47 protein-coding genes (1 of these 47 cut by a window edge) are annotated in these 57671 nt (G+C 72.5%); 19 read left to right on the forward strand and 28 right to left on the reverse strand.

Translation table 11 applies throughout. From position 1 onward, the window contains the following. Both C6361_RS04800 and C6361_RS04805 read right to left on the reverse strand, forming a co-directional pair. Positions 1-449, reverse strand: partial view of a DMT family transporter gene (locus C6361_RS04800; RefSeq protein WP_107255969.1) — the 5' portion only. It extends 394 nt beyond the left edge of the window; 449 of the gene's 843 nt are visible here — the first part of the coding sequence; it begins with the start codon at positions 447-449; the stop codon falls past the left edge of the window. Between the two features lie 66 nt (positions 450-515). Next, complete coding sequence (locus C6361_RS04805; protein ID WP_159079176.1) at positions 516-2003, reverse strand: glycosyltransferase; 1488 nt, start codon at positions 2001-2003, stop codon at positions 516-518. A 210-nt stretch (positions 2004-2213) separates the two neighbouring features. On the opposite strand from C6361_RS04805, the gene C6361_RS04810 reads away from it, so the two are divergent. Then, positions 2214-3473, forward strand: a complete 1260-nt coding sequence (locus C6361_RS04810) for a glycosyltransferase (RefSeq protein ID WP_107266891.1) — start codon at positions 2214-2216, stop codon at positions 3471-3473. 165 nt (positions 3474-3638) lie between these two features. On the opposite strand, the gene C6361_RS04815 is transcribed toward C6361_RS04810, so the two are convergent. From C6361_RS04815 to C6361_RS04840, 6 genes are read right to left on the reverse strand one after another with little or no spacing between them, the layout of a single operon-like run. Then, a complete protein-coding gene (locus tag C6361_RS04815) occupies positions 3639-4955 on the reverse strand; it encodes an ABC transporter substrate-binding protein (RefSeq protein ID WP_107266892.1) in 1317 nt (438 codons plus the stop codon). A 33-nt stretch (positions 4956-4988) separates the two neighbouring features. Continuing rightward, positions 4989-6116, reverse strand: coding sequence for a branched-chain amino acid ABC transporter permease (locus C6361_RS04820; RefSeq protein WP_107266893.1), 1128 nt, complete (start codon positions 6114-6116; stop codon positions 4989-4991). Beyond that, the gene (locus C6361_RS04825; RefSeq protein ID WP_107255974.1) at positions 6113-7003 is read right to left on the reverse strand and encodes a branched-chain amino acid ABC transporter permease; all 891 of its coding nucleotides are present in this window, start codon (positions 7001-7003) and stop codon (positions 6113-6115) included. Before C6361_RS04825 ends, C6361_RS04820 begins: the two co-directional genes overlap by 4 nt. Continuing rightward, complete coding sequence (locus tag C6361_RS04830; protein ID WP_107266894.1) at positions 7000-8976, reverse strand: long-chain fatty acid--CoA ligase; 1977 nt, start codon at positions 8974-8976, stop codon at positions 7000-7002. The genes C6361_RS04825 and C6361_RS04830 overlap by 4 nt, the downstream gene beginning before the upstream one ends. After that, a complete protein-coding gene (locus tag C6361_RS04835; RefSeq protein WP_234359324.1) occupies positions 8973-9830 on the reverse strand; it encodes an ABC transporter ATP-binding protein in 858 nt (285 codons plus the stop codon). Before C6361_RS04835 ends, C6361_RS04830 begins: the two co-directional genes overlap by 4 nt. After that, positions 9827-10618, reverse strand: coding sequence for an ABC transporter ATP-binding protein (locus C6361_RS04840; RefSeq protein ID WP_107266896.1), 792 nt, complete (start codon positions 10616-10618; stop codon positions 9827-9829). Before C6361_RS04840 ends, C6361_RS04835 begins: the two co-directional genes overlap by 4 nt. 361 nt (positions 10619-10979) lie before the next feature. Between C6361_RS04840 and C6361_RS04845 the strand changes: the two genes are divergently transcribed. The 4 genes from C6361_RS04845 to C6361_RS04855 all read left to right on the forward strand — a co-directional run bounded on the left by C6361_RS04845 (position 10980) and on the right by C6361_RS04855 (position 13205). Next, a complete protein-coding gene (locus C6361_RS04845; RefSeq protein WP_107270737.1) occupies positions 10980-12173 on the forward strand; it encodes a helix-turn-helix transcriptional regulator in 1194 nt (397 codons plus the stop codon). Positions 12174-12379: 206 nt separating this feature from the next. Further along, positions 12380-12559 (forward strand): hypothetical protein, encoded by a 180-nt coding sequence (locus C6361_RS36850; protein ID WP_159079177.1) that lies wholly within the window; start codon positions 12380-12382, stop codon positions 12557-12559. A 5-nt stretch (positions 12560-12564) separates the two neighbouring features. After that, on the forward strand, positions 12565-12807 hold the full coding sequence (locus C6361_RS04850) for a hypothetical protein (RefSeq protein ID WP_159079178.1): 243 nt from the start codon (positions 12565-12567) through the stop codon (positions 12805-12807). Further along, positions 12804-13205, forward strand: coding sequence for a hypothetical protein (locus tag C6361_RS04855; RefSeq protein WP_159079179.1), 402 nt, complete (start codon positions 12804-12806; stop codon positions 13203-13205). Before C6361_RS04850 ends, C6361_RS04855 begins: the two co-directional genes overlap by 4 nt. Positions 13206-13236: 31 nt before the next feature. Here the strand turns inward: C6361_RS04855 and C6361_RS04860 are convergent, their stop codons facing one another. From C6361_RS04860 to C6361_RS04890, 7 genes are all read right to left on the reverse strand, one after another. After that, positions 13237-13803, reverse strand: a complete 567-nt coding sequence (locus C6361_RS04860; protein WP_107266898.1) for a CHRD domain-containing protein — start codon at positions 13801-13803, stop codon at positions 13237-13239. Positions 13804-14004: 201 nt separating this feature from the next. Beyond that, the gene (locus tag C6361_RS04865) at positions 14005-14802 is read right to left on the reverse strand and encodes a MerR family transcriptional regulator (RefSeq protein ID WP_107266899.1); all 798 of its coding nucleotides are present in this window, start codon (positions 14800-14802) and stop codon (positions 14005-14007) included. Continuing rightward, positions 14795-15340, reverse strand: a complete 546-nt coding sequence (locus C6361_RS04870) for a glycosyltransferase (protein WP_107266900.1) — start codon at positions 15338-15340, stop codon at positions 14795-14797. Before C6361_RS04870 ends, C6361_RS04865 begins: the two co-directional genes overlap by 8 nt. Before the next feature lie 100 nt (positions 15341-15440). Beyond that, a complete protein-coding gene (gene sthA / locus C6361_RS04875) occupies positions 15441-16844 on the reverse strand; it encodes a Si-specific NAD(P)(+) transhydrogenase (protein ID WP_107255985.1) in 1404 nt (467 codons plus the stop codon). 72 nt (positions 16845-16916) lie between these two features. Next, positions 16917-17537: a phosphotransferase gene (locus tag C6361_RS04880; protein ID WP_107266901.1), complete on the reverse strand. Its 621-nt coding sequence runs from the start codon at positions 17535-17537 to the stop codon at positions 16917-16919. 49 nt (positions 17538-17586) lie between these two features. Next, entirely contained in the window at positions 17587-18090 is a 504-nt protein-coding gene (locus C6361_RS04885) for a metallophosphoesterase (RefSeq protein ID WP_107266902.1), read from the reverse strand. A 606-nt stretch (positions 18091-18696) separates the two neighbouring features. Further along, complete coding sequence (locus tag C6361_RS04890) at positions 18697-19140, reverse strand: Hsp20/alpha crystallin family protein (protein WP_107263564.1); 444 nt, start codon at positions 19138-19140, stop codon at positions 18697-18699. 100 nt (positions 19141-19240) lie between these two features. Here C6361_RS04890 and C6361_RS04895 point away from each other — a divergent pair, with 100 nt between their 5' ends. Next, positions 19241-20017, forward strand: a complete 777-nt coding sequence (locus C6361_RS04895) for an HSP18 transcriptional regulator (RefSeq protein WP_159079180.1) — start codon at positions 19241-19243, stop codon at positions 20015-20017. A gap of 7 nt (positions 20018-20024) precedes the next feature. Here the strand turns inward: C6361_RS04895 and C6361_RS04900 are convergent, their stop codons facing one another. After that, positions 20025-20681, reverse strand: coding sequence for a hypothetical protein (locus tag C6361_RS04900; protein WP_107266904.1), 657 nt, complete (start codon positions 20679-20681; stop codon positions 20025-20027). A gap of 294 nt (positions 20682-20975) precedes the next feature. Here C6361_RS04900 and C6361_RS04905 point away from each other — a divergent pair, with 294 nt between their 5' ends. Then, on the forward strand, positions 20976-22076 hold the full coding sequence (locus C6361_RS04905) for a lytic polysaccharide monooxygenase (protein ID WP_107266905.1): 1101 nt from the start codon (positions 20976-20978) through the stop codon (positions 22074-22076). A gap of 68 nt (positions 22077-22144) precedes the next feature. On the opposite strand, the gene C6361_RS04910 is transcribed toward C6361_RS04905, so the two are convergent. Beyond that, on the reverse strand, positions 22145-23047 hold the full coding sequence (locus C6361_RS04910) for a DUF2726 domain-containing protein (RefSeq protein WP_107266906.1): 903 nt from the start codon (positions 23045-23047) through the stop codon (positions 22145-22147). Positions 23048-23334: 287 nt separating this feature from the next. On the opposite strand from C6361_RS04910, the gene C6361_RS04915 reads away from it, so the two are divergent. After that, positions 23335-26841 (forward strand): hypothetical protein, encoded by a 3507-nt coding sequence (locus C6361_RS04915; protein ID WP_107266907.1) that lies wholly within the window; start codon positions 23335-23337, stop codon positions 26839-26841. A gap of 95 nt (positions 26842-26936) precedes the next feature. Here the strand turns inward: C6361_RS04915 and C6361_RS04920 are convergent, their stop codons facing one another. Next, positions 26937-28133 (reverse strand): monooxygenase, encoded by a 1197-nt coding sequence (locus C6361_RS04920; protein WP_234359325.1) that lies wholly within the window; start codon positions 28131-28133, stop codon positions 26937-26939. A gap of 194 nt (positions 28134-28327) precedes the next feature. Between C6361_RS04920 and C6361_RS04925 the strand changes: the two genes are divergently transcribed. After that, the gene (locus C6361_RS04925; RefSeq protein WP_107266908.1) at positions 28328-29239 is read left to right on the forward strand and encodes a YcnI family protein; all 912 of its coding nucleotides are present in this window, start codon (positions 28328-28330) and stop codon (positions 29237-29239) included. A gap of 46 nt (positions 29240-29285) precedes the next feature. Here C6361_RS04925 and C6361_RS04930 read toward each other — a convergent pair whose 3' ends face one another. Continuing rightward, a complete protein-coding gene (locus C6361_RS04930; protein ID WP_159079181.1) occupies positions 29286-29792 on the reverse strand; it encodes a hypothetical protein in 507 nt (168 codons plus the stop codon). A 278-nt stretch (positions 29793-30070) separates the two neighbouring features. Here C6361_RS04930 and C6361_RS38960 point away from each other — a divergent pair, with 278 nt between their 5' ends. After that, positions 30071-31648 (forward strand): restriction endonuclease, encoded by a 1578-nt coding sequence (locus C6361_RS38960; protein ID WP_159079182.1) that lies wholly within the window; start codon positions 30071-30073, stop codon positions 31646-31648. 19 nt (positions 31649-31667) lie between these two features. Here the strand turns inward: C6361_RS38960 and C6361_RS04940 are convergent, their stop codons facing one another. The 6 genes from C6361_RS04940 to C6361_RS04965 all read right to left on the reverse strand — a co-directional run bounded on the left by C6361_RS04940 (position 31668) and on the right by C6361_RS04965 (position 42601). Then, on the reverse strand, positions 31668-32090 hold the full coding sequence (locus C6361_RS04940; protein WP_107255996.1) for a helix-turn-helix domain-containing protein: 423 nt from the start codon (positions 32088-32090) through the stop codon (positions 31668-31670). 143 nt (positions 32091-32233) lie between these two features. After that, positions 32234-34030 (reverse strand): DUF6055 domain-containing protein, encoded by a 1797-nt coding sequence (locus tag C6361_RS04945; protein WP_107266910.1) that lies wholly within the window; start codon positions 34028-34030, stop codon positions 32234-32236. Positions 34031-34172: 142 nt separating this feature from the next. Continuing rightward, on the reverse strand, positions 34173-37526 hold the full coding sequence (locus C6361_RS04950; protein WP_107266911.1) for a discoidin domain-containing protein: 3354 nt from the start codon (positions 37524-37526) through the stop codon (positions 34173-34175). A gap of 86 nt (positions 37527-37612) precedes the next feature. After that, a complete protein-coding gene (locus C6361_RS04955; RefSeq protein ID WP_234359326.1) occupies positions 37613-39064 on the reverse strand; it encodes a glycoside hydrolase family 43 protein in 1452 nt (483 codons plus the stop codon). Positions 39065-39117: 53 nt separating this feature from the next. Continuing rightward, entirely contained in the window at positions 39118-41598 is a 2481-nt protein-coding gene (locus C6361_RS04960; protein ID WP_107266912.1) for a beta-L-arabinofuranosidase domain-containing protein, read from the reverse strand. A gap of 73 nt (positions 41599-41671) precedes the next feature. Then, positions 41672-42601: a hypothetical protein gene (locus C6361_RS04965; RefSeq protein WP_107266913.1), complete on the reverse strand. Its 930-nt coding sequence runs from the start codon at positions 42599-42601 to the stop codon at positions 41672-41674. A 325-nt stretch (positions 42602-42926) separates the two neighbouring features. Here C6361_RS04965 and C6361_RS04970 point away from each other — a divergent pair, with 325 nt between their 5' ends. Then, a complete protein-coding gene (locus C6361_RS04970; protein WP_107266914.1) occupies positions 42927-44051 on the forward strand; it encodes an acetate/propionate family kinase in 1125 nt (374 codons plus the stop codon). An 85-nt stretch (positions 44052-44136) separates the two neighbouring features. Here the strand turns inward: C6361_RS04970 and C6361_RS37495 are convergent, their stop codons facing one another. Then, a complete protein-coding gene (locus C6361_RS37495) occupies positions 44137-44304 on the reverse strand; it encodes a hypothetical protein (protein WP_165436734.1) in 168 nt (55 codons plus the stop codon). Between the two features lie 300 nt (positions 44305-44604). Here C6361_RS37495 and C6361_RS36855 point away from each other — a divergent pair, with 300 nt between their 5' ends. Continuing rightward, positions 44605-45807, forward strand: coding sequence for a low temperature requirement protein A (locus tag C6361_RS36855; RefSeq protein ID WP_159079183.1), 1203 nt, complete (start codon positions 44605-44607; stop codon positions 45805-45807). A 324-nt stretch (positions 45808-46131) separates the two neighbouring features. After that, positions 46132-47514, forward strand: coding sequence for an endo-1,4-beta-xylanase (locus C6361_RS04980; RefSeq protein ID WP_107266916.1), 1383 nt, complete (start codon positions 46132-46134; stop codon positions 47512-47514). A 163-nt stretch (positions 47515-47677) separates the two neighbouring features. Here the strand turns inward: C6361_RS04980 and C6361_RS04985 are convergent, their stop codons facing one another. Both C6361_RS04985 and C6361_RS04990 read right to left on the reverse strand, forming a co-directional pair. Next, positions 47678-48274: a nucleotidyltransferase domain-containing protein gene (locus C6361_RS04985; protein ID WP_107266917.1), complete on the reverse strand. Its 597-nt coding sequence runs from the start codon at positions 48272-48274 to the stop codon at positions 47678-47680. A gap of 81 nt (positions 48275-48355) precedes the next feature. Beyond that, on the reverse strand, positions 48356-49399 hold the full coding sequence (locus tag C6361_RS04990; RefSeq protein ID WP_107256006.1) for a LacI family DNA-binding transcriptional regulator: 1044 nt from the start codon (positions 49397-49399) through the stop codon (positions 48356-48358). A gap of 324 nt (positions 49400-49723) precedes the next feature. Here C6361_RS04990 and C6361_RS04995 point away from each other — a divergent pair, with 324 nt between their 5' ends. The 6 genes from C6361_RS04995 to C6361_RS05020 all read left to right on the forward strand — a co-directional run bounded on the left by C6361_RS04995 (position 49724) and on the right by C6361_RS05020 (position 57614). Then, positions 49724-50707, forward strand: coding sequence for an LLM class flavin-dependent oxidoreductase (locus tag C6361_RS04995; RefSeq protein WP_159079184.1), 984 nt, complete (start codon positions 49724-49726; stop codon positions 50705-50707). Positions 50708-50802: 95 nt separating this feature from the next. Beyond that, positions 50803-51171: a hypothetical protein gene (locus C6361_RS05000; protein ID WP_107266919.1), complete on the forward strand. Its 369-nt coding sequence runs from the start codon at positions 50803-50805 to the stop codon at positions 51169-51171. 142 nt (positions 51172-51313) lie between these two features. Beyond that, entirely contained in the window at positions 51314-52753 is a 1440-nt protein-coding gene (locus C6361_RS05005) for a M28 family peptidase (protein ID WP_234359327.1), read from the forward strand. Positions 52754-52892: 139 nt separating this feature from the next. Then, positions 52893-53834 carry a hypothetical protein gene (locus C6361_RS05010; RefSeq protein WP_234359328.1) on the forward strand — a complete coding sequence of 314 codons (942 nt, stop codon included), beginning with the start codon at positions 52893-52895 and terminating at the stop codon, positions 53832-53834. A 170-nt stretch (positions 53835-54004) separates the two neighbouring features. Beyond that, positions 54005-55699 carry an ABC transporter ATP-binding protein gene (locus C6361_RS05015; RefSeq protein ID WP_107266920.1) on the forward strand — a complete coding sequence of 565 codons (1695 nt, stop codon included), beginning with the start codon at positions 54005-54007 and terminating at the stop codon, positions 55697-55699. Positions 55700-55775: 76 nt separating this feature from the next. Further along, on the forward strand, positions 55776-57614 hold the full coding sequence (locus tag C6361_RS05020; RefSeq protein WP_107266921.1) for an ABC transporter ATP-binding protein: 1839 nt from the start codon (positions 55776-55778) through the stop codon (positions 57612-57614). The last annotated feature ends 57 nt before the right edge of the window (positions 57615-57671 follow it).

Consider the following 57671-nt stretch of genomic DNA (forward strand, 5'->3'; position numbering starts at 1 on the left):
AGGCAGAGGGCGACCAGTGCGCCGATCGCGACCCCGACCAGGATCCAGGACCACGCCTTCGGCTCCTGCACCCCGCCGCGCGGGTTGGCGGCGAGCAGGAACCCGGTCAGCCCGACGACCCCGAGCACCACCACCAGCATGTCCCGGCGGTGCGGTCGGCGCCGCTCTATCGCCGCCTCCAGCGGAATCGCCATGAAGAGTCCGCTGACCAGCAGTGGTTCGACCAGGGCGAGTGCGCCGAAGCGCAGCGCCAGCGCCTGGAGGACGGTACCGAACGCGTCCGGGACCCAGCCCAGCAGCCAGAGCCGCCGGTGCAGCAGCCGGATCAGCAGCCTCGGGTCGATGGTCCGGGTCGGCCGCTCCTGTTTGGCGGCGTGCTGTTCCAGCACCGAACTCACCGCGAAGCAGGCGGCCGAGGCGAGTCCGAGCAGGATGGCGATGCCGTTCACCGGGTCGTACCTCGGGCTCCGGCCCGCCCCGCCACCGGTGGGGCGGCACGATCTGTGGCCCGCACGTCAGCCTTGCCGGTCCGGGTGGTTCGCCGGGCGCGTACCGTCGGGCCGGGGCTGGTCCGCGCCGATCCGCAACCTCGCCACGCCGGCCCGCAGCCCGACCCAGCGGGTCAGCGTCCGGCGGGACGGCACCGCCGCCACCGCGGCCGGGACCTCGGCCGGCACCTCCGGACCGGCCGGCGCCGCGCCGTCGACCAGGGCGGGAGCGTCGAGCGACGGCGAACCGTCGACCAGGGCGGGAGTGCCGAGCGGCTCGTCGGCCCGTGCGGGTGCGATGGTCGGGGCGTCGAACGAGGACGCCCGTCCCGCCCCCTCGGTCGCCGGCTCGGGCAGCGCACCGCCCCGGGCGATGTCGGCGACCACCATCGCGGGATCGGTCTCGAAGAGGGCCAGCCCGGCGGCCCGCTGCCGCTCGCCGGCCGTACCGTCGGCGAGCCGGACCAGGGTCGGGCCCAGTTCGGCGACCCGGCGTACCCAGGTCGCCACCCCGGCCCGGGCCATGGTGGCCGCGTTCGCCCGGCCGTGTCCGGGGATCGGCCGGTAGGTCGCGACCGGCAGGCCGCAGGCCATCGCCTCCAGCGCGGTGAGTCCACCGGCGTTCTCCACCAGCACGTCGGCGGCGCGCAGCAGCTCCGGCATGTCGTCGACCCAGCCGAAGACGTATCCGGTGCGGCGCCGCTCCAGCCGGCGCAGCAGCGTCTCGTTCCGGCCGCAGACCACCACCGGGACCGCCACCCCGGTACGCGCGATCTCGGCCGCCGTCCGGGCCACCGCGCCGACGCCCCAGGAGCCGGCGACCAGCAGCGCGAGCCGGGCGTCGACGGGCAGCCCGAGTCGCTCCCGGGCGCGGCGCTTCTCGGCCGGCGAGCCCGGGCGGAAACCGGCCGAGACCAGTCGGCCGGCCACCCGGACCTCGCCGGCACCGAGCGCCCGGGCCTCGGCCCGGGTGGTGCGGTGCGCGGCGCAGTGCACGTCGATGCCGGGCGAGACCCAGATCGGGTTCACCGCGAAGTCGGTCAGATAGGTGACCACCGGTACGGCGAGCCGCCCGTCCCGGCGCAGCGGCCCGACGATCTGGCTGACCACCGGGTACGTCGACACCACCGCCCGGGTGTCCGGGGGCAGCATCCGGAGTACCCGGGGCCACACCGGCCGGAGCAGCGCCCGGGTGATCGGCGCGGCCCGGCTGAAGTTCCCGCCGATCGCGAAGAGCAGCCCGTAGATCCACGGCAGCCGGCTCAGCATGCCGTGGTAGGTGCCGCGCAGCAGCCGGCCCAGTCCCCACGGGAAGATGTCGGCCAGGTCCACGCAGTCGGCGAGCAGACCGCGTTCGCGCAGCCGGCCGGCGAGTTCCCGGCTCGCGCCGTCGTGTCCGGCCCCCGCGCTGGCGTAGATGATCATTACGCGCGGACGCCGCTCACCGACGCCGCTGGCGGGCGGCTCGGACGCCTCCTTGCGGTTCGCCTCGGACCGCCCGGATCTGAACGTCATCCGGCCATCTACCCGCAGGAGGTGCGAAGAATCCTCGGAAGGCCGGACCGGCTTCCGTCGGGCGGCAGCGGAACCTTTCCGGCACCGCATCTGCCCGAACCCCCCGACCCGGACCTGCGGCCGGACGTAGACTCCGGATACCCCGCGACGCTCCGGTCGAAGCGCGAATCGGCGCCACCGGTCGCAGCCCCGGCCCACCGGGAGGTCGCCATGCGGGTCCTGATCGTCACCGCCGGCTCCCTCGGCGACGTCGCGCCCTACACCGGGCTCGGTGCCCGGTTACGGGCCGCCGGTCACCGGGTGGCGCTCGCCGCCCCCGAGCCGTACGCCGACCTGGTCACCGGAGCCGGCCTGGACTTCCGGCCGATCGCCGGGGACCTGTCGGCGCTGCGGGCCGCCCACGCCGGAGGACACCGCTCCCGGAGCCTGCCGGTCGCCCCCGAGCTGGTCGAGTTCGTCCGGCTCGGCGGCCGGTTCGTCGCCGAGGTCGGCACCGGCATCGCGACCGCGGCCGGGGCGGACACCGAGGTACTGCTGCTGTCCAGCACGACCGCACCGCTGGGCTACTCGGTGGCGCAGTACCACAACATCCCGTGCCTCGGGGTCTTCCTCCAGCCGACCGCTCCCACCCGGGCGTTCCCGCCGGTCGTACTCGGGGTGCGCTCGCTGGGCGGCTGGGGCAACCGGCTCGCCGGCCGGCTCGGTCGGCTCCTCGTCGACCGGGTGTACGCCGACGCCTCCCGGCGGCTGCGCGCCGAACTCGGCCTGCCACCGGTCGGACTCGGCGCCCTGGCCCGGCTGGCCGACGGGGACGGCTGGGCGGTGCTGCACGGGTACAGCCCCGCCGTGCTGCCCCGGCCACCGGACTGGCCGGCCGGGCTGGACGTGGTCGGCTACTGGTGGCCGGCGGCCCGCCCCGGCTGGCAGCCGCCGACCGAACTGGTCGACTTCCTCGCCACCGGCCCACCCCCGGTCTACGTCGGCTTCGGCAGCCTGGCCGACACCGGGAACGGACTGCACGCCCTGGTCGCCGGTGCGCTGCGCCGGGCCGGCGTACGCGGCGTGTTGCAGGGGATGCGGGACGCCGGCACGGCCCGGGTCGAGGACCGGGACGGGGACCTGATCACCGTCGGGGACGTACCGCACGACTGGCTCTTTCCGCAGATGGCCGCGCTGGTCCACCACGCCGGCTGCGGCACCACGGGTGCGGGTCTGCGGGCCGGGGTGCCGGCGGTGCCGGTACCGGTCTTCGCCGACCAGCCGTTCTGGGCCGCCCGGCTGACCGCCCTCGGGGTCGGTCCGACGGTGCTGCCGTTCCGCCGGCTCGACGAGGCCGGGCTGGCCACCGCGATCCGGGCCGCGGTGGCCGAGCCGGGGCTGCGGCGCCGGGCGGAGGCCCTCGCCGACCTGATGGCGGCCGAGGACGGTGCCGGCGCGGTGGTGGCCGTGGTCGACCGGCTGGCCCGTTGACCGGCCGACCACGACCCGCTCGATCCCGGCCCGCCCGCACCCCGGACGGCCGGTCCCGCACCACCGCGCGGTCCCGCACCCCGGACGGCCGGTCCCGCAGTGCCGCGCTGTCCCGCACCCCGGACGGCCGGTCCCGCACCGCCGCGCGGTCCCGCAGCGCCGCGCTCAGAGCTTCTCGTAGCAGGGCCCGTCCAGGGCGTACGCCTGCGCGGTCGGGCCGGCGGTCAACGGCCGGACCTGGCTGACCCCGGTCGGTGCGGCCCGGTCCGGCCGGTACACCGCGGTGACCCGGACCGCGCCGTCGTTCGGGCCGGCGGCGTAGTTGCCGGCACCGGCCGGCAGCATGCCCTCGTAGTCGACCGACGTCAGCGACTTCACCGCCGCCAGCAGCCCGGCCCGGGTCAGGTCGCCGTCGGCCACCGCCTTGGTCAGCGCCGCCTTCATCGGGTACGACCAGACCCAGCCGGAGGTGTACCCGTCGTTCGGGGTGATCTGGCCCAGTGCCTGCCGCAACGCCTGGTGCCCGGGGGTGTCGGTGCCCCACGAGTCCCACGGAGCGGTCTGCTCGTAGCGGGCCAGCAGGGCGGGGGCGGCGGCACTGGCCAACAGCGCCGGGTTCCAGGTCGGGCTGGTGCCGATGAACCGGCCGGTGAAGCCCCGGGCCGCCGCCTGGCCGACGATCGCCGCCGCGTCGGCCGGCCCCATGGTCAGGATCACCAGGTCGGGCCGGCCGGAGAGGATCGCCTGGATGGCACCGGCCTGCTTGTCGGCGCCGGAGTCGGTCTTCACCGCGCTGAAGGTCATCCCGAGGCTCTGCGCGCCGAGCTTCGCGCCGGCCGCCGCGTCGTCGCCGTAGTCGCCGGCCAGGTGTACGGCCAGCACCGACTTGACCCCGTGCGCCTCGCGGGCGTAGTCGAGCGCGTTCATCGACTCCAGGCAGTAGTTCGCGCCGGACTCGACGATCACGTCCTCGAAGGCGTACGCCGAGGTCCAGGCGGCCGGCGCCGCGACCACGCTGCTGGCCTTCATGTCGGCCAGGATGGCGGCGGTGGTCGGCGAGCCGAGGGTCTGGGCCAGGGCCAGCACGTTCGGCTTCATCTCCTGGTACGCCTGGTTGTGCGTCTGCGGGTTGTATTTGTTGTCCCGGATCCAGCGGGTCACGTCGACCTCGTAGTCGCCGATCCCGCCGGCCGTGTTCACCCGCTTCCAGAACGCCTTCTGCGCGTCGGTGATCGGCACCGCCAGCGCCCGGAACGGCCCCTCGGTCAGGTCGGAGATGATGCCGAGGTAGATGCAGCCCTTGTTCCGGTCCACCGCCTCCGGGCACGGCTCGGCGGTGACCCCGACGTCGGTCTTCACCCCGGAGGCGTCGGTCTCGGTGTCCCCGCCGCGACAGGCGGCGAGTGCGGCGCAGAGCAGCAGGGCGACGGTCGCGGCGGCGATCCGACGCGGTCCGGAGCCGGACGGTCTGTTCCTTCCCATGGCTACCTCACAGGTCGGTAGGAGCGGAGCAGCTCAGTAGGAGAACGGCCAGGTTTTCCAGTAGTTGCGGACCCGTACCCAGATCCCGAACAGGCCCCGGGGCTCGAAGATGAGGAAGACGACGAGAAGTACGCCGTAGAGGATCGTCTCCACCTGGAAGACGTTCGGCACCTCGTTCGGCTGGGCGCTGAGGAACGGCACCCACGCCTGCAACTCCCGGGTGAACCGGGGCAGCAGGGTGATGAAGAACGCCCCGGCGATCGCGCCGGAGATGGTGCCCGCGCCGCCGATCAGCACCATCGCGATGTACTGCACCGACAGCAGCAGGCTGAACGAGCCCGGGTCGAAGAACCCGGTGATGGTGTAGAGCAGCGCCCCGGCGCAGCCGGCGTACGCCGACGAGACGGCGAAGGCGATCGTCTTGTACCGGGCCAGGTTCACCCCGATCACCCCGGCGGCGATGTCCCGGTCCCGGATCGCGGTGAACGCCCGCCCCACCTTCGAGCGGGCCAGGTTGGCGGCGGCCAGCGCGAAGCCGAGCAGGAGCAGCAGCATCAGCCAGTAGAGCTTCTGGTCCCGGGTGCCGAGCGGGCCGGTGGCGGCGATCGGCTGGCCGAAGAACTCCAGGGTGGCCGCCGGCCGGCCGACCCCGGCGCCGCCGGTCAGCGCCGACCACTCGCTGAAGACGTGCTGTCCGATGAAGACCAGGCCGAGGGTGACGATCGCCAGGTAGAGCCCGCGCAGCCGGGTGGCGAGCGGGGCGACGAGGATCCCGGCCAGCCCGGCGAGCAGGCCGGCGGCGGGGAGCCAGACCGCGATGTTGGTGACCCCGAAGCCGATCACCCGGCCGTCCGGGTCGCCGCTGATCGCCGCCGCCGTGTAGGCGCCGACGGCGAGGAAGAACGCGTGCCCCAGCGAGACCTGGCCGGCGTACCCGGTGACGAGTCCCAGCCCGATCGCCCCGATCGCGGCGACGCAGCAGAGCGCCAGCAGTTGCAGCCACTCGTCGGTGAGCAGGAACGGCAGGCAGAGGGCGACGGCCAGCAGTCCGGCCACCGCCACCCGCTTGCCCCGGGTGTCGAAGAGGGCCAGCTCGCTGGCGTACGAGGTGTGCAGCTCCGGCCGGCCGCGCGGCCGGGTACGCCGCCCCGCGATCGTCATACCCGCTCGACCTCCCTGGTGCCGAAGAGCCCGTACGGGCGGACGAGCAGGACCAGCAGCATCAGCACGTACGGGCTGATCACCGAGACGTTGCCGCCGAGCCAGGGCGCGTGCTGCTGGTAGCTGGCGGTGAGTTCCTGGATCGTCCCGACGGCCAGCCCGCCGACCACCGCGCCGGGCAGCGAGTCCAGCCCACCGAGGATGATCACCGGCAGGGCGGTCAGCGCGATCAGCCAGAGCGCGGCGTCGACGCTGGCTCCGGCGGCGGCGAAGGTGCCGGCCACCGCCGCCAGGCCACCGGCCAGCCCCCAGGAGAGGGCGAAGACGGCGCCGACCGAGACGCCCTGGGCCAGCGCCGCCTCCTGGTCGTAGGCGGCGGCCCGCATCGCCAGCCCCATCCGGGTGTAGCGGAAGAAGGCGAAGAGCCCGGCGATCAGCACGGCGGTGGCGAGCAGCGCGGCGAGGTGCCGCTGTTGCAGGTCGATCGCGGTGCCGGGGACCGCCACGGTGCGCAGTCCCCACGGGTCGCCGACGTGCCGGACGTCGAGTCCGATGAAGCCGTTGACCACCACCCGGACGGCGACGTCCACCCCGAGGGTGATGATGGCGACCACGAACGCGGGCCGGCCGACCATCGGGCGTACCGCCACCCGTTCCACCCCGAGCGCCAGCCCGGCGGTGAGCACGGCGGCGACCGGTACGGCCACCCAGAAGCCGACCGGCCCGGCCAGGTAGGTGACCAGGACCGCGCCGGCGAGCATGAAGGCGGGCTGGGCGAAGCTGATCACCCGGGTCGCCTTGTAGATGATGACGAAGCCGAGGGCGAGCAGGGCGTAGACGCTGCCGGTGCCCAGGCCGCGCAGCAGGCTCTCGGCGAGTTCGGTCATCCCGCCTCCCCCGGGTCGGTCTTCGCCGGCCCGCGCCGGTACAGCTCGTCGATCAGGTCGGCGAACCGTTCGGCGACGGCGGCCCGGCGTACCTTCTGGGTGGCGGTCAGCTCACCGTCGTCGTGGTCGAGTTCCCTGGGCAGCAGCGCGAACCGCCGGATCTGCTCGACCGGGGGCCGCCCGGCGTTGACCGTCGCGACCAGTCCCTCGACCAGGGCCCGGACCTCGGGTTTGCCGGCCAGGTCGCGATAGGTGGTGTACGCCAGCCCGCCGCGCTGCGCCCACTCCCCCACGGTCTCCAGCTCGATCCCGATCAGCGCGGTCAGGTACGGCCGGCGGTCGCCGACCAGGATCGCCTCCTTGACGTACGGCGACGCCTTCAGCGCGTTCTCGATCTCGGAGGGGCCGACGTTCTTGCCACCCGCCGTGATCATGATGTCCTTGGCCCGGTCGGTGATCCGCACGTGCGTGCCGTCGACCCACTCGCCGACGTCGCCGGTCCGCAGCCACCCGTCGGCGTCGAGCACCGCCGCCGTCGCCGCCGGATCCCGGTAGTAGCCGGCGAAGACGCCTCCGTGCCGGGTCAGGATCTCGCCGGTCTCCTCGTCGATCCGCAGCTCGACGCCGGGGTGCGGCTCGCCGACGGTGCCGAGCCGGACCCGGCCCGGCCGGTTGCCGGTGGCGACGGCGGTGTTCTCGGTCATCCCGTACACCTCGTGCATCGGGACGCCGATGCCCATGAAGAACCGCAGCACGTCCGGGGCGATCGGGGCGGCACCGGAGGCGGCGTACCGGACCCGGCGCATCCCGATCCGCACCCGCAGCGCCCGGTAGCAGAAGAGCCAGCCGATCGCGTACCCCAGTCGGGTGGCGGCGGTGTGCCGGCCACCGGTCCGGACCAGCGTGCCGGCGATCCGGTCGGCGACCCCGAGCCACAGCCGGGCGTTCCACCGTTTGACCGGCGAGGCGTTGGCCAGCCGGACGGTCACCCCGGCGAGGATCTTCTCCCAGATCCGGGGTACTCCGAACAGGATCGTCGGCTGCACCTCCCGCAGGTTCGCCCGCACGGTGTCGATCGACTCGGCGAACGCCACCTGCACCCCGGCACCGGCGTTGAACCAGGTGGTGAAGATCCGCTCCGCGACGTGGCAGAGCGGCAGGTACGACAGCAGCAGGTCGTGCGGTCCCGGCGGCGGATCGGTGAACCCGCCGTCGTCGACGAGTACCCGGATCGCGAAGTCCACGTTGGCCACGGTCAGCATCGCGCCCTTGGCCGGCCCGGTCGTACCGGAGGTGTAGATCAGCGTGGCGACGTCCCCGGCGGTCGCCGCCGCCATCCGGGCGGCCACCGCCCCGGGCTCGGCGGCCCGGTGCTCGGCGCCGATCGCCAGCAGTTCGTCCCAGCCGAGCAGCGCAGGATGCCGGTAGCGGTGCCGGATGCCGCGCGGTTCGAGATAGACGATCCGCTCCAGCTCCGGGCAGTCGGCGGCGACCTCCAGCGCCTTGTCGACCTGCTCCTGGTCCTCGGCGATCAGCACCCGGGCGCCGGAGTGCGAGAGCAGGTAACCGACCTCCGGCGCCGGATTGGTCGGATAGAGCCCGACCGTCATCGCCCGCAGCGCCACGGTCGCCACGTCGGTGAAGAGCCACTCCCGACGGTTCTCCGCGTGGATCGCCACCCGGTCGCCCGGCTGCACGCCGAGCGCCAGCAGCCCGTGCGCCACGGTCTGCACCGTGTCCCAGTAGTCGGCCCAGGTCACCTCCGCCCAGATGCCCCGGTCCTTCTCCCGCATCGCCACCGCGTCCGGGGTGGCGAGGGCGCGGTCGCGGACGCGTACCGCGATGGTGCTGGCCGGGACGGCGTCGCCGGACGGGCCGGCGGCGGTGGTGGTCGCGACGCCGGCCGGGTCGTCGCCGGTCGGATCGCCGGTCGGGTCGCCGGTCGGTGCGGTTGCGGCGCGGGGATCGGTCATCGCGGCTCCTCCCGTCCCGGATCGCCGGCACGCTGCGCCGGTTTCGACGCGTCGCCGCCGAGGTAGGCCCGCACGACGTCCGGATGGTGCGGGATCTCCGCCGGGCTGCCGGTCGCCACCACCTGACCGAAGTCGACCACCAGCACCCGGTCGGCCAGGTCCATCACCAGACCCATGTCGTGCTCGACCAGCACGATCGGGATGTCCAGCTCGTCGCGGATGTCGAGGACGTACCGGGCCATGTCCTCGGTCTCCTCCAGGTTCATCCCGGCGACCGGCTCGTCGAGCAGCAGCAGTTTCGGCTCCATCGCCAGGGCCCGACCCAGCTCGACCCGCTTCTGCACCCCGTACGGGAGCAGACCCACCGGCATCCGCCGCCACCGTTCCAGTTCGAGGAAGTCCACGATCTCCTCGACGGCGGCCCGGTTGGCGATCTCGGCCCGGCGGGCCGAGCCGAGCCAGGCGATCGCGGCGAGCGGGCCGTAGCCGATGTGGTGGTGCCGGCCGAGCAGCAGGTTCTCCAGCACGGTGAGGTTGCCGAAGAGTTCGACGTTCTGGAAGGTCCGGGCCATGCCGAGCGCCGCGATGTGGTGCGGCCGGCGGCCGACCAGGTCCACCCCGTCGAAGACGACCCGACCGGTCTGCGGCCGGTACACCCCGGAGAGGACGTTGAAGATGGAGGTCTTGCCCGAGCCGTTCGGCCCGATGATGGCGAAGAGTTCGTGCCGGCCGACCGTGAAGCTCACCCCGTCGATGGCGCGTACGCCCGCGAAGTGCAGCCGGACGTCCTCGAACCGCAGGATCGGGTCGGCCTCGACCGGATCGGCGGCCCGTTGCCGCACCACCGCCGTCACGACAACCACCGCTTGCGCCGCCGGTAGTGCTTGACCTCGCGGAACGAGCGTCGGCCCGCACCGGCCGCCGCACCGAGACCGAGATAGAACTCCCGGATGTCGTCGTCGGCCAGCAACTGTTCGGCTGGCTTGTCCAGCACCACCTGGCCGGTCTCTAGTACGTAGCCGTGGGTGGCCAGCGCCAACGCCATGGTCGCGTTCTGCTCGACCAGCAGGATTCCGGCCCCGGTCGAGTTGATCGCCACGATCAGCTCCCGGACCTGGTCGACCAGCCGGGGGGCGAGTCCGAGGCTGGGCTCGTCGAGCAGCAGGTAGCGCGGCTGCGCCATCAGTGCCCGGCCCATCGCGAGCATCTGCTGCTCGCCGCCGGAGAGATATCCGGCGGTCTGCCGGCGGCGGGCGGCGAGCACCGGGAAGAGCCCGAAGACGTGCTCCAGCCGGGCCGGGATCTGCCGGTGCGCGGTGTGCCCGCCGAGCCGCAGGTTCTCCTCGACGGTCAACTCGGCGAAGATCCGGCGACCCTCCATCACCTGGCAGACGCCCCGGCGGACCACGGCGGCCGGGCGGAGCCGGTGGATCGGTACCCCGTCGAGTGTGACGGTGCCCTTGGTGACCGCGCCGTCGTGCACGTCGAGCAGGCCGCTGATCGCCCGCAGCAGGGTGGTCTTGCCGGCGCCGTTCGCGCCGAGCAGCGCGACGATCCCGCCGGGCGGTACGGCGAGGCTCACCCCGCGCAGCACCAGCATCACGTCGTCGTAGACGACCTCGAGATTGCGCACCTGCAGCATCCGGGAACCCCCGGTTCTCGGTTGTGGCGCGGGTCACAAAGTTACCGGACATTAACCAGGGGGCAACGTTCCGTCAAGAGCATCGTGGTCGAGGGCGCCCATTCCACCGGATCGGTTGAGATGAGGCGTACCAGGCACGTCCCTTGTGGAGTCGTCGTGACGGCGAGAGGGTGGACCTTCGGTACCCGCTACCGCTCTCGGTCGCACGGCCCGTGGTCCTCAACATGTGCCTGCTCGAACGGGGTGCAGAGTCCCGCACTGACGTCGGCGAGCCGGGACGACGGCGGTGTACCGTCCCAAGAGGCGGCTCCGGGTTACGGCCAGGGCCGCCACCACCCCGGCCGTGCCCTGGGAGGACATCGTGCGCGATGGGATCGGTCTGCGCGTCGCCTCGTGGCGTGACACCGCTGGGATGACCCAGCAGGAGTTGGCCGACCGGGTTGGTGTGAGCCACGCCTACATCTCGATGATCGAAAACGGCCGACGTGCTGTCACGAAACGAGCGTTGATCATTGCCCTGGCCTCGGCGCTGGGCGTACGTGTCGAAGACCTCACCGCCCAGCCACGCCGACCGCGTGACCGCGCCGAACTCGCGGCGTACTCCGCAGCCCCCGGCATCCGCAGGGCACTCGATGACGACCCTGACGGCCCACCGCCCGATCCCGCCGATGTCGCCCGACGGCTGGAGGCGGCGAGCCGGGCCCGGATGGCCTGCGACTACACCACGATGGCGAGACTACTTCCGGACCTGGTCGAACAGACCAGGCTGCTCGCGACCGCACCGGCCACCGAGCGGGCCGGCCTGGCGATGTTCGTCCGGGTGGCATTCTTCGCCGCGACAGGGCTCAAGTCGATGGGGCACATCGACCTGTCGATGCGGCTGGCCGAGCGGGCCCAACTCGCGGCAGGCCAGCTCGGCGAGCCGGACGAGACAGCGGCAGCCGCGTTCGCCCTCGCACAGGTTGCGCTGACCGGTGGGTCGCAGCGCCGATCACTCTCCACCGCGACTGCCGCCGCCCAGGCGGTCGGCGATACCCAGACCGGCGACCTGGCGACGTGGTACGGAATGCTGCACCTACACGCGTCGATCTCGGCCGCCTCGCTCGGCCGGGCCGACGACGCAGCGGCGCACTACGCGGAGGCGCAGGCCACCCTGCCACGCGCGAACGGTCCGGACCGCTGGCGGATGGAGTTCAGCGCGGCGAACGTGGCGACGTGGCGGGTCGCGATCGCCCTGGAGAACGGGGAGCCGGAACGCGCGCCGGAGTACGCGCGCCGGGTCGACCGCGCGGCGCTGCGGAACATCCAGCGTCGGACCAGGCTGCACATCGACGCTGGCCGGGGCCTTTTCCTGGCAGGCCAACATGATCGAGCGGTACGCCAGTTCCTGGCCGCCGACGACATCAGCAGCCAGGAGCTGCGGTCCCGGCCAGCGGTACAGGAGATTGTCGGGCAGATGGTCCGCGACGCGCGTCGCCACGGCTCGACGGAGCTCCGGGAGCTGGCGGTTCGGCTGGGTATCGATCCACTCGACCCCGACACCGCAGCGACTTAACAGTCCGTTACACCTCGCGCACCTGTCTGCGGTCAGGCTCGCCTAGGGACGCACGGTCCGGGTGGTCGTCGCCACCGGTCGCAGCCGGGCGTCCCGGCCGGTCGGCCGTTCCTCCCCCAGGGGTGGCCGACCGGCGCCGGTTCAGGTGGAGAGTGGCGCTCCGTGATCGGAGATCCGGGGCGCCACGTACCGGAAGGGGCGGGTACGTGAAGAGCACTGTGGCCCAGCGGCGGGACGACCGCCAGATCGAACGCCAGCACCGGGGCGGCGGCCGGTGCACCGAGTGCGCCCCCCGAGGCGGCTGCCTGGCGCTGCTCGGCGCGGTACGCCGCCGGGTCGACCTCGACGGCACGGGTGTACGCACCGGCCTCGGACGCCTGTTGTGATCCGGATGGTACGGCGCTGGCTGACGGTGGAGTGGCCGGTCCCGGTCGAGTGCGCGTTCGCCCGCCTCGTGCTCGGTACGCACGCGCTGCGGGAGTGCGGCCGGTGCGGGCCGGACGGCTGCCCGCTCTGGTCCTGGGCGACCGAGGTCCACCGCCGGGAGCACGCGGTCCGGGTGCTGCTCGGCGGCACTCTGCCGGCCAGCGTGACGGCCGGGGACGTCCGCGCGGCCCTGGACCGGGTTCGGTGAGCATGCTGCCGGAGAGCACGCCGGGACCGGCGATCAGTTGGGCGCACCGGATCATCACCGACCACGCCGAGGGGCGCGGCTGCGCCGAGTGCCGGGCCCGCTGGTGCCCGACCGCCGAATGGGCGCTCTGGGTCGTCGTCACCGACCACCTCCCACCGCCCGGTGACGACGGGAAGCGGCTGGTGACCACGGTCGCCCGGCAGGTACTCACCAACCACTGGCCGTACGGCGTCGACGGCTGCCGACCCTGCGCCCTGCCGGACTGCACCCGCATCCAGGTCGCGACGTGCTGGTTGCAGGCCGTTCGGGACGACTACCTGCCGCCAGCGGTGCAGGCTCTCCGACCCACAGTGGTCCCGACCGACGAGGAGCTGCGCCGGATCACCGGGCTGGAGTGATGCTCGGGCGGATGGCGGACGGGTCGCCCGGTCAGTGCCGGTGACGCCAGAGCTGCGCCCGGATCTCGCCGCCGGGATAGCGCGAGCTGTGCACGTTGACGTACGCGGCACCGGCCCGTACCGCCGCGACCAGCTCGGCGAACTGTCCCGCCTCGATCCCCTGTGCGGTCGGGCCGATCACGTCGGCCGGTCGGATCGTCCCGCTGACCGTGGCCGGTGCCGGTGGGCAGGGCTGGGTGCCCGCCGGCCCGTTGCCGAGGTTGGTGCAGAGGAAGGCGCTGATTCCGCCGCTCTGGGCCCGGCCGCCGACGTGGATGTGCGCCTGGGTGACGGTCCCCTCCAGCGACTCGTACCCGAGCCGGTAGGTCAACTCCTGGCCCTCCTCGTCGACCGCAAAGCGGAACCCGCCCCTGCCGCTGGTCGAGATCACCAACGGGTCCTCCTGGTAGCCGGTCAGCCGTTCCCGTACGACGCCCCAGCGTTCCGGGTCGTCGTCGTTGCGGTCGGCGTTGCCGTACGCGATCCGGGCCGTGCCCGCCCCGGCGGCCAGGAGGGCGACCACGGAGGCCACCGCGCCATACCATCGTCGGATCATCATCGTCGCGCCTCCCCGATCCGCTCCGGCCAGTGCTCGTCACCCGGTTCAACCGGACGGGCGCCAGCCGGGACACGACACCGAAGTGACGGATCGTGGACAGAGAGTACTTGCCGACAGGGTGGGCAACTGCCGGCGTCGTCCGTGGAGCAGGCCGACCGGAAGGCCCGGCGCCGGGCACCGGGGAACCGACGCGGTGACCGGTTACCGCCAGGTGGCCGTGTCGGGGTCGATCCCGTGTGCCCGAGCGGACTCGTCGATGATCTGCCGGAACCAGGAGGCCAGCCCGGCCCGAATCCCCTCGTAGTAGGTGGCGAAGCCCGGGTCGGACTCGAACATCCGGCCGAGACACACCTGCATCTGGCGGGTGAGCGGGAAGAAGTTGGAGAAGATCTCGCGGTGGCGCTCGACGAGCGCGTTCGCCTCCGGGCTGCCCGGGATGACACACCGGTCGAGGGCGTCGCCCAGATCGCGCTGCAAGGCGGACATCGCCGCGGAGAGTGCCTGCCACTGCTCCCGGGTGCGGGAAGCAGAGCGCTCGGCGAACTGCGCCCACTGCGGGGAGTCTCCCCACACGGCGCGGGCACCCCGGGACCGGCGCGCGTCCCATTCCGCGCCGAACGTCTCCGACTGCGCCTCGTCGCTCAAGAGGATGCCGCGCTCGTGCGCCTGGATCATCCGTTCCAGACGGTCGTCGAGCTGTTGCAGGTCATGGATCCGCTCCGCGAGCTGGGCACGCTGCTCGCGCAGGGTGGCGCCGATCTCCGCGGTCGCGTCGTCGAGCACCTCACGCACCGCGTCCAGCCCGAGCCCGGCCTCCCGGTAGGCGACGATCCGGTGCAGACGTTGCAGGTCTGCTTCGGTGTACTGGCGATAGCCCGCGGTGGTGCGTACGGACGGCGACACCAAGCCGATCTCGTCCCAGTGATGCAGCGTGCGGACGGTCACCCCCACCAGCTCGGCGGCCGCACCCACCGTGACACCGACCTCACGACTAACCATGTTCGCCACGGTGACCTTCGTCCGCCGATCCTGGGGCGACGATCCCGACCGACGCGAGATCACGCGCCTCCTGGCTGTCAGGGTCGAATTCCTTGGGGGCGGTGAACACGACCCGGGCCCGTTCAGGGGTGACGACTTCGACGTCCCGGGTCGTCCACGGCGTATCACGCGGTCCGGTCACACTGCCGGGCGCGAGTTCCGTACACGCCGCCACTATCGGATCGATTTCGTCCAGTACGCAGGCGAAGCTCACGCTCATTGCCGGCGCCTCGGTCCGTTCGGCGCCCGGCGTCGCCGGGACGAGCAGGACATCCTGGAATGCCCACCGGCGCAGGTGGACCACCTGGCCGGGAATGCTGAACAGCTCGATGAATCCGAAACCGCGTACCCAGAAGTCCGTCGACGCCGCCAGGTCGGAGGTCGGAATCGTCACGAACACCGGCATCGCGTAGATGCCGCGAAACACCTCGGGCGCAACCGCCTTCGGCCCCCGCTCGGACAGCGGGCTCATCTCGAATGCGTCGAAGAAATCGCTCATGCGTTACACCGTCCACCCTCACGCGACGTGAGGGTCAAGCTGAGTTCGCAGGTCGGGTCCTGTCGCTGCGACGCGACCGACGTTTCGTGGCCGGGTGGAGCTAGTCACGCAGTCGGGCGAGGTGCCGCATCTTGTTCATCGCGTCCAGCGCGGCGACCTTGTACGCCTCGGCCAGCGTCGGATAGTTGAAGACCGCGTCGACCAGGTAGTCGACGGTGCCCTGACAGCCCATCACGGCCTGCCCGATGTGCACGAGTTCGGTGGCCCCGGTGCCGAAGATGTGCACCCCGAGCAGCCGACCGGTCTCCGGGGCGACGAGCAGCTTCAACATCCCGTACGAGTCGCCGCTGATCGCACCCCGGGCCAGTTCCCGATAGCGGGAGATGCCCACCTCGAACGGCACCTTGTCCCGGGTGAGTTCGTCCTCGGTGCGGCCGATGAAGCTGATCTCCGGAATGGTGTAGATGCCGATCGGCTGCACCTCCGGCAGCGCCCGGACCGGCTCGTCACAGGCGTGGTGCGCGGCAAGGCGGCCCTGCTCCATCGAGGTGGAGGCGAGGGCGGGAAAGCCGATCACGTCCCCGACCGCGTAGATGTGCGGCACCGCCGTCCGGAACTCCGCGTCGACCTCGATCCGGCCCCGCGCGTCGGCGGCGAGTCCGGCGTTCTCCAGGTCGAGCTCGCTGCCGAGGCCCTGCCGGCCGGCGGAGTACATCACGGTGTCGGCGGCGATCCGCTTGCCGCTCTCCAGCACCGCGATGGCGCCCCGGGCGTGCCGCTCCACCGCCGCCACCGCCTCGCTGAACCGCAGCGTCACCGCCCGGTCCCGGAGGTGGTATTTCAGCGCCTCGACGATCTCCAGGTCGCAGAACTCGAGCATGTGGTCGCGCCGCTCCACCACCGTGACCTTGCTGCCCAGCGCGGCGAACATCGAGGCGTACTCGATGCCGATCACCCCGGCACCGACCACGACCATCGAGTTCGGCACCCGTTCCAGGTTGATGATGCCGTCCGAGTCGATGATCGTACGTTCGTCGAAGTCCACACTGGCCGGTCGGGCCGGTCGGGTACCCACGGCGATGATGATCTTCTCGGCGGTCACCTTCGACTCGCGCCCGACCGGATCGGTCACGGTGACCGTGTGCGGGTCGGCGAACCGGGCCGTCCCGGTGATCAGCCGTACCCGGTTGCGCGTCAACTGGCTGCGCACCACGTCGATCTCCCGGCCGATGACATGCTGGGTCCGCGCCGTCAGGTCGGCGACGGTGATGTCGTCCTTGAGCCGGTAGCTCTGGCCGTAGACCTCCCGCTGGCTCAGTCCGGTCAGATAGAGCACCGCCTCGCGCAGCGTCTTCGACGGGACCGTCCCGGTGTTGATGCACACCCCGCCGACCATGTGCTGCCGTTCCACCACCGCCACCCGGCGGCCGAGCTTGGCCGCCGCGATCGCGGCCTTCTGGCCGCCCGGTCCCGAACCCACCACCAGCACGTCGAAGTCATGCATTCCCACAGTCTGGCAGGCCGGTGATCGGAACGCTCGGGGCCGATCGGCCGGTCACCCTGCGCGGCTGCCCCTTCACCGCCAACCGTCCATCAACCGGCGCAGGTTCTGCCGCCACGCCTCGGCGAAACCCGGCTCGCCGCGCCGCTGGGCCCAGACCACGATGAAGACGGCGGTCAGCGCCGCGCAGGCGTGCAGGATCGCCCGGTCGGCGTCGTCGAGGGTACGCCCGTAGCCGGCCAGGAATGCGTCGGCGAGGTCCGGCCGGCCCCGCCACGGGCCGAAGTAGAGCCGGTTCAGGTCGTTGACCCAGACCTCCGGCCCGGCCCACTCGAAGTCGATCACGTGCACCCGCCGTTCGGCGCCGTGCCGGTCGGCGCCGGTGACCAGCCAGTTCCGCGGACCGTAGTCGAGATGGCACGGTACCCGGGCCGGTGCCGCAATGCCGGATAGGTCGCGCAGTCCGGCCCGGACGAAGTCGAGTTCCCGGGGTTCGAGCAGCCGGCTCGCCCGCACCGAGAGCCGGTCCAACTCGTCGAGCTTGCCGGCGGCCAGGTCGGTCCAGGGCGGCAGCGCCTCGGTTCCGTGCAGCCGGCGCAGCAGTACCCCCGCCGCGCGCTGCACCTCCGGATCGGTGACGTGTGCCAGGCCCGCCTCGCCGGGTACCGCCGAGAGCAGCAGTGCCGAGCCGAGCACCTGGCGCGTACCGGATCAGCTCGGTACGCATGGTCAGGTCTCCTCCGGGTCAGGTCCGGCGCGGCAGGCGGTGCAGTGCGACCTCGTCGAGCCGGCCGTCCGATATCTCGGCGGTCAGGTAGGTGGCGTACGGCTGGCGGCGCCGGTCGGTCGGCGAGCCGGGATTGAGCAGCCGCAACCCGCCCGGCGCCTCGGTGTCCCACGGGATGTGCGAGTGGCCGAAGACCAACAGGTCGCAGTCGGGGAACCGGTCGGCGCAGCGCCGCTCCCGCCCGGCGGCCGGGCCGGTCTCGTGCACCACCGCGACCCGCAGGCCGGCCAGTTCGACGCGGGCGATCTCCGGCAACCTGGCCCGCAGTTCCGGGCCGTCGTTGTTGCCGTACACCCCGACCAGCCGGGCGGCGCGGGACTCCAACACGTCGAGCAGCGGTTCGTGCACCCAGTCTCCGGCGTGGATGACCACATCCGCCTCGTCGACCGCCGTCCAGAGTTGTGACGGAAGGTCCCGGGCGCGCTTCGGCACGTGGGTGTCCGCCATCAGCACCAGGCGCACGCCCCCACCCTATCCCGCGACGGCTCCCGGGGAGGGGCCGGACGACCGCATCGGCCCGGCCCACCTGGGGTGGACCGGGCCGATAGTGGTGCTCGGGTGCCGGCGCGGCCGTACGCCTACGCGCCTGGCGCGGTGTCTGGGACCGTCGTCGCGCCACCGGGTTTGCCGTCCGCCGCACCCGTGGGAGAGAAATCGACGAGAGATGACGAGAGATGCGGTCGGGTCATCACCTGCCTCAGTCTGTCGCTGGGCCCGTCCGGTTGCCCGGAGGACCGCGCTGCCTGCGCCATCGGTTGGCGGTGGGGCCAGCCTCGACGGCGACGAACCGCACGCCGTCGGGTGGTTCGAGGGGCCACAGTGGAGGTCGTGGCCCCGGCTGTGGTCGGGCCGGCGGCGGGGGTGGCGGCTGGTTCCAGCACGCGTCGATGAGCGCCTCGAACTCTGCCCGCATGAGTTCGTCGTCCCGCTGAACCAGCTCGACGAATGCCTCGTTGACCGACCGGGTCGTCGAGTGCTCGTGCCGTACGCCGCTGTGCATTTCCGTCACCCCCCACCACCGACGACACCGGAAGTCCGGCGAACCGCCGGAGCGTCCGGCTCTGTCTGTCAGGCGCTGATGACCTTCTGTCGTGATCCGCCGGAGGTGATCGCCACCCGGCGGGGCTTCGCCTGCTCCTTCACCGGGATCCGCACGGCCAGCACACCGTTCTCGTGGCTCGCCTCGATCCGGTCGGTGTCCAGGCCGTCGCCGAGGAAGAGCTGCCGGGAGAAGACCCCGAGCGGTCGTTCGGAGACCTGGACCCGGGCGCCTTCGCCGAGGGCCGGCGGCCGGCGTTCGGCGCGGACGGTCAGCAGGTTGCGCTCTACGTTGATCTCGATCGCGTCCGGGGCGACCCCGGGTAGGTCGAACGCGACGACGAACTCGTCGTCGTTGCGGTAGGAGTCCATCGGAATGGCCGTCGGCCGGGACCAGGTGCCCGAACTCAGGGTGCCGAGGGCCTGCTGCGCGAACCGGTCGAGTTCGCGGAAGGTGTCGGTGCGCATCAACATCGGATCCACCTCCTAGTGCTGGCAACAGTGCTGTCAATGCGCGACACCTCGGTTGTATCATGTCGTCGGAACGATGACAAGAGAAATCGTCATCTCAGCGATGACACGAGGTCGAGAGCGGGAACGGATGGATCAGCAGGGGCGGGCCGAGCGGGCACGGTCAACCGGAGCCGGCGCACCGGCGACGCCGACCGGCGCGGCGTTCGACCGGGTGCTGGCGGTCACCACCCGGCTCGGCGACCCGACCACCCCCGGCCCGCGCCGGGGCGTCGAGCGGCCGGCGGCTCGCGCCGGGACGGTGGCGACGGCGGGCGAGCAGGACGGCGCCGAGGTGGCGCTCGACCAGGTCCTCACGGCCCTCGTCCTGCTCCGGCAACTCCGCGCGGACCTCGAGTCCTGGGAGCCCCGACTCATCGCCGCCGCCCGGCAACGCGGTGCCAGTTGGGCCGAGCTGGCACCGGCCCTCGGGGTGGCGAGCCGGCAGGCCGCCGAGCGCCGCTACCTGCGACTGCGCCCGGCCGAGGACGACGCCGCGCCGCAGACCCGGGACGATCGGGTACGCGCCGAGCGCGACCGCCGGGCCGGCGACCGCGCGGCCGCCCGCTGGGCCCGGGACAACGGTGCCGACCTGCGCCAGCTCGCCGGGCAGATCACCGCGCTGACCGATCTCGGCTCCGCGGCCCGGCCCAGCCTGGACCGGCTGCACGACGCCCTCGGCGGCACCGACCCGAACGCGCTGGTCCGGCCGCTCGCCGACACCCGGCGACACCTCCGCTCCGACCATCCGGCGCTCGCGGCCCAGGTCGACGCGATGAACGAACACCTCGACGAGGTACGCCAGCGCACCGCCCGGCGGCGCGGCCAGCCGCGCGGCTGAGCACGGCTCAGCGGGCCAGCCCGGCCGCTGTCAGGAGTCGCCGCCAGGTGTCGGTGTACTGCCCCCTGAACCGGCCCTTGCGCACCCGGTGGTCGAGGGCGGCCGGACCGCACATGTCCCGGACGAACTCCGGGTACCCGGCGCCGAGCACGCACTCGTCGAAGAAGGTGACGACGTTCGGCGCGAACTCCTCGACCTCGATCTCCCCCGGCATGCCCTTGACGTGGTAGAGGTACTCGTCGGTGTCGATGAAATAGACGCTGCCGGTCTCGACGTCCAGCCGGATCGGCGGGCCGAGGTTCCGCTCGGCGACCAGGTCGACGGGGATTTCCCGGATCTCGTAGCCGATGGTCAGCGGATAGCCCAGCAGGTCGTCGGTGGCACACAACTCCCGGCCCGCCCAGGCGGCGGCGCTGTCGATCTCGGGCGGCCGGACGAACCGGAAGTAGCTCCCCTCCAGCCGGCGGAAGAGGCTGAACACCTCCACCAGACCGTCCGGCACCTCCGGGATGGGCTCCAGCGCGGTGGTCGACTCCTCGATGACCACACCGAAGCCGCGTTCGGCCTCGACCCGCCGCAACAGTTCGACCTTTGCCGCGATCCGCGCCAGGGCGTCGCCCCGGCCACTCTGCGGCCGGACCGCGCCGGTCGACCCCGTCTCCATCCCGCCTCCCCGATCACCGCGCCTCCGCGCGATGGTACGGCCGTCGGCCGCCGCTGCCGGCCGTCGGCTGCCGGGTCCGGCCGGGCTCGGCACACTCCTATTTGTTGAGACCCCAAACTATTGACAAGCACCATCCAGCGATGTGAATCTCTGTCCAGGGACCGCCACCGGAGCCGGGCGGACAGTACGGGAGCGCCGGGCGGCCTCCCGGGTACTCGCCCGTGCAATCGACGTCTGGGGGATCCCATGTCTTCGCTCGCCCAACCCCTCAATCCGGCCCGACGCCGCGTCCCGATGGTCCTGCGGATCCTCGCGGTCGCGGCGAGCGCGGTCGTCCTCCTCGCCGCCGCCCTCGCGATCTCCCAGCAGACCGCGGACGCGCACGGCTCGACGATCAACCCGGCCTCCCGCAACTACGGCTGCTGGAAGCGCTGGGGCAACGACTTCCAGAACCCGGCGATGGCCACCCAGGACCCGATGTGCTGGCAGGCCTGGCAGGCCGACCCGAGCGCCATGTGGAACTGGAACGGGCTCTACCGGGAGGGCGTGAACGGCAACCACCAGGCCGCCGTGCCGAGCGGCCAACTGTGCAGCGCCGGTGAGACCGGCGGCATCCGGTACGCCGCACTGGACAACCCGGGCAACTGGCAGGCCACCAACGTCGGCAGCAGCTTCAACGTCACCGTGCACGACCAGGCGCTGCACGGCGCCGACTACTTCCGGATCTACGTCACCCGACAGGGGTTCAACCCGCTCACCCAGCGGTTGGGCTGGGGCGACCTCGAACTGGTCCGGGAAACCGGCCGGTACGCCCCCGGCGAGGGCACCCGGGAGACCGGTGACTCCGTGCTGAACGGCGTCTCCATCACGATGCCGGTGAGCGCGCCGGGACGGTCCGGCCGGCACATCGTCTTCGTGATCTGGAAGGCCAGCCACGCCGACCAGAACTACTACTGGTGCAGCGACGTCAACTTCGGCGGCAGCAACCCGCAGCCGACGGCGACGCCGACCCGTACCCCCGCGCCGACGCCGACCCGCACCACCCCGCCGCCGACCACCACGCCGACCCGTACCCCGCCGGCCGGCGGCACGGGTAGCTGCACGGCGGCGTACGCCGTCACCGGCACCTGGTCCGGTGGTTTCCAGGCCGACGTACGGGTCACCGCCGGCAGCGCCGCGATCCGGGGCTGGACGGTGACCTGGACCTTCGCCAACGGGCAACAGGTCAGCAACTCGTGGGGCGCCACGGTCACCAGCAGCGGATCGGCCGTCACCGCCCGGAACACCGACTACAACGGCAGTCTCGCCGCCGGTGCCAGCACCACCTTCGGGTTCCTCGGGTCGCAGACCGGCAGCAACCCGGTACCGACCCTGAGCTGCACCGCCACCACCTGACCGCTGCGGCGGCGACCAGCCGTCGGGCCGGATCCGTGTCGGCGCGGACCCGGCCCGACGGCCACCCGCTAGTCGAACGAGACGTGCTCGAAGGCGTACGGGTTGAGCAACTCGTCCCGACGGCGGCGCAACCCGTCGAGTTCGCCGGTCAGCCGGTCCCGGCCGGTCAACGGCAACTCGACGGTCTCGCGCAGCCGGAGCCGCTCCCCCACCGCCATCGTGGCGAGGTCCTCGGCGAGCCGGCCCGGCTCGATCCCGCAGTTGAAGCGCTGCTGCCAGACCCGGACCCGTTCGAAGAGGTACGCCCCCGGTCGCACCTGGAGCCACGCCCAACCCTCGGCCGGGCCGTCCTTCCAGTCCAGGTGCAGGCTGCGCAGGATCGGGTCGACCAGCTCCCGGTTGACGTACGCCTCCACCGCCGCCGACCGGGCGGCCGCCCCGAGGTCGTTGACGTGCCCGCTGCTGCCGTCCGGCAACCGACCGACGATGTCGCGGTAGCTGCGCGGCGCGTCCGGGGCGAGTGCGGCGTACTCGGCCGGGTCGCCGGTGGCGGCCTGGAAGGCGCGGGCGTCGATGACGTACTCGACGATCCGCCGGCCGTGCGTGCGCGGCTGCAACGTCGCCGACTCGATCCGGAGCAGTTCCAGGCCGACCGCGTCGCAGACGGCGTGCTTCATCCGGTCGTCCCGGTGCGTCTGCGGGGTCTGCACGCTGGTGTCGACCAGCTCGACCGCGAACGACGCCGCCGCACCGTCCGGATCGGAGACCACGAAGTCGAAGAGCGCCCGGCTGGCCGCGTTCCACTGGCCGCCGGTGACGCCCTCGGGACGGCGTGGCACGAGCTGGCCGAGCCGCTGGTCGGGCCGGACGATCCGACCCGCCCGCTCGATGGTTGCGCCGGTCGCCGCCGGTTCGGCGGGAAGCCGGGTGGATCGCGTCGACGGCTGTCCGCCGCTACCAGTCTCTGCCATCTGTCCCTTGGTCCGTAACATCCGCTCGCCGCCTGGCGACACCGCCCGTCCGGCGGCAGGTCCCCACCATGCTAGGAACCCGCCGCCGGCCGCGCGTCGCCGGTCCGGGTCACCGTGGCCGCCGAAGCGGGTCGGCCCGAGAGCGGAAACCCGGGCGCGGGACGGAAACGCGGGCGCGGGGCGGAAATGCGGGCGCGGGACGGAAACGCGGGCGCGGGACGGAAATGCGGGCGCGGGACGGAAATGCGGGCGCGGCCGGGCCGGGCGGCTCGGCAGAATGGGTCACCGTGTCGACCACCCCCACCGAGCGGCTGCTCCGCGAACTGGATCCCCTGCCGTACCCGCAACGGCTCCGTCGGCTCGCCCCGGCCGTACGGGCGCTGGCCGGCGACGGCACCCTCGCCGACGTACTGGCCCAGTTGCGCGGCGGCGACCGGTACCAGCGCCACCTGGCGCTGACGATGGCGCTGATCGGCCGCGACGAGGCCGGCATCGCCGCCGCGCTCACCGACGCCGACCCGACGATCCGGGGCACCGCGCTGCGGGCCGCGCTCCGGGCCGATCGGTTCGACACCGACGACCTGGTCGCGCTGGTGGCCGACGCGTCGGCCCAGACCCGCCGGCTGGTCTGCCGGACGCTCGCCCGGTCGACCCACAGTGACCGGGCCGAGGCGTTGCTCGACGTGGTCCGCGGCCGCTACGGCGACGCGGAGGCGGCCCGGCTGCTGCCCGGCTGCGGGGCGGAGACGGTACGGCGGCTGCTGCCCGAACTCGACCACGCGATCGACAACTGGTCCGGGCTGCTCCGCCGGCACCGGGAGATCATGCTCGACTACGCCGAGCAGGTGCTGGCCGGGCTCGACGCGCCGGCCCGGGAACGCTGGTGGATGCGTCGCGGCCACCACCTGCTCCGCTGTGCCGACCGCGCGCCGGGGCGGATCCTCGACCTGCTCGACCGGTACGCCCTGACCCGCCGGCTCCCCGGCGACCTCGCCAGCTACGGCGTGCTGGCCGCCGCCGACCCGGCCCGGGTGCTCCGGCTGCTCACCGATCCCGCCCGGGCCGGATGGCTCCGGCACACCCGGCTGCCGACCGCCCTGCTCGACCGGCTCGGCCGGCGCGACCCGACCGAACTGGTACCCCTCGCCGAGCGGCTCCGGGACGACGACACCCGGTTCGCCGACCTGCTCGCCGCGCTGCCGCCCCGGCACCGGGGAACCCTCTACGACGCCGCGACGGCACCGCTGGACCGGGCTCAGCTGCTCCTCTCCGACCAGGTGCTGACGGTACTGCCGCATGCCTGGCGGCACCGCGAGGCGCGGCGCATCCTGGCGCTGCCGAAGATCGCCGAGGACGAGGCCCGGACGCTGCGGTACACGGCGCACCTGCCCTGGCCGGAGGCGGAGCCGGCGCTGTCGGCGGCGCTGCGGCGGGCCGACGCCGACGACCGGGCCACCGGCTACGAACTGCTGCTGGCCGCCGCCGCGCGCAGCGCCGACCCGGCGGCCGTCGCCGACGCCGTCGACCGGCTGCTCCGGCTCCGCAACGAGCAGGATCCGGTCCGCAGCCGCGCCCTGCTGGCACTCGCCGCGATGCCCCGACTGCTCAGCTCCGCCTCGCCCGCGACGCTGGACCGGATCGCGCGGGACACCACCGAGGCCCGGGACGCGTCGGGGGCCAGTCGCGGCGCGCTGAGCCAGTTGGCGGTGGCGGTGCTGCGGCACCACCCGGACCGGTCGGCGCTGGTGCGGTGGTCGCTGCGGACCTTCGAGCGGCTCTTCGACGACCGGCGGCTGCCGTGGCTCGGCCAGCTCGACAGCGGCCTGCGCCGGGGGCAGGAACACGACTTCTTCGCGACGGTACGGCCCTGGCTGGACCGCGCCATCGAGCGCGGCAGTCACCAGCCGGTCGCCGCGGTGGCCCGGATGCTGGGCCGGCGCGCCCGGCACATACCGGAACTGCAACGGTTGCTGCGCCGGGCGATCGACCCGGAGGTGGTCTCGAACGAGTTCCGGGAGGCGGTCCGGCTCTGGCTCGACGACCCACCGACCCGGTCGGAACGGGTCGCCGAGGTGCTCCGGGTCGACCCGTCGACGGTACGGATCAACGAGGTGTGGCAGATCGTCGCCACCAGCCGCACCGACCTGCTCGACCTGGTGCTGCCCGGCCCGGTACCGGCCGGGAAGTTCCTCAGCGCCGGCACCCGCTGGACACCCCCGTCGGCCCGGTACGCCGGCCGCTGGCTGCCGCGTCAGCAGCGCGCCCTGGCGGAGCTGCTGGAACGGGTCGCCGCCGACGCCGGCACTCCGGTGCAGACCCGTGCGCAGGCGATCTCCGCCGCCGCCCAGCTACCCGAACACGGCCTGCCGTTCGTCACCCGCTGGGTCGACTCGCCGAACGTCAACCTCGCCGAGGCGGCGCTCGGGGCACTGCCCTGGACCGACCGGCCCGCCGAGGCGCTGCCGATCCTGCTCGGCCACGCCGACGGCGACCGGGCCCGGGTCGCCACCTACGCCGCCGGCCGGGCGGCACGGTTCGTCGCACCGTCGCTGCTGCCGGGCGTACTCGGGGAGATCGCGACCGGGCGCGGCAAGGTGACCAGTCGCAAGGAGGCGCTGCGGTTGCTGGCCCGGTTCGGCGGGCCGGAGTCGATGCGACCACTCTGGGACGCCTGGCGGCAGGAGGGCCAGCACCGCGACGTCCGGGCCGCGATCGTCTCCGCCGCCCGGCTCCGGCTGGACCAGCCGGAGTGCTGGCAGATCGTCGAGCAGGCCGCCGACGGGAGCCGGGAGGACCTGCTCGCCGTACTGGCGCAGCAGGCCGAGGCGACCGCCGCGACCGACCGCCACAGGTACGCCGCACTGGTAGTACGCGCCTGCGGGCATCCGGACCGGACGGTGGCGAGGGCGGCCTGGGCGGTACTGCCGGACTGGGCGCCCTGGGCCGGCGACCTCGTCCCGGTGGTCGTCGCGGCCGTCTCCGACCTGCACAGCGAGCAGATCTGGCCGACCGTGGTCGCCACCCTCGGCCGGTTGCTCGACGTGCCGACCACCGCCGGCCCGGCAGACCCGGGTCCCGGACCGGTCGAGCCGCCGACGGCGAACGGCACGACACAGCCGAGTGCCGGACCGGTCGATCCGTCGGCGGCGGACGGCACGACACAGCCGGGTGCCGGACCGGTCGACCCGTCGGCGGCGGAGGGAACGGCGCACCGGGGTCCGCTGGTCGCCGCGCTGGCGGCGCTGGTCCGGTTGGACGGCGCCGACGGCGATCCGGGCGGCCCGGCCGTCGACCGGCCGGCCCGACGCCGGATCGAGGAGCTGGTGGCGACCGCGGTCGACTGGGCCGGCACGGCCGGACCCGAGCGGGATCGGGAGCCCGTCGTGGCCGCCGCCCGGCTACTCGCGGCGGAGCCGGAGTTCGTACCGGCGGCCGGGCGGCTCTTCGCGCAGCTCGTCCGGCTGGAGGCCGCCGTACCCGACGAACTGGTCGCGGACCTCGCCGCGCTGGCCGGGCTGCTCGCCGACCGGCCGGTGCTGGCGGACCGGCTCGCCACCCGGCTCGGCGAGCGGGTGGCCGCCGGTACCGGCGTCCCGTCCGATGCCGTGCTGCTCGACGCGGCGGACCGGCTCGCCGACCGGACCGACCCGGCCGGTGCGCTCTTCGCGCTGGCCCTGGCCCGGGCCGGCGGCCGGTACGGCTGGAGCCGGCCGTGGCAGGAGCTGCTGCACCGGCTGCGTCGCCATCCGGTGCCGGACGTCCGGTCGGCCGCCCTCGACGTCGCGATGGCCTGACTACGCCCCGACCGCCCGCCGCCGAGCACGACCGGTCCCGCCGCAGCACGACCGGTCCCGCCGGAGCACGACCGTCCGGCGGGACCGTGGGTGGGTCAGTCGGGTCGGGACATGATGACGATGCCGAGACACATCTCGTCGCTGGTGCCCTCGGCCCAGACGACGTAGCGGGGCGGCAGGTTGCGCAGTTGGGGCAGCCGCTGCCGGAGCGTCACGTCGTGTCGGCAGGTGACCCGGAGGACGTCGCCGGGCTTCACCGCGACCGGTTGCGGCAGCGGTCGGACGGCCTGCTGGTCGAAGTCGTAGTTCGGGATGTCGAGCAGGGTCCGCGCCCCCGGGCTGCCGGGGTTCAGCTCCACCCTGATCGCCCTGCCGAGCAGGTGCATGTGACCGGCGACCGCGTGCGCCAGGCCGGCCCGGTCGACCTGGTGGTCACAGTGCTGCGTGCTGCCGGCGGCCGGGGCTCGGCCCCGGTTGCAGTACTCGTTGAGCCGCTCCGCCTGCTCGCCCGCCTCCGCCCCGAACCGCTGCCGTACGTCCCGCAGCGCGGCCTCGCGCTGGCACAGCTCGCCGCGTTCGTCGGCGGCGCAGGGCAGCTCGACCGGAGCGGGCAGCAGCTCGGTGACCAGCGGCTCTACCTCCTCCGGGCCGCCGACGAGGCGTAGTCGGACGCCGGAGCGGTCGGTGTCGTCGCCAGCGGCCCGGACGTCGATCAGGTTGTAGTGCACCTGCATCACGAGCTGGCTGCCCGGCGGCATCGGATAGCCGAGGCCCGGCGCGAGGAGTGTCTCGTTGGCGCCCGGCGCCCAGTGCGCCACCCAGGCCGCCGCGCCGATCCCGGCGTCGCCGAAGCAGGTCCAGCCGTCACCCGGGGTTTCCGCGTCGAGGGTGCGGGCCGACGCCACCTGCGTCGGGTCGAGCCGGAAGAGGATGGCGTGGTGCACCATGGCGCCGTTCTGCGGCAGGAACTGGCTGCCGGTCAGGAACGCGGACTCGGTGAGGCCCGGGTCGACCAGGAAGCACCGGTATTCGTCGGTGCCGCCGTTCGGCGCGGCCGGCCGGTACGGCTGCGCCAGGTTCAGGGTGACGAACCGCTCGCCGGAGCGCAGCGGTGCGGCCGGTGGAATGTCGACTGTGCCGTGTGACCCGCCGTGCGTGCCGGTGGCGCTGGGCTGGGCCGCTGGCGGCGGGCCGGCGTCCGGATCGGCCCCGCAGGAGGTACCGAGGAGGATGGCGGCCAGCGAGGCGGCCGCGACGACAAGAGGGCGTACGCGTCGATGCATGTTCTTCATAACGTCGCAGCTCCACCCAGGATCCGGGCCGACCGCCAACTATCAGATGAAAGTCGGACCTTCCGGAGGATAGCCCTTAACCGGTGGCGAAGGCATCCCGGGCGGCCGGCGTAACATACCCGCCCGTTGGTTGAACCTTTTTCGCTCGGGAGCCGAACTACACGGAGTATCGGCCGGACGAAGGGACTTCTGCTGTGCGCCACAGGGCAAGGTGCTGGGTCGTCGCCCTGGTCGCCGCCGCCGTCGCGGGTACCACCCTCGGCGCCGGTGCCGCGACCGCCGACGTGACCGTGACGCCGGGGCAGGCCGTACAGGGTGGGGCGGCGAAGCTGACCTTCCGGGTCACCGAGGACCGGGCACCGGCGTACACGACCAAGATCGAGTTGTCGATGCCGGAGTCGGCTCCGGTCGCGGAGACGTACCCGATGTCGGACCCGCAGTGGGCGCCCCGGATGACGATGCGCAAGGTCGACCAGACGCTAGGCGGGATCCACCACGGCCAGGTCACCGAGGTGGTCGCCAGCATCGTCTGGACCCGGGCGGGCGCCCCGGCGGCGGGCGGTGGCCCGGCCGAGTTGGTGGTGTCGCTCGGCCCGATGCCGCAGACCGACCAGATGACCTTCGCGGTGACGCAGACGTACTCGGACGGCCACGTGACGAACTGGAACCAGCCGCCCTCGGCCGAGGTGCCGCGGCCGGACTTCCCGGCGCCGGTGCTGACCCTGGCGCCGCCGGCCGCCGCGACCGACCCGACCGACGCGGCGGCGCCCGGGGCGGCGGCGCCGCCGGACGGCAGCGCGGCGGCGGAGGAGGAGGCGGACCCGGATTCCGGCTCGCTCACCACCGGTTTGATCGTCGGACTGGTCCTCGGGCTGACCGTCGCCGCCTGGCTGTACCTGCGTCGTCCCCGCCCCGGGAACGCCGCCGCCGACCGGACGGACGCCGCCCCGGCGGGGCCGGACGGCGCCTCCGGGGCGACGGAACCGGCGTCGCCCGACACGTCCGCCGCCCCGGCGGCTTCGGAGACATCCTCGGGTACGGCTTCGGAGACGTCCTCGGGCGAGCGGACGGCGAGCGGCGGACGGGCCTGGCGGCTTCGCGAGTGAGCCGGCCGTTCCGCCCTGCCCGGGCGGGCAGGGCGGGACGGGTGGATCAGGCGGTGCCGGTCTCCTCGGCCTGCTCCTCGGGCTGGGCGGTCTCGCCGCGCCGGAGCACGGCTTCGGGGGCACAGAGCACGGTCACCCGGTAGGAGACGCCGAGGTTGGAGAAGATCTGACCGCGCAGGCCGAGGCAGAGCCCCACCCCCGGGAGCCCCTCGGGGTGCTCGAAGAACTCGACCACCGGCTCGGCGATGGCCCCGACCAGCCCCTGGGTCCGCAAGGCGGTACCGGCCACCTGGAGCAGACCCGCCGTGACCTGCACCTCGACGTCGTCGAGCCCGTCCACGTCGTACCAGTGGGTGTCGGGCAGGAAGAGCTGCGAGTCCACGCTCCGCTGCCGGTAGTCGGGACCCAACTGGCCGCTCTCGGCATCCGGCCGGTCCCCGATCCAGGCCATCCCGGCGTAGTCGCTGCGCAGCCGCCGCGCGTCGGTGGAGAACTCCGTCACGACGGTGTCGAGGCGCGGCTGGGCGGCGAGGTGCACATCTGCGTCGGTCACCCGGGGCACCCTAGCACCGCCCGACCCGGCCGGTGGCTCGGCCACCCCCGCCGTCACCAGGGGCGTTCCGGGGCCGGTCCGGCGGTTCGTCCCGCAGGCTACCCTGAGGTCCCCGCTGGACGCGCCCGTCGCCTTGGGACGAAAATGTGCATCGAAGCGATGGCGGTCGACGGCACGCCGGGAGAGGGGCGTCAGCTCGGGGCACGGAACGCCACCGGTCACCAGGGGTGAACGGTGCTGGACGCTGATCGGGGACGTACATGGGCATCATGGGGCAGATGCAGCGGGCGCACGCACAACAGGTGCACGCGCGGCAACGGGCATCGACCACCCCGTACCAGCAGCACCAGCAGATGCTCTGGGAGGCCGAGCACGCCCGCCGGGCCGCCGAACGGGCGGCGGAGGCCGACGAGCGGGAGCGCCGACGGCTCTACGTGGAGGCCAGGACGGCCCGGGTCAAGGCCGCCAACGCCAACCTCCAGTCCCAGCTGGACGAGCTGGACAACCTGCTCCAGACCACCCTGGCCATCGACGACCACATCGATCTCGAACGGCTGAAGAAGCAGGCCAGCTATCCGGAGTTCAAGCCGGGTGAGCTGGACGTGCCGCTGCGGGCGCCGGACTGGCGGCGGTTCGCGCCGCCCCCGCCGAACGCGCTCGGCAAGATGTTCGGCGGCGAGGCCCGCTACCAGCAGTTGCTGACCGAGGCGGAGCAGGCGTTCGAGAAGGCCAAGGCCAAGCACACGGCCGGCGAGACGGCCCGGCAGCAGCGACTCGCCCAGGCCCGGCGCAAGTACGACCAGCACTGCCAGCAGCTCGACGCCCAGGTCGCCAGCCACAACGCCGAGATCGAGAAGTTCGGCGCCGCGCTGGCCGCCGCCGAGCCGAACGCCGTGGTGAAGTACTTCGGGCTGGTGCTCGGCAACTCGGTCTATCCGGAGGACTTCCCGCAGCGCTACCGGCTCGCCTACGTACCGGACTCCCGGCTGATCGTGGTGGAATACCTGCTGCCGACCGTCGCGGTGGTGCCGAAGGTCCGGGAATACCGCTACGTCAAGGCCGGCGACGAGGTGCAGACCGTGGCCCGCTCGGCGGACGAGATCCGGCAGCGCTACACCGACGTGATCACCCAGGTGGCGCTGCGTACCGTGCACGAGCTTTTCGAGGCCGACCGTACCCGGCTGGTGGAGACGATCGTCTTCAACGGCATCGTCGAGACCACCCACCCCGGCACCGGGCAGGCGGTCCGGCCCTGCCTGGTGACGCTGCGGACCAGCCGGGACGCCTTCACCGCGATCAACCTGGCGAAGGTCGATCCGGCCGCCTGCCTGCGACACCTGCGGGCCACCCTGTCGCCCCGGCCCGAGGATCTGGTCCCGGTGCACCCGGTGTTGGAGTTCGACGTGGTCGACAAGCGCTTCGTCGACGAGGTGGACGTGCTGGCCGACCTCGACCAGCGACCCAACCTGCACAAGCTGAGCCGGACCGAGTTCGAGGAGCTGATCCGGACCCTCTTCGGCAAGCTGGGGCTGGAGACCCGGACGACCCGGACCGCGCCGGACGGCGGGATCGACTGCGTGGCGTTCGACCCCCGGCCGATCTTCGGCGGCAAGGTGGTGATCCAGGCCCGCCGCGACCGGGGCACCATGGACGTCTCGGCGGTACGCGACCTCTTCGGCACCGTGCTGGGCGAGGGGGCGACCAAGGGCATCCTGGTGACGACGAGCGGCTACGGTCCGGAGTCGTTCGAGTTCGCCTCCGGCAAGCCGCTGGAGCTGATCGACGGCTCCAACCTGCTGCACCTGCTGGCCGAGCACGCCGAGGTGCGCGCCCGGATCGACCCGAACGAGCGCTGACCCGCCCCGCCGGCCGAGGTCAGGCGATTCCGTGCCGGCGGTCGTACGCCTCCCGGGCGGCGGCGATCGCCTGCCGGTGCCGTTCGGCCCAGCCGGTCAGTACGAGCAGGGAGTCGTAGAGTTCCCGGGCCATCTCGGTCGCGACGTACTCGACCCGGGGCGGGACGGTGGGATAGGTGGTCCGGACCAGCAGCCCGTCGCGTTCGAGGTTGCGCAGGGTGAGGGTGAGCATCCGTCGGCTGATCCCCTCGACCGAGCGTTCCAGTTCGGTGAAGCGGATCGGTCCCCGGCTCGCCTCGATGATGATGCCGATGCTCCACTTTCCGCCCACCCGGTCCAGAACCTCACGAACGGTACAGGCCCGGACGTGGTCGCCGGCACAGTCCGTCCGGCCGTCGCCGAGCTTCGACTCCGGGTCCGCGCCCGTGTTCGGCTCGGTCATGGTGCGCCTCCTTGGTCCGGCGGCAATGGTCACATGGGGTGGATCGGCCGACAACTCGTACCCCTGCTTACCCGCCCCGGTGCCGGCCGTGCGGTTCGACGGCCGGCACCGGGGGCCGGGACCGGGATCGGGGCGTCCGGCGGTCAGCCGGTGATCGCCAGGTCGGCGTCGCTGAAGACCGGGTGTGCCGGGTTGACGTCCGCCTCGCCGCCCCGACCGTCGCAGCCGCGCTCCGGGGCGAACATCAGGTAGGTGCCGGCGCCGCACGGTACCGACGGTTCGGCGTCGCCGCCGACCACCACGTTGCCGCTCAGGTTGGCCCCGCCCTGGACCAGGGCGTTCTGCCGGACGACGGCGTTGCCGCCGACCGTGGCGCCGTCGTTGACCCAGGCCAGGTCCTCGATCCGGGCGTTGCCGGTGACGGTGGCGCGGCCGTAGACGGCGGCGCGGGGGCCGACGTAGGCGCTGGCCGCGACGGTGGCCCGGCTGTCGACCCAGCCGCCGCCGTTGCTGTGCCAGCGTCCGCCGCCCGGCGCCGCCGGCCGGACGTAGCCGGGTTCGAAACCGGACGGCGTCGCGCCGGTCAGCCGGAACTGGTACGGGTACCGGTAGTTCCTGGGGTACCCGTCCAGGAAGGCGTACCTGTGCACCACGCCCGGGGTGCCGGTGACCACGAGGTACACCTCGCGCTCCCCCGGTTGGGTCTGGAAGCTGAGCTGGCCGTCGCTGCTGGTGAGCAGCGGGCCGTAGCGCGGGGTGCCGTTGCGGACGGCGACGAAGCCGAAGGTCCAGCCGGACTGGGCGGCCGAGTTGACGTGTCCGCGCAGCCGGAGCCGGATCAGGGCGCCGTCGGAGGCCGGCACCAGCTTGATCTTGTTGTACCCGTAGTCGGACGGTGCCAGCGCGTCGGAGATCCGGAAGTGCCCGGCGGCGGCGTTGACCGCCTCCACCGCGACCCCGTTGTACGCGGTGACGAAGGGGTAGAGCCGGTTGACGAAGGGCATGAAGTCGGCCCGGTTCGAGTAGTCCCAGGTGACGTTCCGTTGGGCGTACTCCCCCATCCGGCGGTTCAGTTCGGCCTGGCTGATTCCGGTGATCCGCCGGTACACCTCCAGCGGGTGTTCGGTGTTGCGGGCCTCGTTCCAGATCCGGTTGAACATCGCCAGCCCGTCCCGGTCCTTGATGTACTGCAACAGCATCCAGGCGCCGTAGTGGTGCCGGCTGCTGCTGTAGGCCAGGTTCTCGGTCCGGATGAACCGGGTCAGGTCACCGGCGCTGCCGGTCGGGTAGACCTGCATCGCCATGAACTCGGCGCTGGCCTCCCAGAAGGTGCCGGCGCTGGCGTGGGTCAGCCCGAAGCCTGCCCGGCCGAGGAAGGTGTAGCACTGGAAGACGTGCGCCAGCTCGTGCGCCAGCCCCCAGGAGCCGGGCGCGGCGGCGGCCGGGGCGATGTTGATCACCCCTACCCGGTTGTCCACCGAGCCGCCGGTGGCCCAGGCGTCCAGCGGCACCGTCGACCAGGTACGGGTGACGATGACGATGATCTTGTGTTGGGCCAGCAGTCCGGTCTCCGGGGTGAACCGCATGGTGTGCACGTAGAACGCGTAGAGGTTCTCCAACTGGCTCAGGATGTTGTCCGGGTCGAACCGGTAGGCGCTCGGCGCGTTGCGCGGATCGGTGCCGGAGCGGTCGCCCCAGAGCAGGATGAAGTTCGTCGACTCCCGGGTGCGGCTGGAGGTCCACGGCACCTCGCCGTTCGCCCAGCGGGCCGGGATGTAGACGCTCTTGGCGGCGGCGACCGGAGCCGCCGCGACCGCCGGGGTGGCGGCGTCGGCCGGTACCGGGGCGGCGGCCGCCGGTGCGGCGGCGGCCGAGGCGGCCAGCGCCAGCGAGGCCGCGACGCCGATCGCGCCGCGACGCCACCGTGTCGGAGTGGTCATCGGAAGTTCTCCCCAGGAATCGTCGGGACGGTGTGTGCGGTGCTGGTGGGGTGCGGTGCCGGGGGTCTACCCCGGACCGCCCGGACGCCCTGGTGGGGCGTCCGGGCGGCCCTGTGCGGGGTTGGTTCGGGGGCGGCCGGGATCAGGGGCTGTACGCCTTCACCTCCAACAGACCCACCGAGCCCTGGCCGCTGGTCAGCGCCACCCGCAGCCGGGTGGTGCCGAGACCGGGGAAGCTCACCCGGTTGTACTGGTTGACCGCGACCGGATAGCCGCTGGCACCGGGCACGTCGGCGTAGGCGCTGCCGGTCCAGTACTGGAGTTTCCAGGAGGCCGGGACGCGCACCCCGCCGTTGTCGTCGAAGAAGTAGACCTCGGCGGCGTTCAGGGTGCGGCTGGTCGGCCAGGTCAGCTCGGCCCACTGCTCCCCGGTGTTCGGCCAGGTGCCCCAGCGCGGGTTGACGGTGTCGTTGGAACTCGGCGGATCGATCCCGTCGTTGAGCGCCGCCACGCTCTCCCAGGCCGAGGTGTACGACGCGGACGGCGTCGCCGCCCCCGCCACGTTGCCGCCCGGCTCCGGGTCGGGATCGGGATCGGGGTCCGGGTCGGGATCGGGGTTGCCGCCGCCCCGGTTGTAGACCTTGATCTCGGTCAGCCCGGTCTTCGCCGATCCCGACGCGTGGGTGAACTGCACCCGCAGCCGAGCGGTGCTGACCGGGGTGAAGCTGACCCGGTTGTAGTTGGACTGCGGTGTGCCGGGCGTCTTGACCTGGGACGCGGCGTTCACCCAGGCGCTGCCGTTGTAGTACTGCACGTTGTACGAGGCCGGTGGCCGGTACCGGTTCGTCGCCCGGTCGTTGCGGAACCAGAGCCGTACCTCGTCGACGGCCCGGGCCTGGCCGAAGTTCAGCTCGTAGCTGTCGGTGGCGTTCGGCGAGCCGTAGGCGCCCCAGATCGGTTCGTTGATCGGGAAGCCGTCGATCGCCGCCCCGGTGGAGGTGCCGGAGGCGGTGTACGAGGCGGTCGCCGTCGCCCCCTGCGCCAGGTTCGGCGTGGTCGAGGTGAGGTCGGCGCCGGCCTTGGCGAAGATGTCCACCATCCGGGCGCTGTTCTGCACCACCTGCTGCGGCAGTTGCAGCCCGGACACGGCGGTGCTGAAGCTGGTCGTGCCGCCGGCCGGCAGGGTGACCGCGCCGGTCGCCGGGTTGTAGAGCACCCGGGTGAGCCGGTCCACCGTGAACGCCCGGGTGCCGTTCAGATAGACCGAGTAGCCCTGCGGGACCCCGGAATACCGGGTGACGCCGTCGGTCGGGTCGTCCCAGACCACGCTGAGGTCCATGTTGCGGTACCGCAGGTTGTTCACCGCGAAGTGCGACCAGTTGATGTTGATCGGCGAGAGTTCGATGGTGTTGTCGGTGCGCGGCCGCAGCCCGGCGACGTCCTCGACCACCGTCCAGTTGCTGCTGCCCAGGATGTTGTGGTGGATCCAGGACCGGTAGGCGATGGTCCGGGACGACGGGTTCCAGTCCGCCCAGAACTCGTTCGCGTCCGGCCACTGAGTGTTGCCGCCGATGTACTGCGCCCAGGCGTTCCAGTAGAGCAACTGCTTGTAGTTCTCCGCCGTCATCCACTGATTGGGATAGTTGCGCAGCACCGAGGAGTAGAGCCGGAACTGCACCGTCGAGTTGATGGTGGAGAAGTTGTTGCTGCCCGGCTGGCCGGCGGCGGCCGCCGCGGCCTTGTCGCGCTGGTTGGCGGTGAAGAACGGGAAGATCGGATACTCCGCCGGGTCGTCGAAGAGGCGCAGCGCCTGCCGGTACTGGTCGGTGTTCGGCATCAGCCCGACCGAGTACGGGTAGTAGTTGTTGATCTCCTTCCACGGTACGTGCGTGTTCGTCGAGACGTGCCTGTGCTCCAGCAGTTGCCGGGACGGGTTCCACAGCACGTTGACGATGCCGTTGCGGATCCGGTCGGCGATCGTCTGCATCTCGTTCGCCTTCGCCGTGTTCCCCAGCAGCGTGTACGCCTGCACCGCCGCCATCGCGTTGCTCCAGACGTACGCGCCCTCGGCCCGGTCCAGGTTGCCGGCCCGCCAGTGGAACGACACCGCGTCGGCGTCGTTGCCGGTCATCGCGCCCCAGTCGTACTCGATGATCCCGTTGTTGTTGGTGTCGTAGCTGGCGAGCTGCCCCTTGACGTCCTGCTCGGCGTAGCGGGCCAGGTTCGCCACGATCGCCGGCTGGCCGCCGTGGATCTGGTAGCTGCGCCAGGCCGCCTCGGCGACGTACTGGGTGTAGGAGTTCGACCAGTTCTCCGGGTCACCGGGGTTGTCCATGAAGCGGCCGTTCCGGGAGACCTGCCCGACCGAGGTCCACGGCCCGTACGAGTAGATCGGGTTCCGCAGGTACTTCAGGTCGTCGATGTGCATCGGCTGGGTCAGCACGATCGCGTTGTTGTAGCCGAGCGCCCCCTCGACCGAGGTCGGGAACTGGAAGTCCTGGCCGGGGATGTCCACGTCGAGGTAGTTGAAGCGCATCAGCCACCAGCGGTAGTAGATGTTCTTCTTGATCGCCGCGTCCGGCACGTCGATGTACGGGATGTTCTCCGCCCACCACCGGTTGTACGCCCGCACGTGCGTGGCGAACGCCGTCGCCGGGGTGTAGCCCCGATAGGCGTTGTACTCGGTCAGCGACTCCGGGATCTCGTTGGCGACGAACCCGAGCTGCACCTTGGTGCTGACCGACTGCCCGGCGGCGAGCGTCACCGATCGGTTCAGCCCGCCCGAGCTGACCGTGAACCCGTCCCCGGAGAGCCGGGGATAGAGCGTGGTCAGGTTGTTCTTCACCGCCCGGGTCCCGGTCAGCTCGCTGCCGCTGCCCGAGGTGGCGTACGGCGAGGTGGCCCGCAGTTGCAGGGTCACCGAGCCGGAACCGTTGTTCACCACGTTCAGGTTGGTCACCGCGACGTTCTGCGCGGTGATGAACTTCGACACCTCGACCCGGACCGAGCCGCTGGTGTAGACGCCGCGCCAGTGGCTCGGCGACTGCCACCGGCTGGAGACCTGCTCGGTGAAGGTGCCCGGGGTGACCGCCACGGTGTACGCGGCCTGGCTGCTGATGTTGTCCCAGTAGGCGGCGTTGCCGGCGAAGCCGATCTGGGCCGGGTTGTGGGTGTACATGAACATCCCCCGGCCCCGGGTCATCAGCCAGGTACCGGCCGGGTCGTTGCCGGGGCGGGCGAGCAGCCGGTCCAGCCAGAAATCGGTACCGCCGCTCTCGGCGTTGTAGATCGCCTGCATCGTGTTGCCGGTGTTGTAGCCGACCGGCGGGGCCGGGATCGCCGGCCCGGAGAACGTGGGAAAGCCGATCGTCTGCGCGGCCGTGGCCGGGGTGCCCGGGGCCACCAGGGCACCGGTGGCCAGCAATACCGCCAGCCCGGCGGCCCAGGATCTCCGCTTCCTACCCGGTCCGAACTTGCTACCCGGTGCGAAACGCATCGGGTCACCTCCAAAGGGGATTCAGTGGCGGGGGTGGACCGGTCCGTCGCGGGGCGGAGGGGGTCTGCCCCGCGACGGTCCGGGGTTCAGGGCTGGTAGGCGAGCCACTCCAGCAGGCCGGTGGAGAGGCCCGACCGGGAGGTGATGTTCAGCCGAAGCCGCGTCGTGTTCACCGAGTTGAAGGTGGTGACGTTGTAGGTGTTGCCGGCCACCCCGCAGCTCGACTGGCCCGGCACGTTCGCGTACGCGCTGCCGGTCCAGTACTGCACCTGACAGGAGGCGGGCAGGTCGATGCCCTGGTCGTCGTCGAACCAGTACGTCGCGATCCGGTTCACGTCCCGGGCCGACGGCCAGGTGTACTCGACCCACTGGGTGCCCTGCTCGGGCCAGTTGCCGTACGCCAGGTTGCTCTTGTCGGCCGAGTTCGCCGGTACGCCGCCGTTGTTCAGCGCCGCCAGGCTCTCCCAGGAGGAGACGTACGAGGTGGAGGCCGTCGCCGAGGTCGCCAGGTTGGTGCCGGTCGGCGGTCCGCCCGGACCGGGTCCCGGACCGGGGCCGGGGCCGGTGCTGGTCTGCACCACCCGCTGCATCGTGCCGTCGGCGTTGAAGTAGAGCCGGTCCACCGCCACCGAGCGGCGGAAGTTACCCCCGCCGGGGGCGTTCGCGGTGTGGTAGACCATGTACCACTGGCCGTTGAACTCCACCACCCCGGCGTGGTTGGTGGTCGAGGAGACCTGGCCGAGCACGATGCCCCGGTGCGTCCACGGTCCCATCGGGTTGGTCGCGGTGGCGTACCGCTGACAGGCGTAGCTGGACGAGGTGACGCAGCCGTTCGTGTCGTTGGCGGCGTACATCATGTAGTAGAGGCCGTTGCGCTTGAACATCCACGGGGCCTCCCAGAAGTTGGTCAGCCCGGTCGGGGTGACCACCGGCCCGTCCAGCTCGATCATGTTCGACTTCAGCCGGGCCGCCCGGGCGCCCCAGTAGCCGCCCCAGTAGATGTACGCCTGCCCGTCGTCGTCGACGAAGACCGTCGGGTCGATGTTCAGCCCGGAGGAGTTCGGGGTGCTGTCGCTGATCAGCGGCCCGCCCTTGGCGTCGGTGAACGGGCCGAGCGGGTTGTCCGCGACCGCTACCCCGATGTCCATCCAGCCGGCGCCCCGGCCGTTGACCGAGGTGTACCAGTAGTACCTGCCGTTGCGCGGCTCGACCTCGCTGGCCCAGGCGTCGGCGCCGGCCCACGGGAAGGTGGCGATCGAGGCGCGGGCGCCGTGGTGGGTCCAGGTGTTGGCGTCGGTCGAGGAGAGGACGTGCCACTCCCGCATCCGGAAGTTGTTGTCCCCGGTCGGCGCCTCGTCCCGGCCGGCGTAGATGTACATGGTGTTGCCGACCACCAGCGGGGCCGGGTCGGCGGTGTAGATGCTGGTGATGATCGGATTCGCCGCCGAGGCGGGTCCGGCAGGGATCACCAGCCCGGCTCCCGCCAGCAACCCGGCGACCCCTCCGGCGGCGACCCGGAACCATCGTCTGCTGCGCACGCTCTCTTCTCCTGTTCGGTGTCGGGTGATGGTGGTCGGGCGGAACGTCGGGGTCACAGCCCGGTCGAGTTCAGTTCGGCGATCTCGGCCGCGCTCAGCGCCCGGGCGTAGACCCGGAAGCCGTCCACCGCGCCGGCCAGGTAGGGGTCCCCGGAGTACTGCGACCGGCCGATCCAGTTGTTGGTGGTCGAGCCGAGCGCGGAGGGCCGGGTGGTCAGCGCGGTGTTCCGGGCCACCTCGACGCCGCCCACGTAGAGCACGCCGGTGTTGCCGGTCTGGGTCACCGCGACGTGCGTCCAGGCGTCGACCGGCAGCGCGGCGGGACCGTTGATCTGCTGTTCCGACCCGGCGCCGCCGCTGCTGATGGCGAACCGGACGGTGCCGGCACCGCTCTGCGGGGTGAGGAAGAGGTACGCCCCGGTCCCGGTGCCGAAGTCGAAGACCCGGGCCCAGGCCGCGGCGGCGGTCCGGCGTACCCAGGTGGCGACGGTGAACGCGGTCGCACCGGCCAGCAGTCCGGCCGGCAGGCTGACGTGCGCGCCGCTGCCGTTGAGGTTGACGGCGTTGCCGGTCCGGCCGGTGGTCCAGCCGGCGCCGCCGGTCAGGGTGCCGGTCTTGCCGTTGCCGGTGGCGTCGGCGGCGGACGTGCCGGCGGTCTCGTCGAACCGGTAGTGCGCGACGAACGGGGCCGGCGGCGCGGCCGTCACCGTCCAGTAGACCGTGTAGCGCTGGCCGTGCATCTTGTAGAACGGCAGCAGGGTCACCGTCCCGGTGCTGGCGGTCGCGGTGTACTGCATCGGCGTCGAGGTCGGCGTGATGGTGGCCGGGTTCAGCGTCGGCAGCGCGGAGAGGTTGGTGTTGCCGTACGCCCCGGCTAGCACGATCGGCCCGTGCTTGACCGCCTGCACCGTGGAGTTGTCCGGGGTGGCCTCCCGGGTCAGCGCCATCGGCAGGCTGATCTCGACCACGTCGCCGGAGGCCCAGCTCCGGTTGATCCGGGCGAAGCTGCCGGCGACCACCCCGGACTGCACCGCGCCGTTGACCCGCACCTGCGCCCCGGTGGCCCAGCCGGGAATCCGAATCCGCAGGTCGATCGCGCCCGAGCCGGTGATGGTGAGCCGGCTCGACGGCGCCTCCGGGAAGGTGGTGTCCTGCTGCACGGTGATCCCCCGGCCGGGCCAGACCAGCCGGGAGGCGGCGAAGAGGTTGACGTAGAGGATGTCGCCGCTGTGGAAGTAGATGCTGTCGGCGAGCTTGGTGTGCGTCTCCATCCCGGTGCCGTGGCAGCAGGTGAAGTTGCTGTAGTCGTTGCTGTACGTCTTGGTCCCGCCGGCCCGCAGCGGTACGTAGTAGCAGTGGAAGCCGTGCGACGAGTTCGGGTTCTGCGCCCCGATCAGGTGGTTCCAGAGCGCCCGCTCGTAATAGTCGAGGTAGTCCAGCCGAGCCGGGTTGGTGAAGAAGAGCTGCCGGGTCAGCTTCAGCATGTTGTACGTGTTGCAGCACTCGCAGGTGCTGTCCGACAGCTCGCTGGCGATCCGGTTCGGCGCCTTGAAGTACTCCCCGTTGGAGTTGCCGCCGATCACGTAGCTGTGCCGGCCGACCACGATGTCCCAGAAGTTGACCGCGATGTCGCGGTACCGCGTCGTGCCGGTGGCGTGGTATTCGCGGATCGCGCCGAGGATCTTCGGGATCTGGGTGTTCGCGTGGTAGTTGTTCAGCGCGTCGGTGTTCGCGGCCAGCGGGTCGAAGATCTCCGCGTGGTCGAAGTAGCGGGCCGTGGTCAGGTGGTCCGGGTTCTCGGTGAGCTGGTAGAGGTTGGTCAGCACCTCGTTCATCCCGCCGAACTCGGTGTCCAGCATGTTCTGCCGCTGGGTCTGGGACAGCCGGTCGTTGCGGAACTTCACCCAGGCCGCCATCCGGGTCAGCACGTCGAGCGCCTGGGCGTTGCCGGCCAGCAGGTGCATGTCGAGCAGCCCGGCCATGATCTTGTGCAGCGTGTAGTACGGCGCCCAGACCTGCTGCCGGGCCTCGACCCGGTCGATGAAGCTCTCCGGGTACGCCGACAGGTAGCCGGTGTTGTAGCCGGCGGCGGTGGCCCGGTTCTGGCAGATCGCCAGCTGGGCCACCAGATAGTCGCCCTTGGTCCTGAACGCCGCCTGCCCGGTGTTCGCGTACGCCTGGGCCAGCGCGGTCAGCACGTGCCCGGTGGAGTGGCCGCGCAGTTCGGTGCTGGGCGACTCCCAGCCGCCACAGGCGGTCGCCGAGGAGGAGAGTCCGTAGTTGAGCCGGAAGGTGTGCAGCAGCCGGTCGGGGTCGAGGAAGTTCAGGTACGCCTGGGTACGGCCGGCGTTGGCCTGGAACGGGCCGGCGAGCAGGGTGACCGCGGAGAGCGGGAACGGGTACGCGGAGACGCCGATGTCGGCGCGGGCCGCGGCGGCCGGTGCGGCCGGCAGCGTACCGGCGACCGCGGTGCCGACCGCGACGGCGGCGCCGGTCTGCAACAGGGATCGGCGGGACAGGGCGGGTGAGGGCATGGTGTGGTGACCTCCGGGGGCGGGGGTCGCCCGGCCGACCGGCCGGGCGACCCGAGGGGTCGAGCGACCAGGTTCAGTAGCCGTAGCGGCTCTTCAGGTGCCGCCACCAGTCCCGGAACATCCAGCGGTCGAACTCCGTGATCGACCTCGCGCTGCCGGCCTTCATGATGAAGCTGCTGACTCCGCTGGGGGTCCAGTCGTAGAAGTCGTCCAGCCCGTAGGTATGGCCGATCTCGTGCAACAGGATGGTCATGTCCGCGGTGTTGAGGTTGTTCATGTAGTACTCGCGGCCCATCCGCTGGCCCCAGTCGCCGCCGGCACCGCCGCCGAAGCCGTCGGTCAGCCAGAGCGAGTGGTCGTAGTGCCGGGCCGCGCCGCCGGGACAGTTCGGGTACTGGCCGTTCTGGTTGAAGAACCGGCCGCACGGCGCCGCGCACTGCGGGGCGTTCTCCCGGATGTCGTTGACGTAGATGTCCACCGAGTTGTCCGACCACTGCAACTGGGACCGGTTGCGGACCGCCCAGCCGACCACCCGGACCGGGACGTCCGTGTACGGGAAGGCGTTGTGCCCCACCATCACGTCCATCCACTTCTTGTACTGCCGGGCCAGGGTGGCGTGGATCTGGTCGCGCTGGGCGGCGGTCACCGTGGCCGAGGAGTCCCAGCGGACGCAGTAGTTGATGTAACCCCGGTTGGCGAAGAGCTGGTCCCAGCCGTAGTTGCGGAACCCGTACAGGTTGCCGTTGTTGTAGGTCTGCTCCTGGTGCCGCCAGACCTGGTCCAGCGGGGTGACCAGGTTGGCCGGCGGATTCCAGGTGTCCAGCACGGTCGGGCCGGTCCCCTCGCGGCCCGCCGCCGCGTCGGCCGCCGCTGCGGTGTCGAACGCGCCGGCGCTCGCGTCCCGGGCCGGGTCGCCGGCCGGTGCGGCCTGTGCGACCCCGACGCCACTCACCAGCATGACCGCCGTGAGCAGTGGCACCAGGGCCTGCCACCATCGCCTCATCGTCAGTTCCTCCTTCGCTCAAGCGATTGATGATGATCAATTTCTTGGCGCCGGGTCCGCCGGAGGGATCGGCGGGGTGGTGGGTTTCGGCGTTCAGCACACGATGGCGTACGAAAAGGTTTTCGGCAAGGTGTTGCGCATATTACGAGGACGTAACGCCGCGCCAGAAGGATCGCCGGGAACAGCGGTTGATCTTCGTGGTTGTTCCGAAAAGGTTCTCGAAACTGTTTCGGAAAGGGTGTACCGGCAGGTACGCCGGGCGTGGAGACCGGCGGGCTGGGTAACCGGTCGACATTGCCGACCGGACGGGGCGGAGGAGGCAGGGATGCCGACCGGAACGGGCGGGTCGCCACCGGACCCGCCGGTCGTACTGACCGCCAACGCGGGGTCCGCCAGCCTCCGGCTCGACTACGTCCGGGCGGGCGAGGTCACCGACCGCCTGACCCGGGGCGAGCCGCCCGGATCGGGCGAGTCGGACCGGGCGGTACGCGACTTCCTCGCCGCCCACCCGCCGCCCGACGCCGTCGGCCACCGGCTGGTGCACGGCGGTGACCTGGTCCGCACCCCGACCCGGGTGGACGACGCGCTCCGGGCCGAACTCGACGGCCTGGCCACGCTGGCCCCGCTGCACCTGCCGCCCGCACTGCACCTGCTGGACCGGATCGCGGAACAGCTCCCCGAGGTGCCGCAGGTGCTCTGCCCGGACACCGCCTTCCACGCCCACCTGCCGGCGGCCGCCGCCACCTACCCGCTGCCCGCGCCGTGGCGCCGACGGTGGGGGCTGCGCCGGTACGGCTTCCACGGCCTGTCGTACGCCTACGCCCTGCGCCGCTGCGCCGAACTGCTCGGCCGGCCCGCCGACGGCCTCCAGCTCCTGCTGGCCCACCTCGGCGGCGGCGCCTCGGTCTGCGCGGTCCGGGACGGCCGCAGCGTCGACACCTCGATGGGATTCACCCCGCTGGACGGCATCCCGATGTCGAAACGCTCCGGGGCGGTCGACCCGGGCATGCTGCTCTGGCTGCTCGGGGACGACCGGCTCAGCCTGGCCGAGCTCTCCGAGGGACTCAACTCGCGATCCGGGCTGCTCGGCCTCTCCGGCGGCCGCTCCTCCGACACCCGCGACCTGGTCGCCGCCGCCCCGGACGACCCGGTCTCGGCACTTGCCCTCGAGGTCTACGCCCACCGGGTACGCCGTGAACTGGCCGCCGCCGCGACCAGCCTGGACCGGCTGGACGCCCTGGTCTTCACCGGCGAGATCGGCTGGGACCAGCCGGAGGTGCGACACGACGTCTGCGCCGGGCTCGGCCTGCTCGGCGTCACGCCGCCGCAGGGCGGAAACCGGGAGGCCGACGCGGTGGTCTCGCCGCCGGGCGCCGCGGTGCCGGTACTGGTCGTCGAGCCCCGCGAGGACCTCCAGGTCGCCGTCGAGACCCTCGCCGCACTGCGCTGACCCCGTCCCGACCGGCCGCACCGGGCCTGGATGCCGAGCAGCGGCGTGCCGCCGCACCGTCCAGCGGAGGCCGCCGGAGGGCCGGTCAGGCCATCAGTCGGGTCAGGAAGTCGCCGATCCCCTGGGCGATCGCCATCAGCACCGCCCCGATCGTCTCGACCAGTTCGGCGGCGCCGTCCGGACGGAACGCGATGAAGAAGATCAGGAAACCCACGAACAGCCAGGTGAGGACCTTCTTGGCAAGTACCGGCATGTCTCCTCCGCTGGGGCATCCCCCGTCTCGTACGACCCTCGGGAGTCTCGGTGTCACGAGAGCTGGCGCACTCCGGCGATCGAGTGCTTCGCATCCCCGTCCGGACCGGCCCGCAAACGACCCCGCCGGGCCGACCCGACGCCGCCGGCCGGGTCGAGCGACCACGCGCCACCCATCCGGATCACGCCGCCAGCCGGATACAGCAGTATTACAGCATCAAACGGCATAAGGTGGCGTTTATCCCTCGTCATCCGCTTGCTGCCCGCCACGGCGGGCGGGCCGACCCCGGGTGGAGGCAGGTTGACCAGCCCTGGCGGGCGACCGGACGTGCTGCGCGGGCCGGAGGACTCCCGGGTCGCCACCATCGAACTCTTCTTCGACGTCGTCTACGTGCTGGCCGTGACCCAGTTGACCGAGCTGCTGCTGCACCGGTTGCACCCGACCGGCGCGGCCGGGGCCGCCGTACTGCTGCTCGCCGTCTGGTGGGCCTGGGTGGACACCGCCTGGATCACCAACTGGTTCGACCCGGACCAGCCCCGGGTACGGGTGCTGCTGATCGCGCTGATGGGGATCAGCCTGGTGACGTCCTCCGCGCTGCCCGAGGCGTACGGGGACCGTGGGCTCTGGTTCGCCGTGGCGTACGTGGCGCTCTCGGTGGGCCGCTCGCTCTTCGTCGCCACCGCCCTGGCCGCCCGCTCCGACCTGCACCGCAACTTCCAGCGCCTGGCCGTCTGGCGGGCCGCCTCCGCACCGCTCTGGCTGGCCGGCGGGTTCGCCTCCGGCCCGCTCCGGCTCGGCCTGTGGGTGGCGGCGGTGACCCTGGACAGCTCCGCGGCCGCCTGCGGCTTCTACGTGCCCGGGTGGGGCCGGTCGACTCCGACGGAGTGGGTGATCAACGGGGCCCACCTGGCCGAGCGGGCCCGACTCTTCGTGATCATCGCGCTCGGCGAGTCCATCCTGGTCACCGGCACCGTCTTCGGCGCCCTGGGGCACGGCTGGCCGACCCTCGCCGCGCTGGGCAGCGCCTTCCTGGGCAGCGTGGCGCTGTGGTGGATCTACTTCGACCGCAGCGCCGAGGCGGCCCGCCAGGTGATCGTCGAGGCCGAGGAGCCGGGCCGGCTCGGCCGGTCGGCGTACACCTATCTGCACATCCCGATGGTGGCCGGCGTCATCGTCACCGCGGTCGGAGACGACCTCGTGCTGCACCAGCCGAACGGCGCGGCCAGGCCGGCGGTGATCGGCGCCGTACTCGGTGGCCCAGCGCTCTTCCTGACCGGGTTCCTGCTGTTCAAGAGCGCGATCCTCGGCGTACGCTCCCGGACCTATCTCGGCGCCGTCGTCGTGCTCGTCGCGCTCGGCCCGCTCGGGTTGGTGCTCAGCCCGCTGGCGCTCTCCGCCCTCTCGACCGGGGTGGTGGCGACCGCGGCGGTCCGCAGCATGCTGCTGGTGAGCCGGCGCGGACGCGTCCCGCCGGGTCCGCCGGCCGAGGAACCGATGCGGTGAAAGTTCCGGAACAGCGCGGCTCGCAGTGATCAACGGTCGTCCGGACCCACCGTCGCGCCAACCGGCCGAGGGCGCCGACGCACCTGGTCAGCGACGGAGGTTCCGCGACAGCAGAGCTGACGACGCGCACCGAAAGTGTTGCGGAAACGTTGACCCCCGGGATCGGCGATGCAACACTATCCATCCATTAGGGTCGATTGAAGCCACACCGCCCGTCCGCGATCGACGGTGGCGGATCAGGGCGACCTCGACCGTTCCCACACCGTGACGCCCGGACGGACCACCACCATGCGCCCGTCCGGCCACCCGCCAGAAGGGGCAGAGATGATCAGGAGTTCCACCGACGGCGCCAGGGGTCCGAAACCGCGCTACCGGGCCCGACTCGCGCTCGTGCTCGGCGCCGTGGGCATGCTCGCCACCGCCGGTGCCGTCGCGCTGCCCAACACCGCCAGCGCGGCGAGCACCCTGGGTGCCTCCGCCGCCGAGCGGGGCGGCCGCTACTTCGGTACCGCCGTGGCGGCGAGCAGGCTGGGCGACAGCGCGTACACGACCATCCTGAACCGCGAGTTCAACCAGGTCACGCCCGAGAACGAAATGAAGATCGACGCGACCGAGCCGCAACAGGGCCAGTTCTCGTACGGCAACGCGGACCGGATCGTGCAGCACGCCCGCAGCCGGGGCATGCAGGTACGCGGCCACACCCTGGCCTGGCACTCGCAGCAGCCCGGCTGGATGCAGAACATGTCCGGCAGTGCCCTGCGGCAGGCCATGCTCAACCACGTCACCCAGGTCGCCACCCACTTCCGAGGCCAGATCGCCTGGTGGGACGTGGTGAACGAGGCGTTCGCGGACGGCAGCAGCGGAGCCCGCCGCGACTCCAACCTCCAGCGCACCGGCAACGACTGGATCGAGGCCGCCTTCCGGGCCGCCGACGCCGCCGACCCGAACGCGCAGCTCTGCTACAACGACTACAACATCGACAACTGGAACGACGCCAAGACCCAGGCCGTCTACCGGATGGTCCAGGACTTCAAGTCCCGGGGCGTACCGATCGACTGCGTCGGCCTCCAGTCACACTTCACCGGCGGCTCGAACTACCCGAGCAACTACCGCACCACGCTCTCCAGCTTCGCCGCCCTCGGCGTCGACGTGCACATCACCGAGCTGGACATCCGGAACGCGCCCGCCGATGCGTACCGCAACGTGACCAACGACTGTCTCGCGGTGGCCCGCTGCAAGGGCATCACGGTCTGGGGCATCCGCGACTCGGACTCGTGGCGGTCCGGCGAGAGCCCGCTGCTCTTCAACGGCAGCGGCCAGAAGAAGCCGGCGTACGACGCCGTACTCACCGCGCTGAACAACGGCAACCCCGGCGGCAACCCGACGACCCCGCCGCCCGGTGGCAACCCCACCACCCCACCGCCCGGCAGCGGCGGCTGCACCGCCTCGACCACCGCCGGTACCGTCTGGGGCGACCGGTACAACACCACGGTCACCGTCAGCGGCGCCAGCAACTGGACCGTCGTCGTCGCCGTCACCTCACCACAGTCGATCAGCACCACCTGGAGCGGCAGCGCCAGCCTGAGCAGCAACAACACCGTGTTGACGATGCGCTCCAACGGCAGCGGCAACAGCTTCGGCTTCACCACCATGACGAACGGCAACTCCAGCGCCCGACCACAGGTCAGGTCCTGCACCGCCGGCTGACCCGGCAACCCCGCTCCCCCGCCGGCCGGGCGGTGCCCGCACCGCCCGGCCGGCGGCGTCGGCCCGGCCGCGACCGTCCATCTGGCCGGTGGCGGCCGGTCAGCCGCTGGCCAGGTCAGCCGGGAGTCAGGTCAACCGGTGGTCAGGTCAGCCGGTGGCCAGGTCAGCCGGTGGTCAGTCGGGTCCGCCACGGGTGTGTCGGGTGCACCAGCGACAGTGCGTCGTCGAGCCAGCGTCGCGCGTCGTCGTCGAGCAGCGGCAGTGCGGTGCCGAAGTCCGCCTCGTCCTTGGTCCGGGTGGCCTTCGCCTTGAACAGCAGCACCACCTCCGGCAGCAGGTACGGAACGCCGCTCGGATCGTGCCGGATGATCTCGGCGTACGGGCGGCGGATCCGCGGGTCGCGCCGGCAGATCCAGAGGTTCCCGTCGTGCGGCTCCCGGAAGACATCCAGCCGCCAGCGTCCGACGGCCCGCTCGTACGCCCAGGTCTGATGGCTGGCCCGCATCGACTCCGGAGTCGGCGGCAGGAGCCGGCCGTCGTGCGCTACGGCGAAGTCACAGTCGCCGAGGCGCTCCCGTACCTCGTCGAACCGCTCGGCCGGGACGGCGATCTCCAGGTCGTCGTGCCGTCGGGAGGGTGCGCCCCGGCAGAGGTCGATGGCCCAGCCCGCCGCCACGCACCAGGGCAGGTCGAGCCCGGCCAGCCGTTCGGCGACCACCGACGGCGGCCACGGGTCCCAGGCGTCGAGGTCCGGTGTCACCGGCCGACGGTAGCCGACCCCGTACGCCGGCCGGAAGCGGCGAGCCGGCCCCGACCGGCCACGGACCGTCGGCGCCGACGCTCAGGCCGACTGCCGGCGGACCAGGTGGGTGTCCAGGAAGACGGCCGGCGAGGGGATGTCGTCGCCCCGGATCTGCGCAACCAGCAGCCTGGCCATCTCCGTCCCCATCGTGATCACCGGCTGGTGCACCGAGGTCAGCGGCGGATTGGCGTGCAGCGCCAGCGACGAGTCCTCGTAGCCGACCACCGCCACGTCCGCCGGGATGCGCCGGCCGGCCTCGTGCAGCGCCTGCATGGCTCCCAACGCCATCAGGTCGGAGGCGGCGAAGACCGCGTCGATGTCGCCGCGCCGGTGCAGCAGCCGGCGCATTGCCTCGATGCCGCTGTTCGCACTGAAGTCGCCGTAGTCGATCAGGTCCTCGGAGACGGGCCGGCCGTGCGCGACGAGCGCCTCGCGGTAGCCGACCAGCCGGGTCACCCCGGCACCCATGTCCTGCGGCCCGGCGACCGTGGCGACCGTCCGCCGGCCGATCCCGATCAGGTACTCGACCGCCTGCCGGGCGCCGCCCGCGTTGTCCACGTCGACGAAGTACGCCGGCTGGGCGCCCAGGCCGAGCATCCGGGCCGGCCGTCCACCCAGGACGGTCGGCAGTCCCCGCTCCATCAGCAGGCCCGGCAGCGGATCCGCGTCGTGCAGCGAGATCAGCATCACCCCGTCGACGTGCTGGTCGGTGAGCTGGTGCTCCATCTTCTCCCGGCCGCCCGGCGACTGGATCCAGGAGAGCCACAGTTGCAGCGGGGTGTCGGCGAGTCCGGCGCTGACCCCCCGGGCGATGCCGGCGAAGAACGGCTCACCGAACGCCCGCTCCCCGGACTCGGAGATGACCAGCGCGACCGAGTCGGTCCGCTGGGTGACCAGTGCCCGGGCGGCGCGGTTCGGCACGTACCCCAGCTCCCGGACCGCCGCCCACACCGCGGCCCGGACCGTCGGGCTGACCTGGGAGGAGTTGTTCACCACCCGGGACGCGGTGCCGCGCCCGACGCCCGCGCGGGCCGCGACCTCGCTCAACGTGGGCCTGCCGAGGTCGCGGCGCTGAGATCTCATGATCTGCTCCCGGGACGTGCGTTGATCGACGGTGGGTCCAGGCTAGGCGGCTGCCGAGCAGACCCCTGCCTGGTCGGTGCGCCACGCCGAGGCGCCACTCGACGGGGTTGTTACATCGATGATGATATGGTTTCTGGCCGGCTTTCGACCCCGGCCGTCCGGTCCATCCCGCCACCGGTTCGACCGTGGACGCGGCAGCACCACCCCCGGCGCATCCGGCGCACACGGCACGGCAACGAACCCGGCGCCACCGGTCCGCAGCATTGCAGCGGACGCGGTGCCGCCGGAGCCCGGGACGGCACCAGCGATAGCGGAGGGGGTCCGGTGACCCGGTTCGGTTGGTTCCTCGGTCACGAGGAGTGGCAGCCCGAGCTGCTGGTCGCCCAGGCCCGCCGGGCCGAGCAGGCCGGCTTCGACGCGATCCTCGTCTCCGACCACCTCCAGCCCTGGGTGGACGACGCCGGTGCGGCCGGGCACGGCTGGGCCACGCTGGGCGCCGTCGCCGCGGCGACCCGGAGCGCCACACTGGTCTCGGCGGTGGCCTGCCCGCTGTTCCGCCAGCATCCGGTACTGGTGGCGCAGGCCGCCGCCACCCTCGACCGGCTCTCCGGCGGCCGGTTCGAACTCGGGGTCGGCACCGGGGAGGGCATCAACGAGGCACCGCTGGGCCGGTTTCCGCCGTACCCGGAGCGGCTGGCCCGGATGACCGAGGCGCTCGGGCTGATCCGGCCGCTGCTGGCCGGCGAGACCGTCGAACAGCCGGATGCGGCGTATTATCCGGTCTCCTCGATCCGGCTGCACAGTCCACCGTCGAGCGGCGTGCCGGTGCACTTGGCGGCGGCCGGTCCCCGCTCGGCGGCCACCGCCGGTCGGCTCGCCGACGGGGTGGTCAGCTCGGTCAAGGACCCCGAACGGACCGGCCGGGAGGTGGTGGACGTGGCCCGGGCGGCGGCCTCGGCCGTCGGGCGTACGCCACCGAGGGTGGTGCTGAGCAGCTTCGTCGTACTCGCCGACAGCGACGACGAGGCGTTGCGGGCGCTGCGGCCCTGGCGCGGGCTGCGTACCCCCGGCCGGCTGGTGGCGTCGAGCCCGGGCCGGCTGCGCCAGCGGGCCGACCGGCTCGGCCCGGCGGCGATCCTCGCCCGGTATCGGCGGGTCGGCGAGCCCCGGCAACTCCTCGACTTCTGTCAGCTGCTGCTCGACCGGCTCCGCCCGGACGTGCTGGCCCTCCAGGTGGCCGCGACCGACGGCACCGCCGCAGTCGAACGCTTCGCCGAACTCGTCGAACGGCTGCGTCAACGCGGCTGAGCTGCGAATCCGCTCCACACTCGACCACTGTGGACGGCGGTCGGCAACACCCTCCCGGGTGCACGATTAGAACATGTGTACGATAGAATATCGAGGTGTACGACAGCCGAGACCAGGCCGGCGGCCCCGCCCGCCTCGCCGCCCAGCAGCCCATCGACCGCCGACTCGTCCTCGCCCGGGTGCACCGGATCGCCACGGACTACGCCGGTGGCTATCGCGAGGGGTTGGTCCGGGCCACCGCCCTTGCCGAGCTCGCCGATCTCGCCGCCGACCCCGACCTGCTCGCCCAGGCCGCCGCCATGCACGCCGTCGCCGACAACTGGTATGCGATCAACGCCGTCGACCTGCTGCTCGAAGCCGGCGCCCCGCCGGAGCTCCTGCACTCCTACCTGGACGCGCCCGGCTGCCCGGACGAGCCGGCGCCGGTCGATCCGGAGAGCGGCGGCCCGGTAATTCGATCTTGAATTCGGTCGTCGGGCAGGGCTACATTCACTGCACCGTAACCCCGAGTTCCCCCACCGCGACCACGTTCTTTCGACGGTGACCATCCCCGCGGTCCGCACGCCGGTGATGTCGGCCCGGACCGGCGCAACCAGGAGGACCACATTGGAGAGCCGCCCCGATTCGCCCGCCGCCGACGCCGAGGCTCCGGAGAAGTTCGCGGTCAACCGACGCCGGGCGCTCGCGCTCGGCCTGGGCGGTGCGGCCGCCCTCGCCACCGCCGGCCCGGCCTGGGCGGTGACCGACCAGCGCCCGGGTGCGGTCCGTCCACCGAGCCTGGGCGTGCACGACCGGCTGGTCGCCGGCCGTGTCTCGGCCAGGCGGGCGCTGCACCACCTGCGGCATCTCTCCGAGCGGATCGGCCCGCGCATCGGCGGCACCTCCTCCGAGCGGACCGCCGCGAAATACCTCGCCGACGAACTCGACGACCTCGGCTACCGGACGACCCTCCAGCCGTTCACCGTCGCCGACAAGTTCCTCGGCCAGCTCAGCTCCCGTCCCGGCCTGCCCGACGACCTGAACTGGCAGGTCGGGGCGTCGCCACACGCCGCCCTCGACACCCGGGTCACCGGCCGGGTGGTGGACGTCGGCGCCGGGGCACCGGAAAACTACCCGGCGGACGTCGCCGGCAAGGTCGTACTCGTCGACTACGTCGCGGCGCAGCGCGAGACCCTGGTCGCCACCGCCGTGGCCAAGCGGGTCGCGGCGGTGGTCTTCCTGCCGGCCGACCTCGCGGAGCCGCGCCGGGCGCAGGCGTTCTCGCCCACCCTGCCCGGCTCGGCCACCTCGCCGGTGCCGATCCCGGTCGTCGGCGTCGCCCAGGCGCAGAAGCACCGGCTGCGGGAGCGGCTCGCCGCCCGCCCGCTGACCCTGACCGTCGCCACCTCGGCGCACCGGGGCCTCACCTCGCACAACGTGCTCGCCGAGCGGGCGCCCAGGTGGGGTGGCCAGAACAGCCCGGTCGTCATGGTGACCGCGCACTACGACACGGTGATCGGCGCACCGGGCGCCAACGACGACGGCTCGGGTACGGTGCTCTGCCTCGAACTGGCCCGGGTGCTGCGCAGCCTGCCCGTCGACGCGACCATCCGGTTCGGGCTCTGGGGCTCGGAGGAGCAGGGGCTGCTCGGCTCCCGCTACCACGTCGCCCAACTGCCGCAGGCCGAGCGGGACCGGATCGTCGCCGTCTACCAGAACGACATGGTGGCGACGAGCTGGGATCCGGCGACCCGGTACTGGCTGCTCTCCTTCGACGGTCTGGCGAACCGGGCCACCGACGAGGTCGCCGCCGCCGCGACCCGGCTCGGCTACCAGCCCCGGATCTCCCCGGTCACCCAGCGCGGTTCCAGCGACCACCAGTCGTTCCAGGAGGTCGGCATCGCCAGTGCCAACTTCTCCTGGCGGGGTGAGGAGTCTCCGGCGCTGCTGGAGCCGCCGTACCACAGCCCCGAGGACACCATCGAGAAGAACATCAGCCTCTCCCGGCTCCAGGTGTCGCTGGAGCTGATCGGCACCGCCGCGTACGCCACCGCCCGGCGCCCCTGACCGAGCCGCCGGCCCGGGTCGAGACCCGGGCCGGCGCCCGGCTGTCGGCCGCGCCGCACGGTCCAGCCATGCGATCCGCATGGTCGAACCGTGCGGCGCGCGCCTGCCGGTTGAGCGGCGGCAGCGACAGCCTTGAGCCATGACAGCCACCACGCCGGACACCACGGTCCGGAACACGGAATCCGCCGGCATCCCGGAGACCCGGTCCCGGAACTCCGGTACGCCCCGACACCGCCCCGTACGGCACTTCCTGCGGCACTTCGCCGAGATGGTCATCGCGATGGTCGTCGGGATGCTGCTCTTCGGCCCGGTGTGGGAGGTGCTGGCCACCGCCGTCGACGCCGCCACCGGGCTCGACCTGACCCGGGTACTCGGCCGTCCCGACGTCGGCGCCCTGGTGATGGCCACCAACATGACGCTGGCGATGACCATCTGGATGCGTCACCGCGGCCACGGCTGGGCTCCGGTCGCCGAGATGGGCGCCGCGATGTACCTGCCGTTCCTGCTCTTCCTTCCGCCGTACTGGCTCGGGGCGGTGAGCGGGGAGTTCCTGATGGCGGCCGGTCACGTACTGATGCTGCCGGCGATGCTGCTCGTGATGCTCCGCCGGGTGGACGAGTACAGCGCTGCGCATCCGGCCGGCGGTCACCCGGCCCCGGCGGCCACCGTGCCGGACAGCGGAGCCGGGCGCGTGGTCGGGTTGTTGAAACGGCGCTGGCCGACCTGGCTGGCCCTGGTGGTGACCATCGACAACTGGACGAACCCGCTGGTCCTCGACGCCTGGGTGATGCTGATCCTCCCCCTCGCCTACCTGGGAATCGGCGCGGTACGCCGGGAGTTCGGCGACCGGCGCATCCTTGCGGTGCAACTCGCCGGGCTGGCCGGCTACCTGCTGCTGATCGGTGCTGCCCTGATGGTGCCGGACGATCTGGGCCGCTATCTGGTCGGCTTCGGCTGGCTCGCCCACGGGGTCTGGGACTACGCCCACCACCGGGCCAACCGGGTGGTTCCGCGCGGCTTCTCCGAGTGGTGCGGGGTCGTCGACGTGGTCGTCGGGATCACGATCATCTTCCTGGCATAGCTGATCGGTCCGGCCGTCGACGGCGTAACGGGGTGCCCGGCTGTCGACGGCGTGACGGGGGCTGCCGGGCGGAGGTGGGCGGCGGGTCGGTCCGGCAGGGCGCCGGGACCGGCCCGCCGCGATGGTAGGTTAGCCTAACCTTCAGTTCGACCAAGCGAGGGAGCCCGAGCGTGCCGACCGGCAGTCCCACGGCACGTACCGTGCTGACCGGCGCCATCACCGGACAGCTCCGACACGTACTCGCCAGCGCCGGGCTCAGCGCCAGTCACCAGGCCGGCGAGGCACTCGTACCGGTGCTGATCGGTGTCGTCATCGACCGGGCCGTCGGCCGGGGCGGGGTGGTCGACCTGATCGGCTGGATCGGCGTACTGGCCGTGGTGTTCGCGGTGCTGTCGACGAGCTTCCGGCTCAGCGCCCGTACCGGTGAACGCGCCGTCGAGCAGGCCGCGCACCAGCTCCGGCTCTCGCTCACCCGGCGGATCCTGGACCACCGGGGCGGGGCCGAGACGGGTCGGCTGCCGGGTGCCCTGGTCGCCACCGCCACCGGTGACGCCGACCGGGTCGGTTCGGTGAACCGGGCCCTCGCCACCGCGATCGGAGCCTCCACCGGCCTGCTCGTCGGCGGCGTCGCCCTGCTGGTGGTCTCGGTGCCGCTCGGACTGCTGGTGCTGGTCGGCGCACCGCTGCTGCTCTGGCTGGCCCATCGACTCGGCCGGCCGCTGGAGCGGCGCAGCCACGCCGAGCAGGAGCGGGCGGCGTACGCCTCCGGGGTGGCCGCCGACCTCGTCGCCGGCCTGCGCGTACTCAAGGGTCTCGGCGCGGCCCCGGCCGCCGCCCAGCGCTACCGGCGGACCAGCCGCGAGTCGCTGGCCGCCACGGTCCGGGCGGCCCAGGCCCAGGCCTGGTACGACGGCACCCTGCTCATCATCACCGGACTCTTCGTCGCCGCCGTCGGCCTGCTCGGCGGCCGGCTGGCCGCGCAGGGCGACCTGACCGTCGGGCAACTCGTCGCGGCGGTCGGCCTGGCGCTCTTCCTGCTCGGACCGCTCTCCATCTTCGGCTGGGTGAACGCCGAGTTCGCCCAAGGCCGCGCCTCCGCCGACCGGATCGCCTCGGTACTCGGCGCACCCCCGGCGACGCCCACCGGAGACGGCTCCCCCGACACCCCGGTGCGCGGTCGTGTCGACCTGCGGGACGTCCGGCACGGCACGCTCTGCGGGGTCGACCTGCACGTCGGCGCGGGCGAACTGGTCGGCGTCGTGGCGACCGACCCGGCCGTCGCCGACGACCTGCTGCGCTGCCTCGGTCGCGACGTGGACCCGGAGCACGGCAGCGTCGAACTGGACGGCGTCGGCCTGCACACCCTGGACCCCGAGCGGCTGCGCGCCGCGATCCTGGTCGCCCCGCACGACGCCGACCTCTTCGAGGGGACCCTGCGGGACAACGTCGACGCGGCGGCGAGCGCCGGCACCGACGTACGCCGGGCGCTGGCCGCCGCCGACGTGGCGGAGGTGGCCCGGACGCTGCCGCAGGGAATCGACACGCTGCTCACCGAACGCGGACGGTCGCTCTCCGGCGGGCAGCGTCAGCGGGTGGCCCTGGCCCGGGCGCTCGCCGCCGAGCCGCCGGTACTGGTCCTGCACGATCCGACCACCGCGGTCGACGCGGCCACCGAGGCCCGGATCGCGGCCGGCCTGCGCGAACTCCGGCAGGGCCGGACGACGCTGCTGGTGACGACCAGCCCGGCGCTGCTCGCGGTCACCGACCGGGTGGTACTGCTCGACGGCGGCGTGGTGCGGGCCGAGGGGAGCCATCCCGACCTGATCCGGCGGGACGCCGGCTACCGGTCGTCGGCGCTGCGATGAACGCCGGCCGACGATTCCGGGAACCTTCCCCACAGGTCGACGGCGGCCGGGGCACCAGGACGCGAGGAGTTTCCCGATGAGCGAGCCCGGCGGCGCCGACCAGCCGGTCCGTGAGCTGCTGCCGACCGCGACCGGACGGCAGGTCCGACACACCCTGGCCGAGTTGCTGCGGCCGCGCCGCTGGCTCGCCGGCCGCGCCCTCGGCCTGCTCGTCGGCTCCACCGCGGTCGGGTTGCTCACCGCGCCGCTGCTCGGCTACATCGTGGACCTGGTCGTCGAGGGACGGCCACCCGCCGCGATCACCACCCCGACGGTGCTGCTCGGGCTGGTCGCGGTCGTCCAGGGGGTCACGCTGGCGCTGGGGCTGTCCCAGGTCGCCCGGCTCGGCGAGGGGATGCTCGCGGACCTGCGGGAACGGTTCATCGACCGGGTACTGGACCTGCCGCTGGAGCAGGTCGAGCGGGCCGGGTCCGGTGACCTCACCGCGCGGGTCACCGGGGACGTGACCGTGATCGCCGAGGCGGTCCGGACCGCACTGCCACAGCTCGCCCGCTCCGGCCTGACCATCGCCCTGACGCTGGTCGGGCTCGCCGTACTCGACTGGCGGTTCCTGCTCGCCGCGCTGCTCGCGGTGCCGATCCAGCTGCACACCGCCCGGTGGTACGCCCGCCGCGCCCAGCCGCTCTACGCCAGCCAGCGGGTGGCGCACGGCGCCCAGCAGCAGCAGCTGCTCGACACGGTCGGCGGCGCCCGGACGGTACGCGCGTTCCGGCTCACCGAGCCGCACCTGCACCGGGTCTCCGGCAGTTCCGTCGCGGCGGTGGAGCTGACGCTGCGCGGAATCCGGCTGATGACCCGCTTCTTCGGGCGGCTCAACCTCGCCGAGTTCGTCGGGCTGACCGGCGTACTGGTGACCGGCTTCCTGCTGGTGCGCGCGGACGCCGTCTCGGTCGGTACGGCCTCCGCCGCCGCCCTCTACTTCCACAACCTCTTCGGCCCGCTCAACGCCGCGCTGAGCCTGGTCGACGACGCGCAGTCGGCCGTCGCCAGCCTGGTCCGGCTGGTCGGCGTCACCGGGTTGCCGGTGCGTCGGCAGCCGGAGAACCGGCCCGTGCCGGTGGACGGCGGCGTGGAGACGAAGGAGTTGCGGCACGCGTACGTGCCGGGGCACGACGTACTGCACGACGTGACGTTGCACGTGGCGCCGAACGAGCGGGTCGCGCTGGTCGGGGCAAGCGGTGCCGGCAAGACCACGCTGGCCAAGCTGATCGCCGGGATCCACCGGCCCAGCGGCGGCGGGATCCGGCTCGGCGGGGTACCGATCGAGGATCTCGGCGTCGTGGCCGGGCGGACGGTGGGGCTGGTCAGCCAGGAGGTGCACGTCTTCGCCGGGCCGCTCGCCGAGGACCTGCGGCTGGCCGGGCCGGACGCCACCGACGAGGAGTTGCTCGCCGCGCTGGACCGGGTCGGCGCGCTGGGCTGGGTACGCGCGCTGCCGGACGGGCTGGCCACGGTGGTCGGCGACGGCGGGCACCGGTTGACGGCGGCGCAGGCGCAGCAGTTGGCCCTGGCCCGGCTGGTACTCGCCGCGCCGCCGGTGGCGATCCTGGACGAGGCGACCGCCGAGGCCGGCAGCGCGGGGGCCCGGCAGTTGGAGACGGCGGCGGCGCGGGCGCTGGACGGGCGTACCGGGCTGGTGGTGGCACACCGGCTGACCCAGGCCGCCGCCGCGGACCGGATCATCGTGCTGGACGCCGGTCGGGTGGCGGAGACCGGCACCCACGACGAACTCGTCGCCGCCGGCGGCCGGTACGCGGCGCTCTGGGCGGCCTGGACCGGCACCCGGGAGACGCCCCGGCCGGACCCGCTGCCGGAGCAGCGGCAGCCGGAGTCGACGACCAGCACCGAGGGCTGAGGCTCCCGCTTCGGGCTCGGCGCCGGGTACCGGTTGAAACGATAGGAACTCGCCCGG

Origin of the sequence: Plantactinospora sp. BC1, assembly GCF_003030345.1 — a bacterium.
Taxonomy (GTDB): Bacteria; Actinomycetota; Actinomycetes; order Mycobacteriales; family Micromonosporaceae; genus Plantactinospora.

Excerpts from the sequence above, each read along its gene's own strand:
- C6361_RS05020 (WP_107266921.1), top strand. The coding sequence starts at position 55,776 with ATGAGCGAGCCCGGCGGCGCCGACCAGCCGGTCCGTGAGCTGCTGCCG.
- C6361_RS04840 (WP_107266896.1), bottom strand. The coding sequence starts at position 10,618 with ATGCTGCAGGTGCGCAATCTCGAGGTCGTCTACGACGACGTGATGCTG.
- C6361_RS04905 (WP_107266905.1), top strand. The coding sequence starts at position 20,976 with ATGGTCCTGCGGATCCTCGCGGTCGCGGCGAGCGCGGTCGTCCTCCTC.
- C6361_RS04950 (WP_107266911.1), bottom strand. The coding sequence starts at position 37,526 with ATGCGTTTCGCACCGGGTAGCAAGTTCGGACCGGGTAGGAAGCGGAGA.
- sthA (WP_107255985.1), bottom strand. The coding sequence starts at position 16,844 with ATGCATGACTTCGACGTGCTGGTGGTGGGTTCGGGACCGGGCGGCCAG.
- C6361_RS04980 (WP_107266916.1), top strand. The coding sequence starts at position 46,132 with ATGATCAGGAGTTCCACCGACGGCGCCAGGGGTCCGAAACCGCGCTAC.
- C6361_RS04960 (WP_107266912.1), bottom strand. The coding sequence starts at position 41,598 with ATGCCCTCACCCGCCCTGTCCCGCCGATCCCTGTTGCAGACCGGCGCC.
- C6361_RS04945 (WP_107266910.1), bottom strand. The coding sequence starts at position 34,030 with ATGACCACTCCGACACGGTGGCGTCGCGGCGCGATCGGCGTCGCGGCC.
- C6361_RS04920 (WP_234359325.1), bottom strand. The coding sequence starts at position 28,133 with ATGAAGAACATGCATCGACGCGTACGCCCTCTTGTCGTCGCGGCCGCC.
- C6361_RS04990 (WP_107256006.1), bottom strand. The coding sequence starts at position 49,399 with ATGAGATCTCAGCGCCGCGACCTCGGCAGGCCCACGTTGAGCGAGGTC.
- C6361_RS04860 (WP_107266898.1), bottom strand. The coding sequence starts at position 13,803 with ATGATGATCCGACGATGGTATGGCGCGGTGGCCTCCGTGGTCGCCCTC.
- C6361_RS04895 (WP_159079180.1), top strand. The coding sequence starts at position 19,241 with ATGACACGAGGTCGAGAGCGGGAACGGATGGATCAGCAGGGGCGGGCC.
- C6361_RS04870 (WP_107266900.1), bottom strand. The coding sequence starts at position 15,340 with ATGAGCGATTTCTTCGACGCATTCGAGATGAGCCCGCTGTCCGAGCGG.
- C6361_RS04890 (WP_107263564.1), bottom strand. The coding sequence starts at position 19,140 with ATGTTGATGCGCACCGACACCTTCCGCGAACTCGACCGGTTCGCGCAG.
- C6361_RS04830 (WP_107266894.1), bottom strand. The coding sequence starts at position 8,976 with ATGACCGATCCCCGCGCCGCAACCGCACCGACCGGCGACCCGACCGGC.
- C6361_RS04965 (WP_107266913.1), bottom strand. The coding sequence starts at position 42,601 with ATGAGGCGATGGTGGCAGGCCCTGGTGCCACTGCTCACGGCGGTCATG.
- C6361_RS37495 (WP_165436734.1), bottom strand. The coding sequence starts at position 44,304 with ATGCCGGTACTTGCCAAGAAGGTCCTCACCTGGCTGTTCGTGGGTTTC.
- C6361_RS04970 (WP_107266914.1), top strand. The coding sequence starts at position 42,927 with ATGCCGACCGGAACGGGCGGGTCGCCACCGGACCCGCCGGTCGTACTG.
- C6361_RS04820 (WP_107266893.1), bottom strand. The coding sequence starts at position 6,116 with ATGACGATCGCGGGGCGGCGTACCCGGCCGCGCGGCCGGCCGGAGCTG.
- C6361_RS04865 (WP_107266899.1), bottom strand. The coding sequence starts at position 14,802 with ATGGTTAGTCGTGAGGTCGGTGTCACGGTGGGTGCGGCCGCCGAGCTG.
- C6361_RS04815 (WP_107266892.1), bottom strand. The coding sequence starts at position 4,955 with ATGGGAAGGAACAGACCGTCCGGCTCCGGACCGCGTCGGATCGCCGCC.
- C6361_RS04810 (WP_107266891.1), top strand. The coding sequence starts at position 2,214 with ATGCGGGTCCTGATCGTCACCGCCGGCTCCCTCGGCGACGTCGCGCCC.
- C6361_RS04850 (WP_159079178.1), top strand. The coding sequence starts at position 12,565 with ATGGTACGGCGCTGGCTGACGGTGGAGTGGCCGGTCCCGGTCGAGTGC.
- C6361_RS05010 (WP_234359328.1), top strand. The coding sequence starts at position 52,893 with ATGACAGCCACCACGCCGGACACCACGGTCCGGAACACGGAATCCGCC.
- C6361_RS04940 (WP_107255996.1), bottom strand. The coding sequence starts at position 32,090 with ATGACCGAGCCGAACACGGGCGCGGACCCGGAGTCGAAGCTCGGCGAC.
- C6361_RS04910 (WP_107266906.1), bottom strand. The coding sequence starts at position 23,047 with ATGGCAGAGACTGGTAGCGGCGGACAGCCGTCGACGCGATCCACCCGG.
- C6361_RS38960 (WP_159079182.1), top strand. The coding sequence starts at position 30,071 with ATGCAGCGGGCGCACGCACAACAGGTGCACGCGCGGCAACGGGCATCG.
- C6361_RS04900 (WP_107266904.1), bottom strand. The coding sequence starts at position 20,681 with ATGGAGACGGGGTCGACCGGCGCGGTCCGGCCGCAGAGTGGCCGGGGC.
- C6361_RS04805 (WP_159079176.1), bottom strand. The coding sequence starts at position 2,003 with ATGACGTTCAGATCCGGGCGGTCCGAGGCGAACCGCAAGGAGGCGTCC.
- C6361_RS04825 (WP_107255974.1), bottom strand. The coding sequence starts at position 7,003 with ATGACCGAACTCGCCGAGAGCCTGCTGCGCGGCCTGGGCACCGGCAGC.